General features: G+C 64.6%; 49 protein-coding genes (1 of these 49 running past the window's edge). 15 read left to right on the forward strand and 34 right to left on the reverse strand.

Features of this window, described 5'->3' with window-relative positions:
- On the reverse strand, window positions 1-3,645 hold a 3,645-nt coding region (locus MC380_RS11600), incomplete at its 3' end, for an ESPR-type extended signal peptide-containing protein (RefSeq protein ID WP_277929944.1).
- 326 nt (window positions 3,646-3,971) lie between these two features.
- Here MC380_RS11600 and MC380_RS11605 point away from each other — a divergent pair.
- Entirely contained in the window at window positions 3,972-4,403 is a 432-nt protein-coding gene (locus MC380_RS11605) for a hypothetical protein (protein ID WP_242164904.1), read from the forward strand.
- Here the strand turns inward: MC380_RS11605 and MC380_RS11610 are convergent.
- Entirely contained in the window at window positions 4,383-5,102 is a 720-nt protein-coding gene (locus MC380_RS11610; protein ID WP_242165345.1) for a response regulator, read from the reverse strand. The two genes, MC380_RS11605 and MC380_RS11610, sit on opposite strands and share 21 nt — an antisense overlap.
- A gap of 8 nt (window positions 5,103-5,110) precedes the next feature.
- Window positions 5,111-6,610: an ATP-binding protein gene (locus MC380_RS11615; RefSeq protein ID WP_242164906.1), complete on the reverse strand. Its 1,500-nt coding sequence runs from the start codon at window positions 6,608-6,610 to the stop codon at window positions 5,111-5,113.
- Window positions 6,611-6,851: 241 nt separating this feature from the next.
- On the opposite strand from MC380_RS11615, the gene MC380_RS11620 reads away from it, so the two are divergent.
- The 3 genes from MC380_RS11620 to MC380_RS11630 all read left to right on the forward strand — a co-directional run bounded on the left by MC380_RS11620 (window position 6,852) and on the right by MC380_RS11630 (window position 9,455).
- Window positions 6,852-8,762 (forward strand): potassium transporter Kup, encoded by a 1,911-nt coding sequence (locus MC380_RS11620; RefSeq protein ID WP_343223574.1) that lies wholly within the window; start codon window positions 6,852-6,854, stop codon window positions 8,760-8,762.
- Between the two features lie 217 nt (window positions 8,763-8,979).
- Entirely contained in the window at window positions 8,980-9,150 is a 171-nt protein-coding gene (locus MC380_RS11625) for a hypothetical protein (protein ID WP_242164908.1), read from the forward strand.
- Window positions 9,147-9,455, forward strand: coding sequence for a hypothetical protein (locus tag MC380_RS11630; RefSeq protein WP_242164909.1), 309 nt, complete (start codon window positions 9,147-9,149; stop codon window positions 9,453-9,455). Before MC380_RS11625 ends, MC380_RS11630 begins: the two co-directional genes overlap by 4 nt.
- A 133-nt stretch (window positions 9,456-9,588) precedes the next feature.
- On the opposite strand, the gene MC380_RS11635 is transcribed toward MC380_RS11630, so the two are convergent.
- The gene (locus MC380_RS11635) at window positions 9,589-10,449 is read right to left on the reverse strand and encodes an MBL fold metallo-hydrolase (RefSeq protein ID WP_242164911.1); all 861 of its coding nucleotides are present in this window, start codon (window positions 10,447-10,449) and stop codon (window positions 9,589-9,591) included.
- On the reverse strand, window positions 10,446-11,270 hold the full coding sequence (locus MC380_RS11640) for an MBL fold metallo-hydrolase (protein WP_242164913.1): 825 nt from the start codon (window positions 11,268-11,270) through the stop codon (window positions 10,446-10,448). Before MC380_RS11640 ends, MC380_RS11635 begins: the two co-directional genes overlap by 4 nt.
- Window positions 11,271-11,404: 134 nt before the next feature.
- On the opposite strand from MC380_RS11640, the gene gcvA reads away from it, so the two are divergent.
- Window positions 11,405-12,349, forward strand: coding sequence for a transcriptional regulator GcvA (gcvA, locus tag MC380_RS11645; protein WP_242164915.1), 945 nt, complete (start codon window positions 11,405-11,407; stop codon window positions 12,347-12,349).
- 27 nt (window positions 12,350-12,376) lie between these two features.
- On the opposite strand, the gene MC380_RS11650 is transcribed toward gcvA, so the two are convergent.
- A complete protein-coding gene (locus MC380_RS11650; RefSeq protein ID WP_242164917.1) occupies window positions 12,377-13,672 on the reverse strand; it encodes an MFS transporter in 1,296 nt (431 codons plus the stop codon).
- A 6-nt stretch (window positions 13,673-13,678) separates the two neighbouring features.
- On the opposite strand from MC380_RS11650, the gene MC380_RS11655 reads away from it, so the two are divergent.
- The gene (locus MC380_RS11655; RefSeq protein WP_242164919.1) at window positions 13,679-14,749 is read left to right on the forward strand and encodes a DMT family transporter; all 1,071 of its coding nucleotides are present in this window, start codon (window positions 13,679-13,681) and stop codon (window positions 14,747-14,749) included.
- Between the two features lie 34 nt (window positions 14,750-14,783).
- Here the strand turns inward: MC380_RS11655 and MC380_RS11660 are convergent, their stop codons facing one another.
- The 5 genes from MC380_RS11660 to MC380_RS11680 form a co-directional block, all read right to left on the reverse strand.
- Window positions 14,784-15,785, reverse strand: a complete 1,002-nt coding sequence (locus tag MC380_RS11660) for an alpha/beta hydrolase-fold protein (RefSeq protein ID WP_242164921.1) — start codon at window positions 15,783-15,785, stop codon at window positions 14,784-14,786.
- A 4-nt stretch (window positions 15,786-15,789) separates the two neighbouring features.
- Window positions 15,790-17,859 (reverse strand): beta-galactosidase, encoded by a 2,070-nt coding sequence (locus MC380_RS11665; protein WP_242164923.1) that lies wholly within the window; start codon window positions 17,857-17,859, stop codon window positions 15,790-15,792.
- Window positions 17,856-19,793 carry a glycoside hydrolase family 97 protein gene (locus tag MC380_RS11670; RefSeq protein WP_242164924.1) on the reverse strand — a complete coding sequence of 646 codons (1,938 nt, stop codon included), beginning with the start codon at window positions 19,791-19,793 and terminating at the stop codon, window positions 17,856-17,858. The genes MC380_RS11665 and MC380_RS11670 overlap by 4 nt, the downstream gene beginning before the upstream one ends.
- Before the next feature lie 19 nt (window positions 19,794-19,812).
- Window positions 19,813-22,782: a TIM-barrel domain-containing protein gene (locus tag MC380_RS11675; RefSeq protein ID WP_242164926.1), complete on the reverse strand. Its 2,970-nt coding sequence runs from the start codon at window positions 22,780-22,782 to the stop codon at window positions 19,813-19,815.
- 124 nt (window positions 22,783-22,906) lie between these two features.
- Window positions 22,907-24,949 carry a glycoside hydrolase family 9 protein gene (locus MC380_RS11680; protein ID WP_242164928.1) on the reverse strand — a complete coding sequence of 681 codons (2,043 nt, stop codon included), beginning with the start codon at window positions 24,947-24,949 and terminating at the stop codon, window positions 22,907-22,909.
- A gap of 557 nt (window positions 24,950-25,506) precedes the next feature.
- Between MC380_RS11680 and MC380_RS11685 the strand changes: the two genes are divergently transcribed.
- Window positions 25,507-27,951, forward strand: a complete 2,445-nt coding sequence (locus MC380_RS11685) for a glycoside hydrolase family 2 TIM barrel-domain containing protein (protein ID WP_242164930.1) — start codon at window positions 25,507-25,509, stop codon at window positions 27,949-27,951.
- Between the two features lie 227 nt (window positions 27,952-28,178).
- On the opposite strand, the gene MC380_RS11690 is transcribed toward MC380_RS11685, so the two are convergent.
- The 4 genes from MC380_RS11690 to MC380_RS11705 form a co-directional block, all read right to left on the reverse strand.
- Complete coding sequence (locus MC380_RS11690; protein WP_242164932.1) at window positions 28,179-29,336, reverse strand: Gfo/Idh/MocA family oxidoreductase; 1,158 nt, start codon at window positions 29,334-29,336, stop codon at window positions 28,179-28,181.
- The gene (locus tag MC380_RS11695; RefSeq protein ID WP_242164934.1) at window positions 29,333-30,385 is read right to left on the reverse strand and encodes a sugar phosphate isomerase/epimerase; all 1,053 of its coding nucleotides are present in this window, start codon (window positions 30,383-30,385) and stop codon (window positions 29,333-29,335) included. Before MC380_RS11695 ends, MC380_RS11690 begins: the two co-directional genes overlap by 4 nt.
- A 133-nt stretch (window positions 30,386-30,518) precedes the next feature.
- Complete coding sequence (locus MC380_RS11700; RefSeq protein WP_242101543.1) at window positions 30,519-31,703, reverse strand: MFS transporter; 1,185 nt, start codon at window positions 31,701-31,703, stop codon at window positions 30,519-30,521.
- Between the two features lie 79 nt (window positions 31,704-31,782).
- Window positions 31,783-32,520 (reverse strand): DUF1080 domain-containing protein, encoded by a 738-nt coding sequence (locus tag MC380_RS11705; protein WP_242164936.1) that lies wholly within the window; start codon window positions 32,518-32,520, stop codon window positions 31,783-31,785.
- 323 nt (window positions 32,521-32,843) lie between these two features.
- On the opposite strand from MC380_RS11705, the gene MC380_RS11710 reads away from it, so the two are divergent.
- Window positions 32,844-34,532, forward strand: a complete 1,689-nt coding sequence (locus MC380_RS11710) for a GMC family oxidoreductase (RefSeq protein WP_242102927.1) — start codon at window positions 32,844-32,846, stop codon at window positions 34,530-34,532.
- Complete coding sequence (locus MC380_RS11715) at window positions 34,529-35,164, forward strand: gluconate 2-dehydrogenase subunit 3 family protein (protein WP_242101545.1); 636 nt, start codon at window positions 34,529-34,531, stop codon at window positions 35,162-35,164. The genes MC380_RS11710 and MC380_RS11715 overlap by 4 nt, the downstream gene beginning before the upstream one ends.
- A 352-nt stretch (window positions 35,165-35,516) precedes the next feature.
- Here the strand turns inward: MC380_RS11715 and MC380_RS11720 are convergent, their stop codons facing one another.
- From MC380_RS11720 to MC380_RS11735, 4 genes are all read right to left on the reverse strand, one after another.
- On the reverse strand, window positions 35,517-35,993 hold the full coding sequence (locus MC380_RS11720) for a heme-binding protein (protein ID WP_242164938.1): 477 nt from the start codon (window positions 35,991-35,993) through the stop codon (window positions 35,517-35,519).
- A 320-nt stretch (window positions 35,994-36,313) separates the two neighbouring features.
- A complete protein-coding gene (locus MC380_RS11725; protein WP_242164940.1) occupies window positions 36,314-36,718 on the reverse strand; it encodes a hypothetical protein in 405 nt (134 codons plus the stop codon).
- Between the two features lie 331 nt (window positions 36,719-37,049).
- Window positions 37,050-37,589: a dihydrofolate reductase family protein gene (locus MC380_RS11730; RefSeq protein WP_242101548.1), complete on the reverse strand. Its 540-nt coding sequence runs from the start codon at window positions 37,587-37,589 to the stop codon at window positions 37,050-37,052.
- A 514-nt stretch (window positions 37,590-38,103) separates the two neighbouring features.
- Window positions 38,104-38,382, reverse strand: a complete 279-nt coding sequence (locus MC380_RS11735; protein WP_242101549.1) for a hypothetical protein — start codon at window positions 38,380-38,382, stop codon at window positions 38,104-38,106.
- Window positions 38,383-38,589: 207 nt separating this feature from the next.
- Between MC380_RS11735 and MC380_RS11740 the strand changes: the two genes are divergently transcribed.
- The gene (locus MC380_RS11740) at window positions 38,590-38,853 is read left to right on the forward strand and encodes a DUF6522 family protein (protein WP_242101550.1); all 264 of its coding nucleotides are present in this window, start codon (window positions 38,590-38,592) and stop codon (window positions 38,851-38,853) included.
- 222 nt (window positions 38,854-39,075) lie between these two features.
- On the opposite strand, the gene MC380_RS11745 is transcribed toward MC380_RS11740, so the two are convergent.
- Window positions 39,076-39,519, reverse strand: coding sequence for a hypothetical protein (locus MC380_RS11745; RefSeq protein WP_242101551.1), 444 nt, complete (start codon window positions 39,517-39,519; stop codon window positions 39,076-39,078).
- A gap of 165 nt (window positions 39,520-39,684) precedes the next feature.
- Window positions 39,685-40,185: a hypothetical protein gene (locus MC380_RS11750; RefSeq protein ID WP_242164942.1), complete on the reverse strand. Its 501-nt coding sequence runs from the start codon at window positions 40,183-40,185 to the stop codon at window positions 39,685-39,687.
- Window positions 40,186-40,286: 101 nt separating this feature from the next.
- Between MC380_RS11750 and MC380_RS11755 the strand changes: the two genes are divergently transcribed.
- Window positions 40,287-41,876 carry a PLP-dependent aminotransferase family protein gene (locus tag MC380_RS11755; protein WP_242164944.1) on the forward strand — a complete coding sequence of 530 codons (1,590 nt, stop codon included), beginning with the start codon at window positions 40,287-40,289 and terminating at the stop codon, window positions 41,874-41,876.
- A 181-nt stretch (window positions 41,877-42,057) separates the two neighbouring features.
- Here the strand turns inward: MC380_RS11755 and MC380_RS11760 are convergent, their stop codons facing one another.
- The 6 genes from MC380_RS11760 to MC380_RS11785 all read right to left on the reverse strand — a co-directional run bounded on the left by MC380_RS11760 (window position 42,058) and on the right by MC380_RS11785 (window position 44,994).
- Window positions 42,058-42,501, reverse strand: coding sequence for a hypothetical protein (locus MC380_RS11760; RefSeq protein ID WP_242164945.1), 444 nt, complete (start codon window positions 42,499-42,501; stop codon window positions 42,058-42,060).
- A gap of 35 nt (window positions 42,502-42,536) precedes the next feature.
- Window positions 42,537-43,046: an HIT family protein gene (locus MC380_RS11765; RefSeq protein WP_242164947.1), complete on the reverse strand. Its 510-nt coding sequence runs from the start codon at window positions 43,044-43,046 to the stop codon at window positions 42,537-42,539.
- A gap of 122 nt (window positions 43,047-43,168) precedes the next feature.
- Window positions 43,169-43,663 carry a YciI family protein gene (locus tag MC380_RS11770; RefSeq protein WP_242164950.1) on the reverse strand — a complete coding sequence of 165 codons (495 nt, stop codon included), beginning with the start codon at window positions 43,661-43,663 and terminating at the stop codon, window positions 43,169-43,171.
- Window positions 43,641-44,192 carry a hypothetical protein gene (locus tag MC380_RS11775; RefSeq protein WP_242164952.1) on the reverse strand — a complete coding sequence of 184 codons (552 nt, stop codon included), beginning with the start codon at window positions 44,190-44,192 and terminating at the stop codon, window positions 43,641-43,643. The genes MC380_RS11770 and MC380_RS11775 overlap by 23 nt, the downstream gene beginning before the upstream one ends.
- A 67-nt stretch (window positions 44,193-44,259) precedes the next feature.
- Window positions 44,260-44,655, reverse strand: coding sequence for an SseB family protein (locus MC380_RS11780; RefSeq protein ID WP_242164953.1), 396 nt, complete (start codon window positions 44,653-44,655; stop codon window positions 44,260-44,262).
- 66 nt (window positions 44,656-44,721) lie between these two features.
- The gene (locus MC380_RS11785; protein WP_242164955.1) at window positions 44,722-44,994 is read right to left on the reverse strand and encodes a hypothetical protein; all 273 of its coding nucleotides are present in this window, start codon (window positions 44,992-44,994) and stop codon (window positions 44,722-44,724) included.
- A gap of 572 nt (window positions 44,995-45,566) precedes the next feature.
- Here MC380_RS11785 and MC380_RS11790 point away from each other — a divergent pair.
- On the forward strand, window positions 45,567-46,361 hold the full coding sequence (locus tag MC380_RS11790; RefSeq protein ID WP_242164957.1) for an alpha/beta hydrolase: 795 nt from the start codon (window positions 45,567-45,569) through the stop codon (window positions 46,359-46,361).
- A 170-nt stretch (window positions 46,362-46,531) separates the two neighbouring features.
- Here MC380_RS11790 and MC380_RS11795 read toward each other — a convergent pair whose 3' ends face one another.
- Entirely contained in the window at window positions 46,532-47,014 is a 483-nt protein-coding gene (locus tag MC380_RS11795; protein ID WP_242164960.1) for a hypothetical protein, read from the reverse strand.
- Between the two features lie 755 nt (window positions 47,015-47,769).
- Here MC380_RS11795 and MC380_RS11800 point away from each other — a divergent pair.
- Window positions 47,770-47,991, forward strand: coding sequence for a hypothetical protein (locus MC380_RS11800; protein ID WP_242164962.1), 222 nt, complete (start codon window positions 47,770-47,772; stop codon window positions 47,989-47,991).
- 610 nt (window positions 47,992-48,601) lie between these two features.
- Window positions 48,602-49,531, forward strand: coding sequence for an ATP-binding protein (locus MC380_RS11805; protein ID WP_242164963.1), 930 nt, complete (start codon window positions 48,602-48,604; stop codon window positions 49,529-49,531).
- Between the two features lie 15 nt (window positions 49,532-49,546).
- Here MC380_RS11805 and MC380_RS11810 read toward each other — a convergent pair whose 3' ends face one another.
- The 6 genes from MC380_RS11810 to MC380_RS11835 all read right to left on the reverse strand — a co-directional run bounded on the left by MC380_RS11810 (window position 49,547) and on the right by MC380_RS11835 (window position 57,106).
- Window positions 49,547-49,918 carry an ASCH domain-containing protein gene (locus MC380_RS11810; protein ID WP_242164966.1) on the reverse strand — a complete coding sequence of 124 codons (372 nt, stop codon included), beginning with the start codon at window positions 49,916-49,918 and terminating at the stop codon, window positions 49,547-49,549.
- Entirely contained in the window at window positions 49,896-50,945 is a 1,050-nt protein-coding gene (locus MC380_RS11815; protein WP_242164968.1) for an N-acetyltransferase, read from the reverse strand. Before MC380_RS11815 ends, MC380_RS11810 begins: the two co-directional genes overlap by 23 nt.
- A gap of 243 nt (window positions 50,946-51,188) precedes the next feature.
- The gene (locus MC380_RS11820; RefSeq protein ID WP_242164970.1) at window positions 51,189-51,875 is read right to left on the reverse strand and encodes a hypothetical protein; all 687 of its coding nucleotides are present in this window, start codon (window positions 51,873-51,875) and stop codon (window positions 51,189-51,191) included.
- Between the two features lie 73 nt (window positions 51,876-51,948).
- On the reverse strand, window positions 51,949-54,456 hold the full coding sequence (locus tag MC380_RS11825; protein ID WP_242164972.1) for a DEAD/DEAH box helicase family protein: 2,508 nt from the start codon (window positions 54,454-54,456) through the stop codon (window positions 51,949-51,951).
- 1 nt (window position 54,457) lies between these two features.
- Window positions 54,458-56,101 carry a site-specific DNA-methyltransferase gene (locus MC380_RS11830; protein WP_242164974.1) on the reverse strand — a complete coding sequence of 548 codons (1,644 nt, stop codon included), beginning with the start codon at window positions 56,099-56,101 and terminating at the stop codon, window positions 54,458-54,460.
- A gap of 327 nt (window positions 56,102-56,428) precedes the next feature.
- Window positions 56,429-57,106 (reverse strand): hypothetical protein, encoded by a 678-nt coding sequence (locus MC380_RS11835; RefSeq protein ID WP_242164976.1) that lies wholly within the window; start codon window positions 57,104-57,106, stop codon window positions 56,429-56,431.
- 201 nt (window positions 57,107-57,307) lie between these two features.
- Here MC380_RS11835 and MC380_RS11840 point away from each other — a divergent pair, with 201 nt between their 5' ends.
- A protein-coding gene (locus tag MC380_RS11840; protein WP_242164977.1) for a hypothetical protein crosses the window boundary here: on the forward strand, window positions 57,308-57,671 show its 5' portion. 131 nt of this gene lie beyond the right edge of the window; only the first 364 of its 495 coding nucleotides appear in the window; it begins with the start codon at window positions 57,308-57,310; the stop codon falls past the right edge of the window.

Raw genomic sequence — 57,671 nt, forward strand, 5'->3', positions numbered from 1 at the left:
CTGCGAACCGTTGATCGCATCGGTCGAGCTGCCGGAAATCCGACCGGCCGCCACGTTGGTGATGGTCCGTTCGGCGCCTACGCTGCCGACGCTGATGGTGCTGGTCGGGTTGATGCCGGCGAAGTTGTAGGTGGTGCCGCCAATGATCGTGCTGGGCGTCGCTACCGCGGTATCGGTCACCGAACCCGAACCCAACGCCACGTCGCCGGCGTTGTTGGCCACCGCGGTATCGCCGAAGGCGACCGCGCCCGCGGCCAACGCACTGCTGGTGCTGCCGATCGCCACGCTGCCCTGTCCAATCACCGTGTTCTGGTAGCCGATGCCGACCGCGCCCTGCGCCGCAATGCCCGGCGTGCTCACCGCCTGCCCGCCGCCGCCGACCATATTGGTGTTGCCCATCGCCACCGAACCATTGCCGGTGGCGGTGTTGTCCAGGCCCGACGCAATCGCGCCGTTGCCAGTGGCGGTGTTGGGATCGCCGATGGCCACGGCGCCGTCGCCGTTGGCAACGTTGCCCGAGCCGATGGAGACTGCACGACCACCGGTGGCGACGGAGCCACGGCCGATGGCGACTGCCTCGTCGGCGTCGGCGACGGCATCCGTGCCTATCGCGATGCTGCTCTCACCCGTGGCATTGGCGTGCAGGCCCACAGCTGTGGACGCTATCCCGCCTGCGGTGGCCTGGTAACCCGCTCCGAATGCGAACGTGGCGCTAGCGTTGGTGCCCCCGCCAATGGCGGTGGCCGTGGTGGTGCTTGCATTGGCGCCGTTGCCGTACGCCGTCGCCCAATCACCGATGGCTGTCGCACCCTCGCCGACCGCGGTCCCATAAGAACCTGTCGCGCTGGAATTGCGCCCGATCGCAATGCCGTAGATCCCCGCGGCTCCGGAGTCCGTGCCTATCGCGATGCTGCTCTCACCCGTGGCATTGGCGTGCAGGCCCACGGCCGTGGACGAAACCCCGCCGGCAGTGGCCTGAAAACCCGCTCCCAATGCGAACGTGGCTGTGGCGTTTGTGCCTGCGCCAATGGCGGTGGCCGTGGTGGTACCCGCATTGGCGTTGTTGCCATAAGCCGTCGCCCAATCGCCGATAGCTGTGGCGCCCTCACCAACCGCAGTCCCATAAGACCCTGTGGCGGTGGCATTGCTCCCAATCGCAATGGCGAAAGGCGCCGTCGCGCCGTCGTTGAGATAGTTGGCCTGCTGCGCGCCACCATCGTTCACGCTGAAGTAGTGAACGGGCGTGCTGGCCGCGATGGCCGCGATGGCCTGGTTGGTGGCGAACAACTGCGAACCGTTGATCGCATCGGTCGAGCTGCCGGAAATCCGACCGGCCGCCACGTTGGTGATGGTCCGTTCGGCGCCTACGCTGCCGACGCTGATGGTGCTGGTCGGGTTGATGCCGGCGAAGTTGTAGGTGGTGCCGCCAATGATCGTGCTGGGCGTCGCTACCGCGGTATCGGTCACCGAACCCGAACCCAACGCCACGTCGCCGGCGTTGTTGGCCACCGCGGTATCGCCGAAGGCGACCGCGCCCGCGGCCAACGCACTGCTGGTGCTGCCGATCGCCACGCTGCCCTGTCCAATCACCGTGTTCTGGTAGCCGATGCCGACCGCGCCCTGCGCCGCAATGCCCGGCGTGCTCACCGCCTGCCCGCCGCCGCCGACCATATTGGTGTTGCCCATCGCCACCGAACCATTGCCGGTGGCGGTGTTGTCCAGGCCCGACGCGATAGCGCCGTTGCCGGTGGCGGTATTGGGATCGCCGATGGCGACCGCGCCGTCGCCGTTGGCGACGTTGCCTGAACCGATGGAGACCGCCCGGCCACCGGTGGCGGTGGCATTGGTGCCGATCGCCACCGCTTCGGCCGAGTCTGCGACAGCATTGGCGCCCACTGCGATTGCGTTATCAGCCGCCGCATTGGACTGGATTCCCAATGCAAGTGCATTGATGCCGGTCGCCCGGCTCGCCGTTCCTGCCGCAATGGCGTTGGCTTGCGATGAGGTCACATCCGTGCCGATGGCGATGGCACCCGCCGCAGTGGCGCCCGCCCCTGCAAGCGTGCGCGCGCCAAGATTGATGGAGTTGATCTCCGACGCGATCGATTGGAAGCCGATGGCGATGGCGTTGCGGCCGCCTGCGTTGGCGCTACTGCCCTGCGCAACAGCATCCAGTGCGGAAGCTCTCGCCAGGGTACCGATGGCGATCGCGTTGCCCACGCTGGCATTCGCGTTCACGCCGATCGACGTGGTTGCGTCGGCCGCGACGCCGATGCCTGCGTTGGTGCCGATGGCGATATTGTCGTCGCCGCTGACCAGGCTGCCGGCCGCAGCGTCCAGGGTGCCATCGTAGGTTACCGTGCCATCGCCTGTGCCGAAGGCGACGTTGCGCGTGCCGGTGACGCCCGAACCCGCGCCGCGCATCACACTGGCAATGCCGCCGCCGATGGCGGTGTTCTGCGCGCCGGTGACCAGCGCCCCGGAGGCAATACCCAATGCGATCGAACCCGCATTGCCGGCCGTCGAGCCCGCACCGGCACCCTGGCCGACCGCAACGGTGCTTGTACCCATGGCGAGCGCTTGCGCGCCGAGCGCAAGTGAACTGTTTCCTACCGCCCGGGCGGCGTTTCCGACGGCGGTGGCTGCGTCGCTGGTTGCCTCTGCCTCATTGCCTATCGCAACGCTACGCACCGCGGTTGCCTGGGATAAAAAGCCTCCGGCGAATGCGAAGTTTCCCCCTGCTACGGAGTTGACGCCGACTGCGGTGGAGTTCCCTCCCGCAGCCCTGGAGGCGGTGCCCAACGCACTGGCGCCAGCTCCGGTGGCCTGGGCGTTAACTCCCAGCGCGACCGTATTGATATTGTTTGAGACCGCGCTGCCGCCTATCGCGATTGCACCGCCCGTGCCTGAGGCTGCCGCATTCAAGCCGATCGCCACCGAGTATTGCGTCGACGAGACGGATTGACCGCCAATGGCGATGGCATCGGCGCCCGATGCAAGAGCGCCACTGGTGGCATTGCCACCGAGTGCCACCGAACCGACGCCAGTGGCCCGCGTGGCTGTTGCTGGGCCGACGCCGCCTCCACCGATTGCTGTCGCATAGTTGACAGCGGCATTAGCTTGCGAGCCCACGGCAACGCCTCTAAGTCCACCTGCTGTCGACTGCACACCGACAGCGACAGCTCCCGCGCCGCCGGAGTTGACATCCGTACCGATCGCAATCGCCGACTCTCCGGACGCTCCGGTCCCACTGGTGCGCGCACCCACATAAATGGAGTTGACGCCTGAGCCAAGGGCCTGGTAACCGAGAGTCGTGGCATTCAGCCCCGAACTGACGGCCCTAAAACCTATAGCAGTGGCTCCGCCGGCAGTCGCCTGGGACTGAAAACCCACGCACGTCGCGCTGCCGCTGTAGTAGTTGTACGGCGCGGCAGTACAGTCCACCGACTGCGCCTGCGCCGACCCGGCCCATCCCATCCCGCCCATCGCCAGCAGCGAGGCCATGATGGCGACGGACAACGTTCCCGGCGCGCACGATGCCTTCTGCCCGCCTCTGGATACCTTGCCGCGAGGCGCTGCCAACTCGGAGGCGACCACCAACTGGTTGAGCGACCGGCTCCATACCACACTGTAGATCCTGTTCATTACTGCTCCCTGGTTGCAAGCGAGTGCGGTGGTCCGCAGGCCAAGACGACGCTGCGTTGCTTAAGAATTCTTTAGAGAGAAACTTCGTTGACGACCATGACGATGTGCGTGCACATCTGCGGTCGACCGGTGTCATGGTTGTGCATGGCAACGCGTAGCTTCGCGCTCGCATTCGGCACCGCGCATCGGCCATCCGCCCGCGAACCCACGCTCTGGAGCAGTCGTCGATGGCTTGCGCTGGTGCCGCGCGCTTCGGACGCCCTCGTAGGCCATGTCAATCCACTTCCAAGCCGCTGCACCGGCCGTGCCCGGCGCGCTTCAAGCTCGTGATCCATGGCAACGGGTTTCGGCCGCGCGATGCGCTCGACGGCACAATCGCGACCATTGACAGTGACCGCATCCGCTCCGGGCGCCGGCAGATCTCCGGCACCGAAGAAATTCTTTATCTCCATCATTCCCCTTGCCGGCTTCCGTATCCGTTATCGGGCTTGAAGCCTTCCGTGCATTTCTATCCGTTAGGAAATGGAATTACTGTGATTCGAATTGCAATTCGTGCTTTGGAAATTTTTAGAACTTTCTACTTGCAACTGTTGCAACAGTTGGATGCAAACCAGAAAACCACCAGGGCGCACTTCACTGTCTGGATGACGAGAGAATGCGTGAGTTTTGGTGAGTATTGTTGGCAGGAAGCTTCAATGGGCACTGCGACGGCGAGGCTCATTGATGGGTGGCTTTCGTCACAAGCCCTGGCCCGATGAGAGGAACCTCAAGCCGACGCCAGGCTCGGTGGCGATCCAGCGCGGTGCGGCCGCATCGTCGCCCAGCTTCTGACGCAACTTGCCGACCAGGATGCGCAGATAGTGGGTGTCCTCCTGGTGGGTCGGTCCCCAGAGTTCGCGCAGCAGCTGCGGCTGGGTTACCACGCGGCCGGCGTGCTGGACCAGGAACGCGAGCAGTGCGTACTCCTTGCGCGACAGCGCCAGCGGCTCGCCGGCAAGACGAACCTCGCGCCGCGCCAGGTCGACATGGAGCCGGCCGTCGTCGAAGACCGGCGATGCTTCGCCCGCCGCCGCGTGCCAGCGCAGCAGGACGCGAATGCGTGCCATGAGCTCCTGTACGCCGAACGGCTTGGTGACGTAGTCGTTGGCGCCGGCATCGAGCGCTCCGACCTTGTCGGACTCGTTCGAGCGCACGGTCAGCACCAGCACCGGCACCTGCGACCACGCCCGGATGTCGCGCAGCACGATCAGTCCGTCGCGATCCGGCAGCCCCATGTCCAGGACAACCAGATCCGCGCCGCGCACGGCGAGTGCATCCAGGCCCGCCTGCGCGGTGTCCGCGAGCTCGACTGCGAAGCCCTGCGCGCGCAGGCTGATCTCGAGGAACTTGCGGATCTGCGGCTCGTCGTCGATCACCAGCACACGGGCAGGTGGCGCGGAGGCGAAGCTGGGCTGCATGACTTCGCTCATGACGATGCCGGCGGCACGTTGAGCGGCAAAGTGATGCGCAGGGTGGTACCGCGGCCGTCCATGCCTGGTAATGCTTCGACTTCGCCGCCGTGCGCGCCAACCATGCCGCGACAGATCGCAAGGCCCAGGCCGGTGCCCTGCTGGCCACGATCGCCCCGCTCCACGCTATAGAACATGTCGAAGATGCGCTTGCGTTCCTCCTCGGGAATGCCGGGTCCGCGGTCGCTCACCTCGATCTGCAAATGATCACCGACACGCCGTGCGTCGATGGCAACCGGCTCGTCTGCCGGCGAGAACTTCGCCGCGTTCTCGATCACGTTGAACAGCGCCTGTTCCATCAGCGCGGGGTGGACCCAGACCGGACCAAGCGCCGGGTCGACCCGGACCATGAACTGCGTGGTGGGCTGGTAACGATGCATGCGCCCGACAGCCGAACCGATCAGCTCATCGACACCGATCCAGTCGCGGTGCAGCGTCAACGTGCCATGCCCCAGCCGGGTCATGTCGAGCAGGTTCTGGATGTAGCGATCCAGACGTTCGCCCTCGCTGCGGACGGTTTCGAGCAAAGCATGGCGGTCCTCCGCGCCCATCGAATCGCCGTAGCTGTCCAGGCTGCCGGCCGCGCCGATGATCGCCGCCAGGGGCGTGCGCAGGTCGTGGGACACCGACGACAGCAGCGCGCTGCGCAGGCGTTCGGTCTCCGTGGTGAGCCGTGCCGACTGCAGATCGGCCACCAGCCGCGTACGCAGCAGCGCCTGGGCAATGTCATCGGCCATTTCCCGCGTGAGTTGCCGCTGGTTCTCGCTGGGTTGCTGGATGTACGCAGGCAGTTTCAGGCCGATCACACCCAGCGGCCCATCAGGCGCCGGCAAGGGCAGAAACCACCAGCCGTGCTCCACCACCGATTCGATGCTGCGTGACCGTGCGAGTGCGTCGATACGATGCACCACCGGCTGTGCAGGCGGCTCGACGTCATCGGCGTGCAGACCGCGTTCGCCCAGGCGGATCCAGACATATGCGTCCAGATGCTTGCGGAAGACCGCATTGGCGACAGCGACGACCTCTTCCTCGTCCGCGGCCACGGTCAGGCGTTGGCCAAGCTCTTGCCGCGCCAGGGCATCCCGATGCGCCTCGCGCAACGCCTGCACCTGCATCGCCAGGCGCGACGCCAGGCGGCCGGCCAGTAACGCGGCCGCAAGAAAGGCCGCCACCGTCGCAACACCCTGCCGTGCGCCGATGTACAGCGTGTAACGCGGCTCGATGAAAAAGAAGTTGTAGGCGAAGAAGCACAGCAGCGCCGTCAACACCGCAGGTCCGGTGCGGGTCCGCGCGGCGACCAGCAGCACGGCCAGCATGAAGACCAGGGACAGGTCCTCCAGCCCCAGCCAACGCTCGGCAGCAGCGGCCACCAACACCGCAAGCAGTCCCGCCACGGCCGCCAGCAGGTAGCCGGCGGCGGGATTGTCGATGCTTCTGGATGCGTCGTTGACCGGCATGTCGCCTTCCGGGAACCGATTGGCGCCATTGTGCCGGGCTATGCGGATGGCTGTCCCCGTACACGCCGGGCAGGACAAGAATTTACGGGGAATTTACGCCAACCGGGCCTGTCGCGGCTTTTGCGTTTACGCCTGCGTCGCAAACACTGGCGTCCCGAAAACTGCTGTTGGGCGGTCTTTGCGGCCCGACGCCATCGAAGCCTGCCTGCAAGCGTTCGTTCCGCGAGCGCAAGGAACCTTCATGAACACTGCAACCGCACCCTCCGTCGCCCCTGCGAACAGCCACGCCAAGGCCAGCTTCGGCGCCCTGATGCTCGGCGCGATCGGCGTGGTCTTCGGCGACATCGGCACCAGCCCGCTGTACACCATCAAGGAGGCGTTCTCGCCGCACTACGGCCTGACGCCGGATCACGCCACCGTGCTCGGGATCCTGTCGCTGGTGTTCTGGTCGCTGGTGCTGGTGATCACGGTGAAGTACGTGCTGGTGATCATGCGCGCCGACAACGACGGCGAGGGCGGCATCATGGCGCTGACCGCGCTGGCACAGCGCACGCTGCCGGGTGGGTCGAAGGGCGCCTACATCATCGGCCTGCTCGGTGTGTTCGGCGTGGCGTTGTTCTTCGGCGACGGCGTGCTGACACCGGCCATCTCGGTGCTGTCCGCGGTCGAAGGGCTGGAGGTCGCGACCCCGGCGCTGCATCGCTGGGTCCTGCCCGTCACGATCACGGTGCTGATTGTGCTGTTCGCCACGCAGCGCTTCGGCACCGGCATTGTCGGCCGTGCGTTCGGTCCGATCATCGTGGCGTGGTTCCTGGCGCTCGCGGCGATCGGCCTGCACAACATCAGCGGCAATCCGGAAGTGCTGCAGGCGCTCAATCCCTGGTGGGGCGTGCGCTTCTTCCTGGACCATCATTGGGGCGGCATCTTCATCCTCGGCGCGGTGGTGCTGGCGGTGACCGGCGGCGAGACCCTGTATGCCGACATGGGTCACTTCGGCCGTCGCCCGATCACCGCGGCGTGGAATTTTCTGGTGCTGCCGGCGTTGACGATCAACTACCTCGGCCAGGGCGCGTTGCTGCTGGCCAATCCGCAGGCGGTGTCGAACCCGTTCTACATCGGCGTGCCGCAATGGGCGTTGTATCCCATGGTGGGCCTGGCCACCGCCGCGACCGTGATCGCCTCGCAGGCGGTCATCAGCGGCGCCTATTCGGCCACGCGCCAGGCCATCCAGCTCGGCTACCTGCCGCGCATGGCCATCCGCCATACCTCCCGGGAAACCATGGGCCAGATCTACATCCCGTCGATCAACTGGGTGTTGATGCTGGCGGTGATCGCCACGGTGGTCGGCTTTGGCAATTCCACCGCGCTGGCGACGGCTTACGGCGTCTCGGTGACCGGCACCATGCTGATCACCAGCGTCATGCTGATCGTGGCCATGCGCGCGCGCTCCTCCATGCCCGGCTACGTCTTCTGGCCGTTGGCGACCGCGTTCGTGCTGATCGACGTGGCCTTCCTGTTCGCCAACCTGGTGAAGTTCAAGGACGGCGCCTGGTTCCCGATCGCCCTGGGCATCGTCATCTTCACGCTGCTGCGCACCTGGGGCCGTGGGCGCAAACTGCTCCAGGCGGAGATCCTCAAGGACGGCATCCCGCTCGACACCTTCCTGCCTGGCCTGCTGCTGTCGCCGCCCGCTCGGGTACCGGGCACGGCGGTGTTCCTGACTGCGCAGAAGGGCATCGTGCCCAAAGCGCTGCTGCACAACCTCAAGCACAACAAGGTGCTGCACGAACGCAATGTGCTGCTGACCGTGGAAACCCAATCGATCCCGTTCGTGGCGGCGGGGTCGCACCTGGTCATCGAGACCATCGGCGACGAGTTCTACAAGGCGACCGTGCGCTACGGCTTCATGGAGACGCCCGACGTACCGCTGGCGCTGATGCGATCGGTCGACTGCAGCACGCTGTGCTTCGACCCGATGGAGACCACGTACTTCGCCAGCCGCGAAACCATCGTCGCAAGCCGCCACAGGGGCATGCCGATCTGGCGCGACAAGCTGTTCGGATTCATGCACCGCAACGCAGCACCGGCGACGGACTTCTTCCGGATTCCGACGACGCGGCTGGTGGAGCTGGGTTCGCCCGTGGAGATCTAGGGCTGCAATCGCCTGCCGGCATTCCGGCACGACTGTCCGCCCGTGACTTCGGCGCATTCGACGCCCCTACCGTTGGTCGGAACTAGCGCTGGCCGGTCGGTGTGGGCAGGTGCGTTGCCTGGGATTGAAGTCGCCCTTCCCCCGTTCGCGTGGCGGCCCCGTCCGGTTCGACGGTGATGCAGTGCGGCGGTCCGTGTTCCGCAGCGGAGGGCATGCCATGGGTTCTGGGATCCGCGAGCTGGTGTTCACCGGCCTGCAGCGCGCGTGGCAGGAATGGTTCGTTGAACGCTACCGCCTGTGGGACGGCATCGAAGTCGCCCAAGGTCTGCAGCTGCGCCTGATCGCGCACGACCGGTTTCACTCCACGGCCCCTGATCGTTGCCGATGACGCTGCCGGAAGAGCCGCCGCTGCTGACCCTGATCAGCCCGACCGAAGGCATGACGGTGCGCGCCGGCACGCCGTTCCTGCTGCAGGGCAGCCTCACCGACAGCGCGGGTGAGCCGCTGGCGGACGCACAGCTGACCTGGTCGCTCGGCGACGTACCGGTCGGCAGCGGCTGGACCTGCTGGACCGCCAGCGAACCCGGCATCACCCTGGTGCAGCTGTTCGCCTACCTGGGCGATGAACTGGTCGCACGCAAGTACGTGCGCATCACGGTCGAAGGGCACGACAGGGTGGGCGATTGCGACTAGCGCTGGGTTCGCGGCGGCAAGGTCCATCAACATAGACACCGAACGAGCGATTCGAGTTGGAGGCCAGTCGATCACCTGTACCGACGGAGCCATTGCGTGCCAGCGGGAGGCGAGCCGTCCCGACATCGCCCCTTCATCGCCAGTCCACCCATGCTCCAGGCGCGATCGCCTGGATCTCGATGGATGTTTCGCGCGCAGCCGTGCGCAACCGGCCGATCGCATCCTCGACCTCCACGTACTCCGTCATACCGGATACGCCGTAGTGGATGGGGACCAGTCGGCGTGCGCCCAGGATGGTCGCGGCGGCCACCGCCTGCTCGGGGGTCAGCACACCCGGCTGGCCGCTGACCGGCTTGCGCCAGCCGAAACGCGCGCCGTTGACCGGCAGGAACGCAGCATCGAATGGGCCGAACTGGCGGCCGATGCGCCACCAGTGCCCGTGCCAGAGCGTGTCCCCGCCATGGAAGATGCGCCGGCCGCCGGCCGACACCACCCAGGACGCCTGCGGGTCGCCGTAGCCATCCGAGGCGGGCACGGGAGTCGCGGTGAAGTCGCCGAGCAGCTGCGGCTCCCATGGCGCACTCGACCGGACCCGGGCACCTGGTGGAACCGGCAGCGGATTCGTCCCCGCCGGGTGCGCCAGGGTGCCGCCCTTGTCCAGCGCGTCCGCCGCGGCCTGCGCGTCGAAGTGGTCCGGGTGCGCATGGGTGATGAGCACATAGGCATCGCCAACGGCGTCGCCGACGGGAATCAGCGGGTCCTTGAGTGCGGCTCCCCACGCGTCCGGGTCGATCAATGGGTCGATGAACAATGTCGCTTGCGGAAGCTGCAGACGAATGCCCGCCCACGCCAGTCGCTGGATGCGCAAGCCTTCGCCGGCAGCTGCGAAGACGCGGCGCCCCGGAAGCAACGCCGCGGCCGAGATGCCGGCGCACGCAGTCAGAAATCCCCTGCGCGCCATGCCCCGGCTGGCCATGCTGTCGTTGCCGCTCACGCGTGTCGCTCCCGCGACGCGACCGCGGCGTCGAGCGAGAAGACCGATTGCGCGACGATGACCTCCAGGTTGTGCTGGTGCCATTCGCGTTCGAAGGCGACCGGTTCCACCTGCGGCGCCAGGCAGGATTCGATGGCAATCGAGGCGATGCGATCGTCGGCCTCACGCGGCGTCGCGTCCGCACGGATCTGGACAACGGCATCCTGCAGCCGGTCCAGGTAATGGCGCGCGTTGTCGAGCGCGGCGGCGGGAAACCGGCCCATGTGTCCGCCGATGATCGTGCGCCTGCCGAATTGCCGCAGCCGGCCGATTGCGCTGCGGATCAGTGCGGGGTCCGCCTTGGAGAGGTAGACGATGTTGCCGACGATGTTGTCGCCGGCGCAGACCAGGTCGGCAGTGGGCACGTCCACGCTGACGTGGTCCATGGTCTTGCCGGGGTTGTGCACGAAGCGCAGCTCGTGTTGCCCCCAACGGACCGTCATCGAACTGTCGAACACCACCTGCGGTTCGCGATAGAGCGCATCGACCCGCTGGTTCTGCGAAAGGAAGGTGTGGCGATAATGCCGGTGCGCGAGCGTCAGCGCGTCCGGGAATAGCGACATCCCGGCGATGTGATCGCTCATGAAATGGGTCGCTGCGACGACACGCACCGTCTTGCCCATCTCCCCGCACAGGACACCGCGCAGCCAATGCGCGTCGTCCACGCTGCCGAGCGCGTCGACCAGCAGCGCGTCGTCGCCATCGAGGAATGCGGTGGCGACCGACTCGTGGTCGTCGCCGACGAACATCAGCACGTTGGAACCCAGCTCTTCGAATCTCACGATGGTCGCCTGTCGTTTGCGGGGTGCCATCGTTTCCAACAGCGCAGAGCGCGACAAACGAGATGTTTTGTAGTCCGCATTAGAAAAACTAACTTGATAGGATGCGGCCCCGGCACCCGCGAGCCCGAGCCATCGTGAAGCCCCGCCATCCCGCCCCGCTCAATGCCCTGCGAGCCTTCGAAGCGGCCGCGCGGTGCTCCAGTTTCCAGGCCGCCGCGGCGCAGTTGTTCGTCACCCCGGCGGCGGTCAGCCACCAGGTGAAACGCCTGGAGGCGTACCTGGGAGTGGAGCTGTTCCAGCGCGGCCATCGCTCGATCGAGCTGACCAGCGAGGGGGAAGCGCTGGCCACGTCCTTGAGCCAACTGTTCGGACAGCTCGATCTGGCTCTGGACCGCGTCACCGCGCCCACGGCCGCGCACCTGCGTGTCAGCACCATGGAGTCCTTTGCCGCGAAATGGCTCGCGCCCAGACTGCACCGCTTCCATCGCGACTGCCCCGATCTCAAGGTCCGCATCGAGACGGGCAACGAACCTGTCGATTTCGCCCGCGGTGGCATCGATGTCGCCATCCGCTATGGGCCCGGCGACTACCCGGGCCTGTGCGTCGAGCGGCTCATGGACGCACCGGTGTTTCCGGTCTGCGCGCCTTCGCTGATGGGCGACGGACTCCCGCCGCTAACGTCACCCAGCGACCTGCAGCACCACACGCTGCTCCATGACGAAAGCGCCGCCGGCCGTCCCGGTGTCCCGGACTGGGGTGCATGGCTGGAAGCCGCTGGCGCAAGCGGGGTGGACGCGACCCGGGGCCCGGTTTTCGCGAGTATCTATCTGGCGCAGGAGGCGGCTGTCGCTGGCCATGGCATCGCGCTGGGCGTCGCCCCGCTGGTCGAAGAGGATCTGCAGCGCGGTCGCCTGGTCAAGCCGTTCGACCATTCGCTCGCCAACGCTTACGCCTTCTGGATCGTTCGCCGGGATGGCACCGACAACCACCAGGCGATCGATGCCTTCCGACGGTGGTTGCGGGAGGAGGCATCCGGGATACGTTCAGGCCAGAGTGTTGCCGCGGCAGCGACGCGATGATCGCCGATGTCCGCAATCGACCACTGGTCACTCATCCAGCTTGACGCGCTGAAACACCGCCAATAGCGTCAAGTCATAGGCAATTTTGAGGACCCCGCATAACAGCAAGGGTGCAGCCAGGTGCCCTGCAGCAAGCATTGCGCCACTCAAAGTGGGGCTCACGGCCGCGGCGAGGCTCCGCGGCACCAGGGTATAGCCGGCAGCGGCCGTTCGTTCTGGTGCAGATACCACGGACATGACATACGCCGACCGTGTCGGGACGTCCATCTGCGACAGGAGTGCACGCAATAGCAGGAAGCCCAGCGCGAGTTCGAGATCTGGCGCAAGCGCCGCCGCGATGAGCGCCAGACTGGATGGGATGTGAGTGAACACCATCGTATTGAGCAACCCGATCCGCCTGGCGATCCATGGCGCGGCCAGCTGTGAGAGAGCCGCCATCAGGCCGGCCCAGAAGAAAAAGCTTCCCGCCGCAGTCAGTGAAAGATCGAAACGCTTGAAGAGCCACAACGCGAGCAGGGACTGGACAAGCAGCCCGCCTGCAAATGCATCGACCGAGAACAGCATCGCGAGCCTTACAACGACAGGACGCGACTTGCCAAGCCCAACGGAAGGAGGATTCGGTGCCTGATCGGGGCCGGGCAATTTGCGATAGAGCAACCAGATGACGAAGCCTGCGAAGGCATAGATCCCGAACATGATGCGCATCGCAGGCAGCGCTGCCACCCCCACATTCGCCAGCTGCTCCGGCGCCGCCGCGGCGAGTGCCCCGAAGGCCGCGCAAACAGCACCGGTCAGGCTATAGCGGGCAAACAGTCGGGTTCGCTCATGTCCTTCCGCGGCATGGGCCAGACGCGCATGCTCCAGTGGCAAGAACACGCTCACATCGCCAGAACTCGGGTTCAACGTGCCGACGAAGGCCACCACGACCAATGGCCAGAAGTCCGAGAACACGGTAAACGACAACCCTGTCAGCGCCATCAGGATGGCCGCCATGCGCAGCAAGTGGGCGCCATGCAGTCGATGGCCCCATCTGCTTACCAGCAACGTCATCAGCGCGGAGCCGAGCAACGTCGCCGTGCTCAGCAAGCCCACCTCTACGGTGCCCAGTCCGAGAGCTAGCAGATAGGCCGGGAGCAACACCGCAACAAAGCCATCGACGAACGCGCGAATGCCGCGCCCCAGCAGCAGGAGCTTCGCCTCACGATGGGCGACGGATGCGTCCAGAAGAAGACGGCCAGCGAACAGGTTCCGCCATCTTAACGGTCGACCCGAGCGCGGGTGGGCAGGCTCGGCCGTAGCACCGGCTGCCTGATCCGGCATCATGACGCCATGCGCTTCCACACCAAATGGACGCCAGGAATCGGTCCGGCCTTGTTGGCGGCATTGCTGTTCGGCGCCAGCACACCTTTGGCCAAGCTCCTGATCGCGGATGTCTCGCCGATCGTGCTCGCGGGCCTGCTCTATGCCGGCTCCGGGTTGGGCTTGGGCCTGTGGCTGCTGCTAAGGCGATTGCGATCCAACAATCCATCCGCGGAGGCCGGGTTGCAACGCCGCGATATTCCATGGCTCGCCGGGGCGGTGTTCACCGGCGGCGTGGTCGGCCCGGTCCTGTTGATGCTCGGTCTTGCGAGTACCCCCGCATCCACCGCCTCCTTGCTGCTCAACCTGGAAAGCGTGCTCACCGCACTGCTGGCTTGGGTCGTGTTTCGCGAGAACGTGGACTTCCGGATCTTCCTCGGCATGGTCGTCATCGTGGCCGGCGGCGTATTGCTTTCGTGGACGCAGGCACCGCGTGCCGGTCTGCCGTGGGGCGCCTTTGCAATCGCTGGCGCCTGCGCCTGCTGGGCGATCGACAACAACCTCACCCGCGCCGTGTCCGGCGGCGACCCGGTCCAGATCGCCGCGATCAAAGGCGGTCTCGCAGGCGCCATCAATATCGCTGTCGCTCTGTGCATGGGGCATCGCCTGCCGGATGCAGCGCCTGTACTGGCCGCAGGAGCCATCGGCCTGGCGGGCTATGGGATCAGTTTGGTCGCATTCGTTCTGGCGTTACGTCACCTGGGCTCAGCCCGCACCGGCGCGTATTTTTCGACCGCACCCTTCGTAGGCGCTGCACTTTCGCTTGTACTCCTGCGCGAGGCGCCTAGCTTCAGCTTCTGGATCGCTGGCGGACTCATGGCGCTGGGCGTATGGCTGCACATCAGCGAGCACCATGAGCACGAGCACACGCACGAGGCGATGGAACACGAGCATCTGCATGCGCACGATGAACATCACCAGCACACGCACGACGTCCCATGGGACGGCCGCGAGCCCCACTCGCACCCGCACCGGCACGAGCCCATGATCCACTCACATCCGCATTATCCCGATCTGCATCATCGCCACGGACATGACTAGCCATCGGCTGCATTGGCCAGTCCACTAGCGGCCGCTACGGCCGATGGTCCCGCAGCTCGTGGCGCTCCGCGAAGATCCTCTGCGCGAAGTGGTAGAGATTGTTGGCCCAGCTGTCGCCGTCGTGGCCGTGGTCGTCGACGTTCCAGACATGCGGGATGCCGTGCCGCTTCAGGTACACATGCAGGTCCTGGGAGACGTTGATCAACCCGTCGCGGTTGCCGCATGACAGGTACAGCAGCGCGAACCGTTCGCGCACCGCCCCGGGATCGGGCAGCAATTCCGACGGCGGCCGGGTGTTGGGGGCTGCGGAGAAGGCGCCGACCCAGCCGAACGCATCGGGATGGCCGAGGCCGAAGTTCAGCGCCTGTCCGCCGCCCATCGAGAGGCCGGCGATCGCCCGATGTTCGCGGTCGGCGTAGGCCGAATACTTCGCTTCGACGGCAGGGATCAGGAATTCCAGCAGGTCGCGTTCGAACCTGGCGAAGCCGGCCGCGTTCTCCGGGGTGAAAACGCGCTCCTGCGGCGGGCTGCGATCGTCCGGCAGTGCGCGGCCGTTGGGCATGACCACGATCATCGGCGCCGCCTTGCCGTCGGCGATGAGGTTGTCCAGGATCGCGTGGGCACGCACATAGCCGCGCCATTCGTCCTGGTTGCCGCCGATGCCGTGCAGCAGGTAGAGCACCGGGTATTTCCGGTCGGCCGAATAGCCCGCCGGCAGATAGACCTGCGCCCGCCGACGCGTACCGGTGACGCCCGACTCGTAGGCCAACTCCACCACTTGCCCCTGCGCAACGCCTGCACGGACGTCCCTGAAACCGGACGGCGCATTGGCGAATGCGCGCACGTCGTCCGGGCCGAGCACGATGGGCCGGGCGAAGTTGGCGCGCGCCCGTTCTGGAGTGACCTGTTCCGCGTCCCGCGCGAACGAAGCGCCGGCGGTGGACAACAGGAGAAAGCAGGTCAGGGCGCCGCCGAGCAGCTTCATGGCGGGGGACGCTTCGTGCCGTGGCCGGTTGCGCATGGCGTTCGTAGTCATTGGATTACTGTTTCTCCAACAGGTCGACACCGAGCGGCTCCAGGCGCAACTTGCCCGACCAGCGCTTTCCGGAAAGCGCGCCGTGCATCGGGCTGTCGAGCGTCACCTCCCTGCTCTCGCTGGTGGTGTTGACGTAGAGAACGCGACCATCGACTTCGCGCGCGTACACGCCTTCAGGCGTCTTCGGCCCCGGCTCGATGCCCAGGCTCGCATACAGCTGCCGATACAGCGGCCTCATGATCTGCGGCTGCGCCGGGGTGGCGACATAGATCGCGCGCCCCTTGCCGAACCGGTTCGCCGAGATCGCCGGCGGCGTGCCGTCCACATTGGAGAACAGCGCGATCGTTTCCGCCGTGGACGGTTCCAGCACCTCGTAGTACGCGATCTTGCTCTCGATAGCCTGGTCGCCCAGCCCGGTCACCGTCGTACCGGTCCTGTAGAACTCGCTGGTATGCAACCCGAAGACATCGGAGAGACGTCCCGGCAACGGCGTGTCGTACCACTGGTTGTGCGCGTTCACCTTGGCGGAGAACGCCGTCATGATCACCGTGCCGCCGTCGGCGACGAACTTCCGCAACGCGTTGGCACCGGCGTCGTCCAGCAGATACAGCCCCGGCACGACGACCAGTCGGTAGCGCGAGAGATCCTCGTGGGCGATGTTGACGACAGCGGCGTCGATGTTGTCCTTCAACAGGGGCTCGAGGGCGTTGTGCGCCTGCTCGAGATAGGGCGTGGTGAGGTACCGGCGCACGCCATCTCCGGGTGCACTGGACGCGATGCGGTTGTCGAAGGAGTACGCGATCGCGATCTTCGGCCGCGTCTCGCGCGGAAAGCCCAATCCCTGCAGCCTGGCGAACTCGCCGGCGATGGTCGCCCATTCCTTCAGCTTCCAGGAAGGCTGGTCGTCATGGTCGATGAGGCCGAACAGCGTCTGCTCCTCGCCGCCGAGGTGGGTATTGAAAGTCCATGCCAGCGCCGTCTGCGCGCCCAGCAGCAGTCCGAAATGCGCCCACATCCGCGACCGCCCCTTGGTCCCGTAGACCCCGGGGCTGCCGGTGGTGAATTCGTTGAACCAGATCGGCGTGTGCAAGCCGCCCTTGATCATCAGCGCATCGAAGGCGGTGCCCACCGGCGGGTCGCCGTAGTACTCGGGGTAGAAACCCATCGCGCCGTAGCTTGCGTACTCGCGCTGGGTCGCCAGGTAATCGAAGCCCTTGCGGCCGGAGCCGTCCCACAGGTTCGAGATGACCGGCTTGTCCGGCACGTTCTTCTTCCGGATCGACTCCAGCTCCCGCAGCACGTCGATGGTGGTGTCGGACCAGTAGCGGCGCAGATCGAGGTAGCGCTCGAACGGGCCGGGGCCTTCGGCGTACGGCAATTGCACTTCGTCCCAGGCGTTGATGCGCCGCGACCAGCGCTGCGTGGCCCAGGCCTTGTTCAATGCCTCGACGCTGCCGTAGCGCTTCTTCAGCCATTCGACGAAGCGCTCGCGGTCGGCCGGCGAATAGGAAAGATAGCCGTTGCCGATCTCGTTGTTGAAACCGATCGCAAACAGGGCCGGGTGCCGGGCGTAGCGGCTGGTCAGCGTGTCGGCCATGCGCGCGAGCAGGCGCCGGTAATCCGGATCGCCGATGTTGTCCATGTAGCGTTCGGCCGCATGCAGGCGCGTGCCCTGCTGCGTGACGATGTCCACGCCCGGATACCGGTGATGCAGCCAGATCGGTGCAGGCTGCCCGGGAATGTCGAGGATCACCTTGATGCCGGCGTCGTGCATCCGGTCCATGATCCAGTCGAAGGTCGCGAAGTCGAACCGGCCCTCGGCGGGCTCGAAGTAGTCCCACGACAGGTCGCCCATCCGAACGACCTTCAAACCCGCCTGGCGCATCAACGCGATGTCGCGCTGGATCTGTTCGCGGCTGCGGTCCACCGGCTGGTAGCAGGTGCCGACGAACAGCTGACCGGAACCCGGCCAGTCGGGATGGCCCTCGGCGCTCTGCGCGAGCGCCGCAGAGCCACAGAACGGCGCGATGGCCAGTATCCAGGCGGCGACTGCCTTGCGGAGCTTCGCGTTCACGGCCCGGCGGGCTCAAGGATCGCGGCAGCGCCGCCGGCAGGCGACTGGCGCAACTCGAGCACGTCGCCCGCGGCGACGATGCGCTCGCTGCGCCGCACGTCGTCGGGCGCCCCGCCGTCTTCCCACACCGTCGCGCGGTAGCGGCCCTCGGGCAGGAAGTCCAGCGGCACGCGCGCGGTGCGGGCGTCGTCGGCGGTCATCGCGCCGAGGTACCAGGCCGCGCCCGAGCGCCGCGCCAGCACGATGTCGCGCCCGGGCTCGCCCGCGAGGAACCGGGTTTCGTCCCAGGCGGTGGGTACGCGGCGGATGAATTCGAAGCCGGCCGCGTCGCGATACGCGTCCGGGTCGTCGGCCACCATCTGCAGCGGGCTGTCGTAGACCACGAACATCGCCAGCGCCTGGCCGCGGGTGGTCTGGGTGAACGGCAGCACGTCGCGCACTTCGAAGGTCGCGGGTGTGCGGTTGCGGAAGCCGCCCGGCGTGTAGTCCATCGGACCGTTGAGCATGCGCGTGTAGGGCAGCATCAGGTTGTGGCGCGCAGTGATGAGCGGAGTCCACTTGTTCCACTCGGCGCCCATCACCCCTTCCTGGGTGATGAAGTTCGGGTAGGTGCGTTGCAGGCCGGCAGGCATGTAGACGCCGTGCAGGTTCAGCAACAACTTTCGTTCAGCGGTGGCCGCCGCGATGCGCTCGTGGAAGTCGACCATCTCCTGGTCGTCGCGCTCCATGAAGTCGACCTTGATGCCGCGGATGCCCCAGCGCACCCAGGTGTCCAGCACCTCGTCCATGCGCGCGTCCATGTGCTTCCAGTGCGCCCACAGCAGCAGGCTCACGCCCTTGGACTCGGCGTATCGCACCAGGGCGGGCATGTCCACGCCATCGACCGCGCGGGTCAGGTCGGTCTCCGGCCGCGCTTCGCAGCACGGGCCGCTGCCCCAGGCCCAGCCGGCGTCCAGCAGCGCATAGGGCAGGCCGGCTTCGGCGGCGAAGTCGATGTAGCGGCGGAAGGCGTCCATCTCCGCCGTGGCGCCCTCGCTGGCCCCGGACCACCAGTTCCAGGCCGCCTTGCCGGGCTTGACCCAGCTGAAGTCGCCCTCGGGCGGCGGGTTGAGGTTGCCCACCAGCGACGAGGCGATGAGGTCGCCCGCGCGGTCGGCCATCATCACCACGCGCCAGGCCGTCCTCAGCCCGCCGCGGGAGACATAGGCCGGCCCGTCGCGCCCCGGTACGGCCGACAGGCGCACCTGCATGGCCGCGCCCTGGCGCCACAGGGACGCACCCGTGTAGCCCTGCAGATAGGACTGGGTGATGGCGTAGTGCGTGCGGCCCGAGGCGGTGGCGCAGACCAGCGGCACGTCGTAACCCTTGTCGGTGGTGAGTTCCGAGATACGTTGGCGCTCGAAGGGTTTTTCGTGCGAGCCGACGTACTCGGTGGCCAGGCAGGACGGATCGCCCGCCGGCACGAAGGCGGTGCGCTCGCCGCGCAGGCGCACCGGCGCCGGGTCGTCGATGCGGTAGCGGAACGCGACGCCGTCGTCGTAGGCGCGCACGTCGATGATGAGCCTGCGCGCGGGCGCATCCTTGTCGCGGCCCGTTTCGCGGAACGTCAGCGTGGCGCCGCGGTAGTGGTCGCGCGCCACCGACGCCTTGGTCGCCACCAGCGGGATTTCGCGGTCGACATCGGTGTCTTCGCGGCTTTCCAACACCAGTGCGCCGAACGCGGGCGCACCGTCGAATTCCAGACCCAGCGGAGAGTCCGCGATCACGGTCTCCCCGCGTCGCAGCACCGAAAACCGGCTAGCGTCGTCCTCGATGCGGATCTCCGCATGGCCGTCCGGCGACGAAACCGTCGCCTGCCCTGCGAAGGCGGAGCCGGCCGCGGCGGCCCAGCACAATGCGGCGACCGCCGCGAACAGCATCGTCTGCGTCTTCATGTGGGAGCTTTCGTTTCCATCAGGGTGTGAACTGAAGTTCGACCGCCTCGCCGCCGAAGCGCACGGTCTTCGCCTGCATGTGGCCGCCGGGGCGCGATGGCATCAGCCGCACGTTCAGCGTGCGCTGCGCGGTCATGTCGGGGAATCCGCCTTCGCGCGCGCCAATGCGCAGCATCCGCCGCGCATCGTCCCAGGCGAGCGCGACGGTGGCGTACTCGCCCTTCTCGTAGCGGTAGCTCTCGCCGTCGTCCTCGTAGAGGGTGAAGCGGCCGTCGGCGCCGGGGTAGATGCGGATCTCGTAGGGCGCGTCCGGCTGCTCGTCGACGTACTGGACCACCGGGCCCAATGGCACGATCGAGCCGGCGCGCACGAACAGCGGGAACTCGTCGATCGGGTATTCGCGCGACACGCTGCGGCCGCCGGCATGGCGATCGCCGGTCCAGAAGTCGAACCAGTCGGTTCCCGCCGGCAGCAGCGTGGCCTGTCGCAGGTCGAGCTGCCGCTGGCGCTCGGCAAGCGAGCTGCGTTCGCTCGGCGTGCGCCAGGCCAGCCGCATCACCCGGCCGCCGCCTTTCTGGAAGTAGTCGACGCGCACGCGCACCGCCTGCCCCTTGCGCAGCGCGACACGCGCTCCTGCGAATCGCGCGCCGGCTTCCTTCCAGTCCTCGACGACGAGCTTGTCGTCGAGCCAGACGCGGAAACCGTCGTCGCCTTCCACGCCGATCTCGTGCTCGCCATCTTCGGCCGCGACGATCTGGCCTTGCCAGCGCGCCGAGAAGTCCTGCAGCCCGTCCAGGCCGGGCGGCACGCTGCCCAGCGGTGGGTCGGGCCAATGATGTTCGGCCTGCGTGTCGACCGTGCGGCTGGCGAGCTGCTCGAAGTTCATGCCACGGTAGTACTCGAGTTCGAGGCCCGGCCGACCGTCGGGCGTGCGCAGCTGCGTCGCCGGCACCGTGGGCGGCGGCGGCAGTTCGGCATGGAACATCGCCTTCGTGATCGGCTGCACCAGGAACGCCGGGCCGAACATGTAAGTGTCGTCCACGTCACGCAGTGCCGTTTGGTCCGGGAAGTCCATCGCCAGACCGCGCATCATCGTGTAGCCGTCGTGCGTGCTGGCCCAGGCCAGACCGTAGATGTAGGGCAGCAGGCGGTAGCGCAGCTCGGCGGCGCGGCGGATCGAGCGGTAGACCGCCGGATCGAGTGCCTTGAACGTCCACGGCTCGCGCTCGATCGTGGTGCCGTGGATGCGATAGATCGGATTGAAGATGCCGAACTGGTTCCAGCGTGCGAACAGTTCGCGGTACGCCGGGTCGCGTTCGCCGCCGGGCGCGTTGACGAAGAAGCCGCCGATATCCTGGGTCCAGTACGGCAGGCCGGCCATCGAGACGTTCAGCCCGCCGGCGATCTGCGCGCGCAGCGCGGCCCAGCTGGCCGTGGTGTCGCCCGACCATGGCATCGCGCCATAGCGTTGCTGCCCGGCCCAGGCCGAACGGGTCAGGGTGAAGACGCGCTTGTCGCCGAGGTCGGCGCTCGCGCGCTGGCCTTCGTAGACGCCGCGCGTCGTCAGCAGACTGTAGACGTTGAGATAGCGCCCGAAGTCGCCCATTGCGTTGCGGCCCAGGCGCTCGATGTCGGCCTCCACCTCGGCCGGATCGTGCGCGGCACCGCCCACCTCCACCTCGGTGCCGTCCATCCACAGCGCGTCGACGCCGAGATCGAGCAGGCCCTTCTTCAGGTGCTTGAAGTAGATGGCCCGGCCTTCGTCGCTGAAGGCGTCGTAGATGCGCGCCCGCTTGGAAATCCAGTGCAGCGGCTCGAAGCGCAATCCGCTGGCATCGAGCTCGCTCGCCAGCGCGGTGTCGTTGCCGACCGACGGCCAGATCGACACCATCAACCGTGTGTGCAGATCATCGTGCAGCGTGCGCACCATGCCGGCGGGGTCCGGGTAACGCTCGCGGTCCCAGATCATTCCGCTCCAGTTGCCGTCCCACTGGCCGTCCTTCTGCCCGCCCCAGTACTGCCAGTCCTGCACGATGACGTCCAGCGGGAAGCGCTCCTCGCGGAAGCGCCGCACCACTTCCAGCAGGCGCTGCTGCGTGGCATAGCGCTCCTTGCTCATGAAGAGCCCAAACGCGTACTTCGGGAACATCGGCGCGGCGCCGGTGAGATGGCGGTAGCCGGCGATCACCTCGTCCATCGTGTCGCCGGCCACGAGGTAATAGTCGACCCCTGCAGGCGCATTTTCGGCACGAAAGGCCGTGCCCTGCGGGCCGTCGGAGAACGTCATCTTCGAATACGTGTCCCACAGCAGGCCATAGCGGCGCGTCGACAGCATGAACGGCACGACGATGCCGATGTTGGTCTGCACCATCAGCACGTCGCGGCCGCGGTAGTCCATGTACGGCTCGTTGTACTGGCCCAGGCCGTAGAGCGACTCGTCGGCCGCCAGCGCGAAGCGCTGCTCGATGGCGTACGTCGGGCTTCCGGACGGTTCGGTGCCCGGCGTGAGCACCGGCGCCTCCTGCTCGCGCATCAGCGGCGTTCCGTCGGGCCGCTGGAAGGCGAGCGTGCCGGTGCGCTTGTCGACGACGACGCGCAGCCCGGGGCCGGCGACGGTGAGCGCGTCTGCGGATTCGGCAATGTCCAGTTGCGATGCCTGCGGCGACGCCACCACGACCAGGCTGGGCTGCCGGGTGTAGGTTTCGCCCTTGTGCGCCGAGACGCGCACGACGCCGTCGCCGTAGAAGAGCACGCTCTTCGTGATGCCGTGCACCTGGAACACGACGCCGCCCGCCGTGCGCACCCAGCCGAAGCCCGCATGGGCCTCGACAGGCAGCCGATGCAGTTGTCCCGCGGCGTCGAGCGCGCTGGGCAGGTCTGCAGCGCTTGCCGTCCCGGCGCCGGCCAGCACGGCACCGACGAGGCTTGCGACGAGCGCGCGGCAAGCGGCCGCGCGGAGGGTTCCCGATACTCCTGAGGCCATGCTCATGCGCGCTCCAGCCCCGTCAGCTTCACGCGACCGCCGCTGCTGCGAACGCCTTCATCCGCACTCCCTCTTGTGCTGCATTTTTTCATCATGTTCTACACGCAGGCTCGAGGACGAGCGCAGCGCCCTACTTCACGTACCGCGACAGCAGCCGGATGTAGGCGGTCTGGTAGCCGTTGGAGTTCTCGGTGATCGGCCACGAATTCAGCGGCCAGCCGTCGTTGAAGTCCTTGTACGCCTTCTGCCCCGGTTGCCCGTACGGCGGCGAGGGACGGGTCGTGCCGCACTTGGGCGATATGCCGGGACAGCGCTCGTCCCAGTCGTACTGCGTGCTGTTCGGGCCACCGACGAGAAAACCCGGTGCGGGACCGTACTGCGAGTCGCGCACGCTGTCCCACGCGGTGCCGTCGGCAAACCACGAGTGGAAGAACTGATCCACCGAATTCTCCGCGCCATGGGCGCCCATGTTCGACAGGTACGCCTTGCCCAGCGGATTGACGCCATGCAGGTAGTGCAGGTACGCCGCGCCCGCGTCGGCGATCTCCGCGGGGCTGTGCTGGCTCAGGCCATACAGCCCCTGGTCGGCGAACATGCCGCCCATCTGCGCCTTTATCCCGTTGCTGCCCCAATGGTAGGAGTCGATGTGGGCGCGGTAGGGATCGCGCTGATCCGCGATCGCGCCCCAGCCGGCATAGTCCGGGCGTTCCCACAGCTCCGTGTAGCGGGCGCGGATATTCTGCGCCACGCTGGCCGTCGCACCCGGCAGCGACGCGTAATACAACAGCGGGCGGTTCACGCCGGCGTTGTAGGGCGACAGCCACCACGATTTCATCATCGGTACTTCGGTGTAGTTGCTGTCGACGTAGTTGCGGTAGGTCGCCTCGCCGGTCAACGCGTACAGATAGATCGCCGCCACCAGGCGCAACTGGGCGCGGCCCTCGTCGTTGGTCTCCTGCTGACCCGCGCCCAGGCCGGCGGTGCCGTGGGCGGCATCGTTGTTGTAGAAGAGCACGCTGGGGTTGGCGATGGCCCAATCCCAGGCGCGCTTTGCGCGCAGGGTCAGGTCGGCGGCATAGGCATCGTAGGCCGGCTGGTCCAGTGAGGCGTAGACCTGGGCGCCATAGGCGTAGGCCGCCGCCGACGCCAGCGTCGCCGAGGTGCTCGCATTGCCGTACAGGCTCTGTCCGCTGGCGGCGGAAGGCCGGCCGCCCCCATCGGCCGACGCGAGCCCCACGATGGACAGCACCGAGCCATCGCCGTTCTGCATCCGCACCAGCCAGTCCAGGCCCCACTTCACCTCGTCCAGGAGATCGGGGATGCCGTTGCCGGATTCGGGAAGGTTGAAGTCGTCGGTCCACACCGGTTCGTTCTCGGTGTAGGCATGCAGCAACTCGACGACATAGCCTGCCGCCCAGCTGGTGTACTTGTTGAGGTCGCCGGCGTCGTACCAGCCGCCATGCAGATCGCGCTGGGTCGCCGCGTCGCCGGCCGCGTTGTAGCGGCGCGCCTGGGTGTCCTGCAGCGGGCCCAGGTGGCTCGCGGCATCGGCCCAGCCGGCGCCCGCGTACTGCGCAGGCTTGGCATGGCCGGCGCGCTGGTAGAAGAAGGTGCGCACCGCCTGCACCAGCACCGGCCGGTACACGTTGGCGCCGATCTGGAACCGGGCCGACCGGACCTTGCGGGTCCCGTCCACCACCTCGTAGGTGCCTGGTGCGGTGACCGCGCTGAAGTCGAATTGCCAGGTGCTGTCGCCGGACGAGGCGTCGACGGCACCGCTCTTCCAGCGCGTGGGCGTGCCGCTGAACACCACGGTGTTCGTCGCCGTATCCACCACCTGCAGCTTCGCGCCCGGCGCGTACTGGTCGGCGCTGTCGAAGCCGTTCACCGGGTTGCGCAGCACTGCCACCTTCTTCAGGCCGGGCAGATAGCCGAACTGATCGACCACGATGAACGGACCGTTGCCCACGACGCCGCGCAGCGTCGCTGGAAGCGGGCCTGCCATTCGCGGCGCGGAGGCGGGTGCCGCAGCGAGTCCGGCTTCGGCCTTTTGTGCGGATGCGGATGCGGGCGTCGACGAGGTTCCGCCGCCGGCTCCGCAGGCCGACAGGCCGGCCACCATGCCGCACAGAACGGACCGGGTCACCACGGCCTGCAGGGATCGTTGTCTCATCGCTTGCTCCACTTCGGTTCAGAAGGCACGCACTGCGACCAGAGAGTTCCATGGTTCCGCGGGCGGCGGCAGAGTGTGGCCGCCCGTCCCGGCGACAGTGCATCCGCCGGAAGGCAGCAACCTGCCCGATTCTGCAGGCCACATGCGTACGCCACCAATACCTGAAACTTCATTGCTGGGACACGAATCGATATAGGAACGCGGCGACCACCCTCGTCGCTGTCGCCGCCGGCGGGTTACGAGCAAATCCATCGGCTGGATGAGACATACATCCATATCCGAATGGATATCGACCGCGACGATATTGTTATTTTTGAAGCATCGACATGCCTTGTAGCATCACCCCCTCAAGCATCGCGGCGCGATCGGCGGCTCCGCTGCCTGCTTCCTTTTCCGAGGGATCACAGCGTCATCCATGACTGCACCCGAGCGCCGCTTCGACGCAGCCGGACGCAATTCAAAGCCATGCAGGGTTTTGGATGGAGCCTTGGTGTTCCGCATGGCGTGTTCGAGGCGCCAGGTCATCGGCCTTTGCAACATCTGACGGGAGAGCCGCCATGAAAACGATTCCGGCCACGAAACGACGCTTCGCGGCCGCGCTGCTCATGGCGCTCGCCGCATCGCCTGCCTGGGCGGAAGTCCGCAGCCTGTCGCAGGACTGGCGCTTCCACGCCGGGCACGCCGCAGGTGCGGAGCGGGCCGCGTTCGATGACAGTTCCTGGCATCGGGTGGTGGTGCCGCACGATTTCTCGATCATGGACAAGCCCGACGGCAGCCCACCATTCGACCGGGATGCCATCGCCGGCCAGGATTCGGGCTATCTGCCGGGCGGCGCCGGCTGGTACCGCCGGCACCTGGTGCTCATGCCGGGCGAGGCCGCCCGCGTCGTCCGGCTGAATTTCGAAGCCGTGTACATGGATGCCGACATCTGGGTGAACGGCGAACACCTGAAGAAGCACCGCTATGGTTACACCGCGTTCTCGGTCGATCTGACCGGCAGGATTCGTGCAGGCGACAACACCATCGTCGTGCGCATCGACCATGCCGATCCGTCTTCGCGCTGGTATGCCGGCTCGGGACTCATCCGGCCGGTCGCCCTGGAGCTGCTCGATCCGGTCCATATCGAGCCGGAAAGCGTCTTCGTCTCCACCCCGGTGGCGAGCGAAGACCGGGGCGTGGTCTCGGTGCGCGCCGCCATCGCCAACCGATCGGACAAGGCGCAGTCCGCCGAATGGGTGACCCGGGTGATTGCGGCCGGCGGCGAGACGGTCGCGGAAGGCCGGCAGACGCATACGGTGCCCGCCGGTGCGCGCGCGGAACAGTCGCAGGAACTCGCCGTGGCCCGGCCGCGCCTGTGGTCTCCGGATTCCCCCGATCTCTACACGCTGGTGCAGCAGATCCGCATCGACGGCGCGACCGTCGACGAGCGGCGCACCCGCTTCGGCATCCGCACGGTCTCCCTGGACGCCGCCAACGGCCTGCGCATCAACGGCCGGCAGGTGCTGCTGCGCGGCGGCAACATCCACCACGACAATTACATGATCGGCGCCGCGGGCGCGCCCGACGCGGACGCGCGCAAGGTCGCGCTGATGAAGACCGCCGGCTACAACGCCATCCGCAGCGCGCACAACCCGGCCAGCCAGGCCACGCTGGATGCGGCTGACGAGCTGGGCATGCTGGTCATCGACGAGGCCTTCGATGCGTGGAACAAGAGCAAGCGCGACAAGGATTACGCGCGCTACTTCAAGACCGACTGGGCACAGGCCATCGACAGCCTGGTCGTCAGCGGCCGCAACCATCCCAGCGTGCTGTTCTGGAGCATCGGCAACGAGATCCCCGAAGACGGCACGCCCGAGGGCGTCGAAACCGGCCGCAGGCTCGCCGAGCGCGTGCGCAGCCTCGACCCAACGCGGCCCGTCACCCAGGGCATCAACGCCGATCCGCCCAGGAGCACGCAACAGGCCGCGGTGCTGGACGTGGTCGGCTACAACTATCACGCCCACATCTTCGCCGAGGAGCACGAGCGGCTTCCCGAGCTGACCATGTACACCTCCGAATCCCTGCCGCAAGACCTGTTTGCCTACTGGCGCGCCGTCGAAACCAAGCCGTGGGTGATCGGCGACTTTGTCTGGACTGCGATGGACTACTTGGGCGAATCGGGTATCGGCTGGATGGGTTACAGCCAGGATTGGCAGAAGCTCGGCCCCTACCCCTGGCACCTGGCGTACTGCGGCGAGATCGATGCGACCGGGCGCATGCGCCCGGCGGCCTACTACCGCCAGGTCGTCTGGAAGACCGGCACCACTCCGATCTCCGCGTTCGTCCGCCAGCCCAAGGGCACAGAGGATCTGCCCGACCGCCACCTGTATCCGATCACGCCGCCGCATCTCGACTGGTCGCTGGACGACGTGCATCCCAGCTGGACCTGGCCGGGACAGGAAGGCCGGCGCCAGGAAGTGGTGGTGTATTCCGAATTGCCGGAAGTGGAACTGTTCCTCAACGCAAAGAGCCTGGGCCGCAAGCCGGTCGGCGTGGACAGCGAATACAAGGCCAGCTACCAGGTGCCCTACGCACCCGGACGCCTGCTCGCCGTGGGCTATCGCGACGGGCGCGAGGCCGCGCGCTGGGAACTGCGCACCGCGGGCGCGCCGGCCGTTGCCGATGTGTCGGTGGACCGCTCGCAGCTCAGCGCCAATGGCGAGGACCTGGCCTACATCGCCGTGGAACTGCACGACGCCGACGGCACCCCCATCTATGCCCGCAACGACGATCGACAGGTACGCGTACGCGTGAGCGGCGCGGGCGCCCTGGCCGGCATCGGCAACGGCAATCCGATCGACGTGTCCAGCTTCCAGTCCGGCGAACGCAAGACCTTCCACGGGCGTGTGGTCGCCGTGATCCGCGCCGGCACCCAGGCCGGCCCGATCGTGGTCGACATCGAAACCGAAGGCCTGCCTTCCCGCCAGCTGCGACTGAACGCGGTCGCGCCGCGGCCCTACTGAACGGATCGATTCCGGGCCGCGTTATCGCGCGTGCCCGCGCTGTTTCAAACCTCTACCTGGTGATATTCAGCGGGGGGAATACGGGCGATGACCTTGATCTCGAAGTCGAACCCCGCGAGCCAGTTGACGCCGATCGCCGTCCAATTCGGATAAGGCGCTTCGGGAAAGACTTCGCTTTTAGAGGATGACTGCCATCGATGCGCAGCAGCGCCGTTGCGGCTCCGCTGCTACGAGGCAACCGGCACCCAGGCGGCGCCTTGTCGCGCACTGGCCACCGCAGCTTCGATGAAAGCCATGCCGGCGACGCCGTCGTCGATGCCGGGGAAATCGGGATAGTCCGGCGGCGGTTCGCCGGCAACTTCCGCGGCGATCGCGCGGAACGCTTCGCGATACAAATTGGCGAAGGCTTCCAGGTAGCCTTCCGGATGCCCGGCCGGTATGCGCGTGGCGCCTTGTGCGGCCTCGCCGACATAGGCATTGCCGCGGCGCAGGATTTCGCGCGGGCGGTCCGGGTATTTGACGATCAGTTCGTTGGGATGCTCCTGGTGCCATTCGAGCGAAGCTTCGCTGCCGTACACGCGCAGGATAAGGTTGTTTTCTTCGCCCACCGCGATCTGCGAGCTGTGCAGCACGCCGCGCGCGCCGCCTTCGAAGCGCAGCAGCAGGTTGCCGTCATCCTCCAGGCGGCGGCCGGGCACGAAGGTGGTGAGTTCGGCGCACAGTTCGGTGATGCGCAGGCCGGTGACGTAGCGCGCGAGGTTCTCCGCGTGCACGCCGATGTCGCCCAGGCATCCGGCCGCGCCGCTGCGCGCAGGATCGGTGCGCCATGAGGCCTGCTTGTGGCCGCTGCTTTCGATGTCGCGCGCCAGCCAGCCTTGCGAATACTCCACCACCACCTTGCGCAGCGTGCCGAGCGCGCCACCCCGCACCAGCGCGCGCGCCTGCTTCACCATCGCATTGCCGGTGTAGTTGTGGGTCAGCACGAACACCTTGCCGGTGCGCGCGACCGTCTCCCGCAAGGCGCGCGCCTCGGCCAGCGTCAGCGTGACCGGCTTGTCGCAGACAACATTGAAGCCGTGCTCCAGGAACAGCGTCGCGGCCGGGAAATGCTGGTCGTTCGGGGTGACGATGACGACGAAGTCCAGCCGCTCGCTTGATGGAAGCGCCGCTTCGGCCACCGCCATGTCCTGATAGCTGTCATACGCACGTTCGGCGGCGACGAACAAATCGGCCGCCGAATCGCGCGAGCGCTGTGGATCGGACGAGAATGCGCCGGCGACGAGTTCGGCCTGCCCGTCCAGTTGCGCGGCGATGCGGTGCACGGCGCCGATGAACGCGCCACGGCCACCACCGATCATGCCGTAGCGCAGCTTGCGTCCGATCACGAAGCCATCCCTCCGCGCCCACGCTCGAAAGCCGCATCGAACGCCACTGCGCTCGGCGGGAAATCGAGCTGGCGCACGTACGCCGCCGCCTCCGCCGCGCCATGCACGCGATCCATGCGCGCGTCCTCCCATTCCACCGACAGCGGGCCGCGATAGCCGATGTCGTTCAACGCCACGATGATGTCCTGGAAGCGCACATCGCCACGCCCGACCGAGCGGAAGTCCCAGTTGCGGCGTGCGTCGCCGAAGTCGGTATGGCCGCCGAACACGCCCACGCTGCCGTCGCCGCGCCCCCACCAGACGTCCTTCATGTGGACGTGGTAGATGCGGTCGCCGAAGGTGCGCAGGAAGCGGATGTAGTCCACGCCCTGGTAGGCGAAATGCGAGGGATCGAAGTTGAAGCCGAAGCGCGGGTGGTGGTCGAGCGCTTCCAGAGCGCGCTGCGCGCTGGCGATGTCGAACGCGATCTCGGTGGGATGCACCTCCAGCGCGAAGTTCACGTCGACCGCATCGAAGGCATCGAGGATCGGCCGCCAGCGCCGCGCAAAGTCATCGAAGCCTTTCTGCAAATAGTCCTGCGAGGTCGGCGGGAAGGCATAGACCGCGTGCCAGATCGACGAGCCGGTGAAGCCGGTGACCACGGCCGGAAAATCGATCGCCGCAGCACCCGGCCGCGCATCGAAGAATGCGCGCGCGGCTTTGGCCGTGTCGATCATTCGTTTTGCGGCGCGCTGGCGCACGCCTTCCGGATCGCCGTCGCCCCAGACCCCCGGCGGCAGGATCGCGCGGTGGCGCTCGTCGATCAGGTCGCACACCGCCTGCCCGACCAGATGATTGGCGATCGCATGACAGACCAGCCCCTGCGACTGCAGCACGCTCCAACGCTCGTGCACGTAATCCGGTGATGACAGCGCGCGTTCGACGTCGAAGTGATCGCCCCAGCACGCCAGCTCCAGGCCGTCGTAGCCCATGGCCTTGGCTTGCGCTGCAAGTTCGTCGAGCGACAGGTCGGCCCATTGTCCGGTGAACAGCGTGACGGGACGTGGCATTGCGGACTCCTGTTATTGGTGCGGCAATTTGATGGTTTCACACAGGGGTATGGGAATGGGGAATGGGAACGAAAGATGCACCGTTCCCTATTCTCGCTCTCTCACTCCGCTCTTCCATTCCCGCTCCTTCTGCTCATGCACCGACGCGTTCGATGCGATAGCCGCCGCGCGCGCGGTCGACCAGATGGACGATGCCGAAGATCAATGCGATCGCGACCGGTAGCACCGCCCATACCGGCAACACATTCGCGGCGCCGTAGGTGTTGTTGATCCAGCCCATCACCGGGCCTGCGATCGCGGTCGAGAACGCGCCGGCGGCGCCGATCACCGCCAGCGCGAGCGCGCCCCCGCGCGGGAAGCGCTCGGAAGTCAGCCCGAGCATCGTCGGCCACCAGAATGCGGTGCCGATCGCGAGCAATGCCGCGGCGGCGAACGCCACCGGCGGCGTATCGGCGCGACCGAACAGCCACAGCCCTAGCGCCGCGATCGGTGCGGTCACCGCGATCAGCGTTACCGGCGAAAGTCTGTGCGCCAGGCCACCGCCGAACTGCCGCAGCGCGTACATGATGCCGTTGATCCACACCAGCAGCAGCACGCCGGCCTGCAGCGTGCTGTGCATGACCTCGTTGAAGATGTTGCTGACCCATTGCCCCGGGCCGAGTTCGGTGGCCGCGGTCAGCCACATGCAGACGAACACCACCAGGAACAGCGGGCGCTTGAGTTCGCCATACATCGCACCGGTCGACACGCCGGCCGCCTTGCGTTCGGTGTCCGGGAAACTTTGGGCGAAGAACATCACAGCGTAGATCGCCGCGGGCACCAGCATCAGCAGCATTTTGGCCTGCCAGCCGAGGCCGAGCTGGGTGAAGGCGAAGGCGAGCACGCCGCCGACCACGATGCCGCCCGGGAACCAGGCGTGCAGTTTGACCAACCGCGCGGTCTTGTCGTTCCGGTACAGCGTGGCGATGAGTGGATTGATGCCGGCCTCGACGAAGCCGTTGGCGATACCGATGACCACGGTGGCCGCGAACAGCATGGTGAAATCGGTGGCGAACACGGTGAGCAGGACGCCTGCGATATGTCCCACTGCCGCCAGTTTCAGCAGCCGTCCCATTCCCAGCAGATCGCACAGGGTGCCGCCGAACAGGATCGACAGTCCGAAACCCCAGAACGCGGCGCCGCTGATCCAGCCCAACTGGATCTTGTCGAGCCCGAATTCAAGTTCCAACTCGCCCATGATGTCGCCGCGGATGGCGAAGGACATCGCGGTGGCCAACAGGGCGATGCAACTGGCGACGAACAGGCGCTGCGGATTCATGTCGTTTCTCGCGGATGGGGACGAATACCGTCATCCCCGCCTTCGCGGGGACGACGGGCAAAGGCAGGGCATTCCAATTTCATGGCGACACCGGCCGCGCGATGTCGCGGATCCAGATGTTGCGAAACGCCACCGGATCGCCGTGATCCTGCAGCTGCAACGGCAGCTTTGCGGTGTGCTTCTCGTATTTTGGCTGGCCCTGGTAGACCGTCGATCCGCGCAAGGCCACGTCGTGCTGCACCAGCACGCCGTTGTGGAACACCGTCATGCGCGCCGGCGCCAGCACGCGGCCATCGGCGGCGAAGCGCGGCGCGAGGAACAGCACGTCGTAGCTTTGCCACTCGCCCGGCGGCCGGCTGGCGTTGACCAGCGGCGGGTACTGCTTGTACACGGAGGCCGCCTGGCCGTTGACGTAAGTCTTGTTGCGATACGAATCCAGCACCTGCAGCTCGTAGCGCTCCATCAGGAACACGCCGCTGTTGCTGGCACCCTGCCCTTCGCCCTTTGGCTTTGTCTGCGTGCGGAATTCCAGATGCAGTTGCACGTCGCCGAACGCCTCGCGCGTGCGGATGTCGCCGCTGCCCGGTGTCACCACCAGCGCGCCGTCGACCACTTTCCAGCCGATCGGGCCGCCGCCCTTGGCGTTTTCCCATGCGCCGGTATCGGTCCCCGCGAACAGCACCTTCGCATCGCTCGGCACGCCGCCGGCTGGTGCATCGACCTTCGGCGGCACCGGCTGCCACACCTCGGTCAGCGATGGTGACGGCAGCGCAGGGTCCTGGCCGGACGCGGTCGACAGCACGCATGCGAACACCACTGCGAAGCAAGCCTTGCTCGCCAGTCGCCACCGCTTGTTTGTCGAAGATTTCAGAACCATCCCGGTACCCCTTGCGCAGATGCGACGAGCGCAAGCGAGCCACGTTGGAGAAATGCACATCGGGTCAACATGGTATTCCCTAGCTGCTTCGAGACATATCCGATTGGAATATCTGTTTTGGAATCAGGTGCAACGATGTTGCATTGCGACAACGCATTCGCGTCGCCAACGTTTTCAGGTTTACATGATCGGATCGTTGCGATGTTACCGGCTTTTCGCGGTAGAGTTCCGTCGAACGAGCTCAGGGAAGCACACGCATGTCGATCGGCAACAATTCCTTTGACGCAATCGTGGTCGGCACCGGCGTCAGCGGTGGCTGGGCCGCGAAAGAACTGACCGAGAAGGGATTGAAAACCCTCGTGCTCGATCGCGGGCGCATGGTCAAGCATGGCGACTACCCCACCGCGCACGATCAGCTCTGGGAGCTGCCCTATGCCGGCCGGGCCACGCAGACGGATCTCGAGCAGCAGGCGGTCGCGGCGCGCACCGGTTACGCAATCACGCAAGGCACCAAGCACTGGTTCGTCAACGACGTCGATCACCCGTACATCGAGAAGCAACCTTTCGCCTGGGTGCGCGGCTATCACGTCGGCGGCCGCTCGATCATGTGGGGCAGGCAGTCTTACCGCTGGAGCCCGATGGACTTCGAGGCGAATGCGAAGGAAGGCATCGCCGTCGACTGGCCCATCCGCTACGAGGACATCGCGCCGTGGTACGACCACGTCGAGAGTTTCATCGGCGTCAGCGGTCAGGCGGAAGGTTACGAACAACTGCCGGACGGAAAATTCCTGCCGCCGATGGCGATGAATTGCGTCGAGCAGGACCTCAAGCAGGCGCTCGCCGACAAGATGGGGCGGGCGATGACAATCGGCAGGACCGCGAACCTCACCGCGCCGCTCACGCACAGTCACAGTCCCCAGCGCGGCACCTGCCAATATCGCAACCTGTGCAGCCGGGGTTGTCCGTTCGGTGCCTACTTCAGCAGCAACTCCAGCACGCTGCCCGCGGCGGAGAAGACCGGGAACATGACGCTGCGGCCCAATTCGATCGTCTACGAGCTCATCTATGACGAGAAGAAAGGCAGGGCCAGCGGCGTGCGCGTGCTCGATGCGGAAACCGGCGAGCAGATGGAGTTCCACGCCAAGGTGATCTTCCTGTGCGCGTCCACGTTCGGTTCCACGCACATCCTGATGAATTCCGTCTCCAGCAGGTTTCCCGACGGTTTCGGCAACGACAGCGGCGAGCTCGGCTGCAACATCATGGATCACCACCTCGGGGTCGGCGCCCATGCGATGGTCGATGGCTACGAGGACCGGTACTACAGCGGCAACCGGCCCAACGGCATCTACATTCCGCGCTTCGTCAATATCGGCAAGGACAAGCGCGACTACCTGCGCGGCTTCGGTTACCAGGGCAGCGCGTACCGGTCGGGATGGACCAGGCTGCTCAAGGACGACACGTTCGGCGCGGACCTGAAGGCCAAGGCCGCCGAGCCCGGGCCGTGGGGCATGGGGCTGGGCGGTTTCGGCGAAACCCTGCCGTATCACGACAATCGCGTCACGCTCGATCGCACGCGCAAGGACAAGCATGGCCTACCCGTGCTCGCCATCGATGCCGTGATGCGCGAGAACGAACTGAAGATGCGCAAGGACATGGCGGCCGAGGCGGCGACGATGCTGGAGGCCGCGGGATTCAAGGATGTCCGCAGCGGCGACGGCGGCGACGAGCTGGGGCTCGGTATCCACGAGATGGGCACCGCGCGCATGGGCCGCGACCCGGAAACGTCCGTGCTCAACGCCTGGAACCAGGTGCATGCCTGCAAGAACGTGTATGTCACCGATGGCTCGTGCATGACATCGGCGGCCTGCCAGAACCCGTCGCTCACGTACATGGCGTTGACCGCTCGCGCCGCGGATCACGCTGTCCAGGAACTGAAACGGATGAACCTATGAAGACCGACATCGACATGAACCGCCGCGAGGCGATACGGCGCGTTGCCTTGCTGATGGGAGGCGCCGTTTCGGCGCCGGCCATCCTGGGCGTGCTCGCTGGCTGCAAGGCCGAGCCGGATACGGGTGTGGCATGGAAGCCGGTGTTCCTCACCGCGGCGCAGGCTGCGGTGGTGGCGGAAGTCGCGGAGATCATGATTCCGCGCACCGACACGCCGGGCGCAACGGATGTCGGCATCGCGCCGTTCATCGACAAGATGATGAAGGACACCTATTCGAAGGATGAGCAGCAGCGCTTCGTCGCCGGGCTCGCGGATTTCGAGGCACGGGCGAAGCGCGAACGCGGGCGCGCCTTCCTCGAGCTGGAGCCTGCGCAACGCGCGGCGCAGGTGAAACAGGTGCATGACCCGGCCGTCGAAGCAGATCGGGAATCGACCGTTCCGCTCGAAAAGCGGCGTCGTCCTTTCATCCTTACGATGAAGGAACTCACCTTGCTCGGCTACTTCACCTCCGAACCCGGCGCCACGCAGGTGTTGCAGTACCGCCCTGTTCCCGGTGCGTATCAAGCGTGCATTCCGCTGGCGCAGGCGGGGAACGGCAAGACGTGGGCCACGGAGACGAGCTACCGGTTCTGATCCACCCATTGAAGCCCCTCTCCCATCGGGAGAGGGGTGGGGAGCAAGGTGGAACTGCTCAACCTTGCCGGCTGCATGGACAGCAGCGCGAGCAGTTACAAGCACTACGACGTCGCGTCCGAGCCAGAAAGCTGCGTGCACGCGAAAGGCTCGAAGCCCGCGATGTAACACCCGCAATGTTCACAGAGTGCTGACTCGCGGTGGCAATGCCGTGGGGGCAAGTTGCCGCACCGCTCGCGATGCCAGTCTTGGAATGCAGGCAACGGTATATCGCATCGGCATCGAACTGCGCGTTCAGTGGCGCGACGCAATGATCCGGTTGTTTCCGCCTCGCACAGACCTGCGTCGACAGCTAATCCGACTCCGGTTTCGGCGGCGAAACCAGCAGACCCGCCGCCTCCGCCGCCCGGGTTCCACATTCGGTATCGAACTCCGACGACGCACCGGAAACGCCAACCCCACCGATCGCCGTGCCGTCACGGGTAAAGAGCGGCACGCCGCCTTCCATGGTGGCGATCATCGGTGCGGCCGGCGTGTTCCATGTGGCGGTGTCGCGCGTCGAACTGCGGTAGACCGCCGCGGAACGTCCCTTCCACTGCGCCAAAGCAGCGGCAGCCGGCGAGGCGCCATGGTTGGAGAAGCTCACCAGATCGCCACCGTCGTCGAAAACCGCGACAGCGACCGCATGCCCGGCCTGTCCGGCGTTGGCCATGCAATGGTCGCGGATGGCGTCGGCTGTCTTGAAGTCGAGGAACGGCCGCATGGTCTGCGCCTGCGCTCCCGCGCTTGCCAACAAGATGACCATGGCAACCTGGCCGGCGAAAACCATGGACGTCATCCTGCTCTCCTGTTGTTGGTCCGGGTGATACCCGCTTTCGGCCAGGACCGGTCTCTCCAATGCCTGCAATCCGCAACACTCGAGACCCTGATCGATCAGGGTAAACAGAAATGGACCGCGCTGCACAAGATGATCGAGCAACACTTGAAGTGAAGGTGACTCTTGCGCATCGCACCTTCATGGATCGCCTGCGAATCCCAACGCGACGGCGCTGGCTATCCCCCGACGCTCAGCCGCCCTGTCGGGTGCAGGCGAGGAATGGCCGCGGCGTGATGCGGATCGACCTCCGAGCCACCCTTTGCTTCCAGGGCTCACTGCCGAGGGGTCGACTTCGACCGGTAGTCCGTGCCCTCCGGAGCCCAGAAAAGGGCGCCGGACTTTGAAATCTCCAGGTGGTCCGACAGGCCCCGCTCCCGAAGCTCGCGGCGCAGCCCTTCAATGCCGTCATGGGTCTCGATGATGTAACCCTCGGAGAGAACATCCCCGTAATGCTTCTGGGTGTTTTGACGGGCCAGTTCGACGATGTCCTCGGCCGTCCCGCCGATCGACCAGACGTGTACGTCCTCGTCAGTGGCGTAGGTCCTGATGCGCCATGCGCCGCTGTCCGTTGCCACAAATTGCACCGTGTCGAAGACCTCGTCGGTCGCAGCTTCTTCTGAGTTTTCGAGGTAGCTGCTTCGTACGGCGAGAAAGAAGATGACGAGGACGGTTTTCATGAATGCTATCGCCTGGCTTGGGCCGAGCCGCGATGCGGCTTCCGCGTATGGAAATAGTTGGGTGCTGGCTTACAGGCTCCGGATATCCTCGACGAGCTCAACGAAATCCGTGCCGGTGAACGAGTGACCGCGGCCATCGAACGTGCGGGCCACCGCGCCAGGGTCTTTCGCGACCCATTGCGCCAGGTGCGAGAACGGCACCCGATCGTCGTTCCGGCTTCACCAGGCGAACGATGCCGATCAGGGTCTTGCGGACGCTCCGGTACGGGGTTGCCTCCGCAGCCTTCCAAAGAGAAAGCTCCGCAACGCGGGGGGCCAATCTTCGACTGCGTCACCTGCGTCGGTAGATCAGCAAGACGACACCGGAGCTCATCGACGACGTGCTGACGAGCTCCAGGTTTGCCTTGACTCCGTCGGCAAACATACGCCGTCCTTCTCCGAGCACCAGCGGGTAGACCAGGATGTGGTATTCGTCAACGAGGTCGCGCTGGACCAACGCCTGCACGAGCGTGCGGCTTCCGTGCACGAGCAGGCTCCCGCCATGACGCTCCTTGAGCCGACGCAGCTCCGCATCCAGCTGGTTGCCGCCCGCAATGACGTGCGAGTTGTTCCAGTGAGCGCGTGGCAACGTGTTCGATACCACGTACTTGGGCGTCTCGTTCAACCGGTCCGCATAATGCCCGGAGCGCGAAGGCCAGGCCTCGGAGAAGATCTCATAGGTGCTGCGTCCCAGCAGCTGCGCGTCGGCGGTGCGCAACTCCTCGTCCTTGAAGCGCTCGATGTCATTGTTCCAGTACGGGATCGACCACTTTTCCGGCGCTTCGACGACGCCGTCCATGGTCGTGAAAGAGGTGACAACGATCTTGCTCATGGTCCAATCCGGTGGGGTTTATGACGGCGACGCTCAGGCAACGATGGACCGGCGCGCCAGATCACGGCGACGCACGGAGCCGGGGAACTCGCTACCCGATCTGCAACGCAAGCGCCGCCCCAACGCGGCTACGCCCGACAGGGCAAGCGCGTGGGGCTCATGGTGGTGCTGAAAGTCGCTGCATGAGGACAATCCTAGGTACCGGACCGCGTCGCAGACAACGCGAAATTTCCCGCTATCGATAAGGTGTGTTTATGTCAAAGCCACTGCCACCCTGCTCGCGAGCAGGTCTCGCGCGACGCGGTGTACCGCGCAACCGGGCGCGTGCGTTGAAGATCGCTCCTGGACCCGACCTGACATGGGCGTTCTGTGGGCAATCCCGATATTGCCGCCGCTCGTCCACAAGCTTCCGGACCAAACGAAGGCCCCGCGTTGCGGGGCCTTCTCTGCGTGGGATTGCATCAGGGGGAGTGTCCGCAATCACACGACAGGCGATGCGCCCGCGCGGTGGCGTCTAGACGACTTCCCTGGTCCCAAAAGGTGGAAGCTCGAGCGTGCCGTAACGGCTGAGGGTCTGGTCCATCAATGTCAGCGCCAGGTCTTCGGACACCTTGGCGAAGGCGTGCGCTTCGCACTGGGACAGCAGATGCGTCCGGATCTCCGCTGGAATGAGCTGGGAGGGCACCGTGCCTTCGAACTGCAGCGGGCCGTGCTGGTTCCCGGCTTCGGTGGGTTCCATGTCCGCGGGCACGATCAGCCAGCAGGCCGGGCTGGAATACAGGGAAATACGCATTGGGGCCAACCGGAAAAGGCAGCGAGCTGCACGGAGGCCCGAAGAAGCACGGTAAAGGGTGAAGATTCGCCGAGTGCGCTCCCACTGTGCGCCATCTGTCGTGATCTGCGCGTTAGATGCGCCTACCGTTGGTCGGAACGCGTCGTGCCGGGCCGTCTCCTGACCCAGGTCATGGCATCTCGCGCGCAGCCGTCGCACGCTTGCACCATGACCCCATCACCCACCATCCCGATCCGCCTGAGCGACGAGCCGCACGCAGCCTCCGTCGAGATCGACGGCACCCGCGTCGCCCGCGGCCTCGGCCTGGAGGAGGCCGCGTTCCGCCAGCTCATGGCCGAGCGCAAGATCGCCCTGCTCTGCGAGCGCGGCACCGGCGAGGACAGCGGCCTGTGGCGCGCCACCTTCTACTACGGCGAGCGCCGCCTGCGGCTGGTGGTCGATGCGCAGGGGAACGTGCTGACGCAGGGGTGAGCACACGGCATGCGCGCGCATGCAAGCCCCTTCCCCCGCGTTCGGGGAAGGTTGGCGTGATGGATTGCCACGCGCCCCTGTAGGAGCGCCGCTTCGGCGCGACCGGATTTTCCGGAGATGCGGTCGCGCCGAAGCGGCGCCCCTACACAAGCTTCCAGCCAAAAAAGAAGGCCCCGCACTGCGGGGCCTTCGCTGCGTGGACTGCGAACGGGATAGGCCGCATCAAGGCAGGCACACCTCGCCGGTGACCTTGGTGGTGATGACCCCGCCCTCGCGTGTTCCGCTGACGAAGAAATATCCGGTGGCGCCGGCGAACTCGCCGGTTCCCTCGACGATCTTCTGATGCGCGGTCACGGCCCCTGGCGGCACGATCCCGGCCTCGCGCATCAACAGGTTGCCGGTGGGCGTGCGATATTCGAACGGGCCCGCGTAGGGCGTGGCGTCCGGTGCGCCCGAGGGCGCCGTGCCGCCGCTGTTGGCGCGGAAATGGGTCGTCCCGCGCAGGCCATGATTGCCATCGACAATACCCAGGTAGCAATAGCTCAGCCCGGGATTGCAGCCCTCGGTGGAATACATCTCGACGAGGTCGGCGTGGATCGCCTTGCATTCATTGGCGTGCGCTGTGGATGCGGCAAGTGCAAGGCAGGCGAACAGCACGGTCTTCATGGCGAATCTCCTGTGATTGGCGGAACTGCGGGTGCCGGTGCACGCTAATCGCGCGACCCGTGCAACTGCAGCGCCAATCACAGCTCCGGGTGCGGAGCCACTCGCCTTGCCGCGAGAACATCCTTGCCGCCATGTGGGGCCACTGAGCCCGCGGCCGGCACGGGATCAGTTGCGGCGCGCCGCCCGCGCGAACACGGCGCAAGGAATGCCGACCAGTACGACATAGGCGGCGAAGCACGCGACCTGCCAGTCGAGCGGCTGAAGCGTGGCGAGCGGACGCGACCCAGTGAGCAAAGGCACCAGGACCACGAACATCAGCCCATACATGCAGGCGCCATACAGCGCCCCATAGCGCAGCGGTTGCTGCAGCAGCACCGGCAGGCGCCGCGCCGCAAGCGCATACCCGGCCGCCATCGCCGTCATCAGCGCATAGTGCAGCGCGGCGCCGACCAGCACGCTGGCCCAACCGCCGGCGAGCGCCGTCTCGCGTCCGAGGATCCAGCCCGCGATCACCTGCAGGATCCGGCTGGGCGACACGCCGTGGAAGATCCAGTAGAAGCTCGAGAACGCCAGCTCCAGCGTGCCGGCGCTCAACCCTGCCAGCAGCACCCAGGGCACGACGGATCGCGTGGTGTCCGCTGCAAGCGGCAGGTGCAAGGTTTTCATGCGCATCTCCCTCGTGGATTGGCTCCATCAGGCGCCGCGTGATTGGCTCTGGCAAGGTCCACTGCGCTGCCATGCAATGGGGCCAATCGAGGAGTGGACCCATGCATCTTCTACTGGACGGACGCGGCCCGCTGCATGCGCAGCTGACCCGGGCACTGAAGTCGACCCTGTTCACGGGGAGCGCGCGCACCGGCGAGCGGCTCCCGGCCACACGGTCGCTCGCGCGTGAGCTGGGCGTGTCGCGCAATACGGTACTCGCGGCGTACGAGCAGCTGCGCGCCGAGGGCCTGGTCGATGGTCGCGTCGGCTCCGGCAGCTACGTCGCCTCACCGCTGCAGGCGTCACGACCGGCCATCGCGAGCGGGGGCCCGGGATCTCCGGCGCAGTCGGCTTACGCGCGGCGCATGCGCGCCTTTCACGACAACGCCCGGCTGGCCAGCGCGATGGATCAGCAGGTCCGCCATCGCTTCCAGTACGGCATGCCGCTGACCAATCCGGCGCTGACCAACCTGTGGGCACGCGAGCTCTCGCGCGCAGCCCTGTACACCCGGCCCGCGTATCCGCCGGTGCAGGGCCTGCCTGCGCTGCGCGAGGCGGTGTGCGACTACCTCGCGCGCCGCCGCGGGGTGCAGGCGATGCCCGAGGATGTGCTGATCGTCGCCGGCACCCAGCAGGCGATCGCGTTGACCAGCCGCGTCCTGCTGGACGCCGGGGACTCGGTCGCGATCGAAGACCCGCAATATTTCGCCACGCGCCGGGTGCTGCAGATCCACGGCGCAACCCTGTGCGCGGTACCGGTGGACGGCGATGGCCTGGTCGTGGACGCCTTGCCCGTGCGCGCGCCGCGGCTGGTATGCGTCACGCCTTCCCACCAGTTTCCCAGCGGTGCGGTGATGTCGCTCCCGCGGCGACTGGACCTGCTCGACTATGCCCGGCGTCAATCGTGCTGGATCTTCGAGGACGACTACGACGGCGAATTCCGGTACAACGGCCAGCCGCTGGCGGCGCTGCGCTCCCTGGACGACACCGGCCGCGTGATCTACGTCGGCAGCTTCTCCAAGACGCTGTTCCCGGCGCTGCGGCTGGGCTATCTGGTCATGCCGCCCGGTTTGCGCCAGGACTTCATCGCGGCGAAATGGGCCGAAGACTTCGGCTCACCGGCGATCGAGCAGGCAGCCCTGGCTAACTTCATCGCCGGCGGCGGTTTCGAGCGTCATCTGCGCCGTTCGGCCAAGACCCTCGCCGAGCGGCGTGCCGTATTGATGCGGGGGCTGGAAGGCTGCAGCCGCGGCCGTCTGGAGATCGCCGATTCGAATGCCGGCATGCATGTCGCGGTGTGGCTGCGCGACAAATCGCGCGCCCAGGGCGAGGCGTTGATCGCCTACGCCCGCACCCAGGGACTGGGCCTGAATCCGATCGCCCCGTCCTACCTGATGCCGCCCGATCGGGCCGGACTGCTCATGGGCTTCGGCGCGATGTCGCCCAGCGAAATCGAGCAGGGCATCGAGGTCTTCGCGCGCTGCCTGGATCACGCCTACGGCGAACCCGAGCGTGCGCACCCTTCCGCGCAAGAAAACGGCCCCGCAGCGCAGGGACGTCCCGTGCATGGATCACGGGAATGGCATGAACGCACGATCGCGCAGCGGGCGGTGGCACAGCCGCGGCCCAGGCGGCGCGCGGCGGCCGGTTGAGCGTTTCGGGAGCAGCCAGGCCCGTAGGTCGGGGCTACGCCCCCGACGTCCAGGCCTCCGCCACACCAACGCCGGGGACGTAGCCCCGGCCTACCAATACATAGCGCTGGAACGTCGCCCGCGACCACTTCCTGCGTTGCCGCGCGCTGCGCCGTGCCCGACAGGTTGGGATGGGGACAGATCACGTGGAAGGATCTGCATGCTCTTGCGCATCGATTTCCGGAGCCACGCTCTTGAAACCCTTCGGGTGCAGGACAACCGAACCCAGTGTCTCGATGTCGGAGAGGCGCTGCGGAACATTGCGCTCAAATGTCATGAACCGTCCGTCGTGAAGGACTAGCGACGTTGTCCTGGCCCGCCCTCCCGACAGGTAGGTGATATTTGCCAGGCAATACTCATACCCTGGATATGGCAGCCGCGGTATCTCGTCTCCACGCTTGTAGTAGGCAGCGACCAGCCGGCCAGGCTTCTGCCTTTGTACTTTGCGGACCAACCTGAGCTGGCGTGCCAGGATGTCCCGTTCCTGGGCGGGCAAAGCATCCATCAGGAATGAGAGCAAACGCGTTTCCGCCTCGTTGAAGCCGCGAGTGCCGCCGAAAAGGAACTCCGAGATCTTCGCCAACATGTCATGCCTCTTGCAGGTCTGGCGCCTGAACCTGGCTACTCCGGCAGATTCGACCGAATCAGGTCCGCGGTTTCAGCAAGTTGCCTGGCAGAAACCTGAACCCGCTCCCGGCGCAGTGCATCGCCGCTGGGATCGTGTGGAGTCCCCCTTTTGCGTCCGGCGGCATCGAATGTTGCCAGTTGCGGCGGACCGATACCCCAATCGCTGCCCTTCTGCCGGGGCACGACATGGAAATGGAAGTGCGGAGTTTCCTGTCCACTAAAGACCCCGTTGTTCTGGAACGTAAGTATCCCGAGGGGTTTGTAAGTCCTGGCGAGCGCCTCTGCGATTCTCTTGGCCGAGACCATTATCTCCGCGCATTCCTGCTGGGAAAGGTCGAGCAGCGTCGCGACATGCCGGCGCGTGATGACGCAGCATTGGCCAACCTCGAACTGCCACGGATTGATCACGGTGAGCGTATGTTCGCTCTCGTCGATGACCTTCCACGTTTCTTCACGAGCTGCCACACACAGGTCGCACGGATCTCTTACGGGAAGTTCGAACATTTGCCCCTACCCTCTCCGACTAACTGGTTTGCCACAAGCAGACGAAGCTTGAATCAGGCCGAGCCGCGGAGCGGATCCGGCTTGAATGAATTGTCAGGCCTCACTTTTTGCCCGCGAACACTCTACTTCTTGAGATGCTTTTCCCACTGCACTGGCTCCCATGGGTGAAGCTCGTGCATAAAAATGCGCGCCTTGACTGCCGGATCATTGGCTACAATCTCTCTAGCCTCGGCCTCATCAGATACTTCCAGCACAACAGCACCGCCGGCATTGTCTGTGAGCGGGCTTGCCATTTTCATGAGGCCCTTGGCGTACAGAGACAGCATGTACTTGCCGTGATCACGGAGGGGCAGCTCAGAAACGGGCTTCCCTTGTGGCCAAGCAGGTCCTGGCCGATAGATGAGTAGGTATGTGGTCTTCGCGACATCAGCGGGTTCCGATGCGACGGCGACGGCTTGGGCGAGGATGCCTATTGCTGCTACAAAGGTGAGCAACGCTGATTTGATTTGCATAATCTCCACCAGGGAGGTGTGTGCGTGAGGCCTAACGCCTGAGTTGAACCATGCCACGAATGGCGTCGGCTTGGACGAATTGTCAGCCGCCAGCCGCGCGAGCATCGAACATGAACTTCGCGCCATCGATTAGCGGCATGTACTGCTCTTTGCTTGACAGGCGCAGATCGGCCCAGAATGTGATCTCGCGTGCGCCAGCTGGCATTTTGGCGAGCGGAGCGTACACGCCGAACTCGAAATTGTCGGGGTTTTCGGCGAGCACGAACTGCTGGGCCGAGCGGAGCCTGCTGGCGCCACTGGGACTGAGTGCGAGCGTATATGTGGATACGGCCATATCCCGCGAGAACAGCCCGGCAGAGCGGGTTTCACGTGCTGTCTGTAGCAGTGAAAGCGTCATCTCATGTCGCTGCGACCTGCCATTGGGCGCCTTGAGCGACAGGGTAAGCCGACTGGCGTCCATGTTGAGATGAAACCCGGCTGGGACCGAAACCCTCACTCGCACTTCGCCCGGGTCAATCTGCGTCAACGCTCGAGGCTTCAGGGACGAAAGCCTGATTGCCGTGGACAAGGGAATCGAAGCGCATCCGGGCAGCGCCAGTGCAGCAGCGACCAGGATGGTTGCAAGTAGGCGCATAACTTTTCCTGGCAGCCAACACCTGTATTAAGCAAAGCCGTGAAGCGGCTTCGGCTTGAACGATTTGTCAAGTTGCGGGTCTTGTGCTGCCAGCAACCGCTTGAACATCCGACGGCGACATTACGAATGAGTACTTGTAACCAGGATTGACCGCCAGACCAAATGGCGGGCGGGTAATGCTCAATGCCCAAAGAAAGTCCGTGAGTAGCACGTTGGAGTATGCGGGTTCATTCTTGACCCATGGACTCGCCTTCTCGACAGTGGTGAAGGTGGCCAGCACCGCGAACCCCGCGGGAGAGTTCAACGTGAGAGGCCGGAAATCTTTGGGAAGCGAGCCGTTCTCCAATCCTTTGTTCAAAGGGATCGCAATCCTGGATTGGCGTAGCGCCTCAATCAGACCAGCACGACCTTCAGGATTGTCCGTGACCGACTGGATCAGTTGTTCCAACTGGCTTGCGTCCATGCCTTCCTCCGCAACCTGGCGCCTAAATTAAGCCGACCCGCGAAACGGTTCGGCTTGAATGAATTGTCAGGCATCAAGCCGACACCAGAACGCCAGCGTGTACCTGCCAAGCTCGATTGACTCCCAATCTGCGGACTCGTGGATCGGCATGTCAAGGCTGATTGTCTTGAGGTCGACGTGAGCCGGAAAGTTGGCCAGCACAATGTTGGCCGCATCCGAGCCCAGCCTATGGGTGGCCTGGAACAAGGCGAAATTACTCACCAACTCCGCGGCGCCGATGCGGAGCTCACCGCGGTCGAGCAATTCGTCTCCGTCAAAGAACGCTAGATCGACGCGCATTGATCATTCTATTCACGGAGAACAGGGGCTCAGGGTAGCAAGACCAACAAAGGGACTCTGCCCTGCCTCTCTTCCTCCAGCTGCCACAAAGAGGCCCCGCAATGCGGGGCCTTTCGTGCATGGATCGCGGGAACGGGGTGAAGCGCGATCACGCAGCGGGCGGTGGGACGGGCGCGGGCTGGCGGCGCGCGGCGCCTGGTTGAAGCATTGCGAGAGCAGCCAGGCCCGCCCCTGTAGGAGCGCCACTTTGGCGCGACCGAAACCTCGGCCAGAAAAACGGTCGCGCCGAAGCGGCGCTCCTGCAAATGCCCGACAAGAAGGGCCCCGCAAAGCGCCGCCTTCACGGCATGACCAGCCCCTTCCCCGCTTGCGGCCTGTTGCGCCGGGCCGCACAGGTTGGGGCGGAGGCGGTCGGCAAGCGGGGAGCCCTGCGAGCGATCAACGCGCCCCATACGCACGATCAACTTTTCAGGACGATCCATAACCAATCGTCCAGCCATCCCCGGCACAGTGACCTCACCGGCCAGTTCGCCTCAACGCACGGCCACCACCCCCGACCCGAGGACACCACGATGAACCAGCTGATCCCTTCCCTCCTGGCCGCCGCCATGGCCACCACCCTCGGCGCCGAGGCGCAGGCCGCACAGCCCGCTGCCGATGCCGGTACTGATCCCGTGAAAAATATCGTGCTGGTGCACGGCGCCTTCGCCGACGGCAGCGGCTGGCGCGGGGTGTACGACGTGCTCACCGCGCGCGGCTACCGCGTGAGCATCGTCCAGAACCCGCTGACCTCGCTGGCCGACGACGTGGCCGCCACCCGCCGCGTGCTCGACCGCCAGGACGGCCCGGCGATCCTGGTCGGCCATTCCTGGGGCGGCACGGTGATCACCGAAGCGGGCGTGCACGACAAGGTCGCCGGCCTGGTCTATGTGTCCGCGCTCGCGCCCGACGCCGGCGAAACCACCGCGCAGCAGTACGCCGGCTTCGCCGCCACGCCGGAGTTCGTGATCGACGTGCACCCCGACGGCATCGGCTACCTCAACGGAGCCAAGTTCAAGGCCGGCTTCGCGCACGACGCCAGCGACGCAGACGCCGCCTTCCTGCGCGACTCGCAGGTGCCCATCACCATGGCCGAGTTCGAAACCCCGGTGAAGCACGCGGCCTGGCGCAGCAAGCCCAGCTGGGCGGTGATCGCCACCGAAGACAGGGCCTTCGACCAGGCGATGCTGGTGCACATGGCGCAGCGCATCGGCGCGCAGACCACCTACGTGAAGGCCAGCCATGCGCTGTACTTCACCCAACCCAAGGCAGTGGCGGATGTGATCGAGCAGGCGGCGAAAGGGGCGCAGGCCGCGCGGTCGAAGTAGCCCCCATGTAGGAGCGCCACTTTGGCGCGACCGGACCCTCGGCCAGAAAAACGGTCGCGCCGAAGCGGCGCTCCTACAAAAGCGTCTGCGATGCGCACACGCGGAACAAAAAAAGGCCCCGCATTGCGGGGCCTTTCCGTACATGACCGCGGGAACGGAGTGAAGCGCGATCACGCAGCGGGCGGTGGGACGGGTGCGGGCTGGGCACCGCGCGGCGTCCGGTTGAAGCGTTGTGCCAGCAGCTTGCGCAGGGCTTCCATGCCCTCGCCCTTGCCGGACACCTTGAGCACGGCATAGCCCTCCAGCGCGCCGTTCATCAGGTCGCTGCCCAGCGCGGTTTCGGCGCCGGACATGCGCTCGTGGATGCGGCTCACGCGCTGCAGGCGTGGGCGCAGCGCGTCGAGCGCGGCCAGGTCGCGCTGGAAACCTTCCAGGTCGAAGTTGCGCGGCAGCACGCCGGGGTTTTCGCCAAAGGCCACCGCGCTCTGGCGGACGAAGGCCTCGGACTTGGCGCCCATCTTGGTGAGCTGGCGCAGCTCGTCCGGGGCCAGGGCCACCAGCCCGGCGAGTTCGGCTTCCACCGCGGCCAGTGCGGTATCCAGACGGGCGACGCGCTCGGCGTTCAATTCCAGGTCGATCAGATTCTGTGACATCACGCTTGCTCCCTGTTCCTTGTGAGTGAGACCGGCCCATCCGGCCGGCAGGCGTATTGCAGCCCAGCCCGCGGCCCGGCGCCCTCGGGCAACCCCGCGGCGGCGCCTGGGAAAAGTCCGAAAGGCGGCTCGGAAAACTCCGAACCCGGGCCCGCCCGCCCCGGCCCCGGCCGGGAGCACCCGCGTCGAGCCCCGCTACGGGCAGCCCACCGCCCCCGGCGGCCCCTTCGCAAGCGAATTTGGTCCGGCCGCCACCGGAATTGGCTTGCGCGCAAGCCGATTTGGTCCAAGCGCAAGCCGATTTCGCTTGCGCGCAACCGGATTTGGCTTGCGCGCAAGGCACCGGCATATCAAGCGCAAGCCGATTTGGCTTGCGCGCAACCGGATTTCGCTTGCGCGCAAGGCACCGGCATATCAATCGCAAGCCGATTTCGTTTGCGCGCAACCGGATTTGGCTTGCGCGCAAGCCAAATTGGTCGAAAGGCCGGGCTCCGGGACTTGCGCGCAAGCGGGCAGGGCTTGCGGCGGCTTCCGTCGGGCCGGCGGACCGGCCCGCGGGATCCGTTGGCGAGTGTCGATGAAACACCGCCGCGGCCGGCGTCCCCGATCGTCGCCCGCTACGCGGCCCTGTTCAACGCGCGCGACTGGGATGGCGTGCGGGCCATGCTGGCCGACGATGTACGACTGGACCTGGTCGCGCGCTCGCAGGGGCGGGACGGCGCGAAGTCGAGGCGTATTTCACCAACTACGGGCGGTTGTTCGACTACTGGCACTTCGTGCCAGCATGGCTCGATGGCGGCGAAGTGCTGGCCGTCTACCGCAGCCCCACGGACCCGCGCCCCACCTACTTCGTCGAGTTGACGCACGCTGGCGGGCAGATCACGGGCATCCGTGATTTCCACTTCGTGCCCTACGTGGCCGCTGAGGCTTCGATCACGCCGAGCCACACCAACAAAGAAGGAGGTGGAGGGAATTAGTGCACACTAATTCCCTCCGCCCCCTTACTAGTCCTGGCTTCGTTCCAATGGAGCGGTGGCGGCATCATCCGGGTTAACTCCCCCGCTATAGGCCCGGACCGCAGTACACCGAAGCGGCGGTAATTGATGTTGTCGTCGGTTCTTTCGTATCGTGAAATGTGCCCACCTCACCGCGACGACGCTTGAGGACTAAGCGAGCTCGCTACCTGCGAACCGCCATTTTCACAGCAGGGACGCTTACCAATGCCAGATGAAGAGCTCGTCCTCTAATGACGCCAATTCTTGAGTTCACAAACCCCTCTCTAAACGATGGATGGAACATCACCGTCAGACTCGGACGGAAGTGGCTCCATGAGCCCTTGGCCCAACTCCGACTGCCCGACGGCTCGCTAAGTGCGCCGGTACGTCTACAAACTGAGATTAAAAAGATATCCGACTTGGTGGATCTCGACCTAGCACTGGAACACGATCCAGAATGCAGAAGCGTTGCCGGACTCTTACGCGTTCTCACAAAGGCGTACGGAGCCTTCCCGCGCACGCGCGAGGTGACCATTTGCCGCTTTTACTGGCGTCAAGATTAATCCGGGTAGACATCTGACGGGAGGATTCAATGTCTGAGATCGTTGACCGAGCGCTACTCGCCAAAAGAGAATCCAAGCATATCGAGTTCAAGCGGTCTTTCGACCCGAGCGTCGCGGGAGCTTGGTGCGAGCTCGTAAAGGACATAGTCGCTCTCTCCAACTCAGGCGGCGGCGCAATCCTGATTGGCGTAGAGAATAACGGCATTCCATCCGGTGAGGACGTTTCACAAGTACTGGAGCTAGATCAAGCAGTGGTTGCTGATAAGGTCTTCAAGTACACGTCACACCATTTACATGGAATCGAAATACACGAAGCCGAGAAAGATGGAGAAACGGTAGCAGCAATCGAGATATCAGCTGTGGATCTGCCCGTTGTGTTTGAGAGCGTTGGGACATACGAGGTTGATAAAAAACAGAAGACCGCTTTTGCAAGAGGTACGGTCTACTTTCGGCACGGAGCAAAAAGTGAGCCTGGCACTACCGCGGACCTTAGGGCGGCATTGGAACGCAGGCTAAAAGCAATACGAGCCGAGTGGCTGCGTGGAGTAAAAAAGGTTGTTACATCCCCTGCGGGATCCGTGGTGTCCGCCTTAACTGGAGATGTCCTGGAGAGTAAATCGGCCAACGCTAGCCCCATCAGATTTGTAGATGATCCAAATGCGCCGGGCTATAGGCTCATCGACCACGATGTAACCTATCCATATCGACAAACCGAGCTCTTGAGGGTCGTTAACGCGATGCTTCCAGACTTAGTAACTATAAATTCTCGAGACCTGCTCGCGGTAAGACGAACACTCTCGATAGACGGCAATGCGCTCTACTGCCACACCCCCAAGTTCGGAACAACGCAGTACAGTGACTCGTTCGCGGAATGGCTGGTGGAGCAACACAAGGCAAACTCTAATTTCTTCGAGAACTCCAGGTCTGAATTCAATAAGAAACTTAGGGTAAAAAAATAAGACCTGTTCCAACGACTATAAGTAGCAGAAAGATTGTGGTGCGATTCCACTGCTCAGTATCATCGACAGCTCAAATGGCGTCTCATAGCGCGTAGCTTTTTTTACTTTGATCGCGTGGCCTTTAGCACGACCGCGAAAATATTCGTTAAAGAATCGTCTTGATATCCCTGAAAAATTTGATGTTTGCGACCAGAGCCGCGCCGGCTTTTCAGTCAATACCGAGTCAATTTCAAACTCGCCCACCACCTTTCCGACCGGCTTTGTGGCATAGATTACAACTGTCTTGACACCTTCCGCCCTCGGAATAACCTTTCTAAACTCATAGTGTTTTTGACCCATGAGAATTTTCTCGGCGTACTCTGGTTTAATTGACAATAAGACGCGCATCAACTCCTCCTCGATTTGCTATTTCAGTAACCTGGGCGTTTGTTAACGGCATAAAGCCCCAGTAGACATCACTGTTCAGACCCACTTCATCAATCAACTCAGCTCGCGTAATTCTTCGCTTCAATGCAATGTTGTACGCAAACCGAACAACATGCACATAGCGTTTGTGTCGCCAGAATTCACGTAATTCTGCTTCGTCAAAAACACTATAAGGGCTGCAATAGATCAGAAATTCATCCTCCGATCTAAACGAATGAATGGATCGATACTCCTCAACGACGCAGAGCGAGGTCGCGACTGACCTGTACCGCGCCGGACCTTGATTGTCCGTAGTTCGATAGATTAAGAGCACATCTCTAGGCTGCAAAACGTCCATTCCCCGCATTGATGCCAAATAGACTTTATGAATACTGTTCGTGTGTGAAACATCTTGGACTATGTCTTGTCCTTCGTTATTCAAAATCGAATCTGGCAAAAGTCTTGTGTGCCACTGAGGTTGAATTGATAACAAGTAGGACTTTGACCCATTTATCGCCACTAGCGGATAGCTAGTAAGCACATCTTTGTATGGAGCGAAGATGTATTTTATGAGTACTTGCTCAACACCGTTGATAGTTGGCTTTAGCGCGGCCTGTTGAAATCCATATCGATTCAATAACCGAATAAGCCCCTCATGTTGCTCGAATACGGTCACGTAGATTTCTTCGACATCTTCATAGATCGCATGATCGAAGATCTTTTTGATGAACCGCTCGCCGAGCTTTGTCCCATGCGCATTTATCTTCAAGGTACCGACCTTGAGCCGCTTCGCTGGCGGAAGCGGAGGAACCACATCTTCAACTTCTCCCTCTTCTATCTTTAGGTAGAGGAAGCCGTGTATGCGTTGCGTTTCGTCATCAGTTAAGACATACGCGTCGCTGTCCGCCTTCTTGGCAAACCAGGCTGGAAATTCCGCGTAATCCTGCTTAAGGGAGTCGAAGAACTCATCGTTTAGATCGATGTCCCTGAACTTCTTCTTTGCGAACATCCCGTTCCCCTTCTTGAAGTTTCAACTACAGCATATAGCACTCGCTGCTTTCTCGGGAAAGCACACCGCCTGAGCACTTACCTGTCATCGGCCGCAGAATTCAGATGAACGGACATTCGTGTTATCTCTCGAATCCACATAGAGAAGATTCCTACCCAATGGTATGGCTTGCTGTCTGCGTCGGCTGAGCGATGTAGGGTGGAGACAATCGCCCCGGCCTCAGCGAATCGACGTCCAGTTTTCTCAGCGTTCTTTCGTTCCGCGCTCTAGTTCCAGCGCATCGCGCAAAACGACTTCATAGAGCTGGAGACGCAGGCGCATACGCACTGCGAGTAAGCTGATGAAGTAGATGATTACGAAGATAATGGCCAACCAGCTCTGCCAATAAGGTACTTCTAACAGCGTATCGACTGAAAGGTTGTCGGCGCTTCTAAGCAGAACCAGCACCGCCAATAGCGCAGGCAACACCCCGAGTTTATTGAAACCGCCTTGCAGCAGACCGAGTTTGGCGGAAAGCCGCTCCTGCGATAGTTTGGCGAAGCGATGGTGATCCTTCAGATCCTCACTAGGGAACTTGCGCAGCCAGCGGCGCAAAGCTCGGAACTGATTGAGGTCGTGATCGCTTTGCTCGGCGAGTTTGGGCTTCCAGAGCCAGAACTCGCGTCCGAGCACCCAGATGCTACGCACGAATGTGGGCAAGTAGCCAAGAATCGCCGTCCACACGCCAACTCGCGCCATGCCCACCATCCACTGCTCCGCCGGCATGAATTGAATGAGCAGAAACGGAAGGATGCCTATGATTGTGCCCGCTGTACCAAGCACATTGAACGCCGTCAGCGCGCGTGGTGTGTCGAGTACCGACGCAGGCCCGTCGGACATCGCGTTGATGCGTGCCTCGAGCGCTTTGAACGAAAGCGACGCGTTTTCCATTCCCTCTCCTGCTCGACGCGAGAAGACGCCACCTATACTTCCCAGAAGATAGGTGGCGACCCATTCATTGGAATCACGGAAACTGCAGCTGCTCCACGCTGAAAGCGCCAGCGCTTTGCAGTTTTCCTCCAAGATCACGCAGGAACATGAAATCACGCTCGCCGCGCTTGCGGCCAGCCATGTAGACCCGGCCGTATTCACGATGCACAGCCGCGGCCTTCTCGACTTCACTGTCCTTACCGGAAAGGAAGTCCCCCTTCACTTCCAGTAACGCTATGCCGGCGCCGGGGCGTTGTTGCAGGCACACCACGAAATCAGGGTAGTAGCCGGCGCCCTGATCCCATCGATATAGGCCGACGCCAGTTCTGGACGGGTTGCGGTGCCACCAGATCACTAACCGATTCGCGTCGAGTTGTTGGGCAATCGCCAGCTCATCCGGGTTCATATCCTGTGGAAACACGCCGTACAAGTTACGGCTGGCGGTTGGCAGGCGCTGGTTGGACTCGATGGCGCCGGGCAATGGCACGTCAATGTCCACAACGCTCCGCATCCGCAACGACTTATATGCCACACCCAAGAGGAGCGGTCGCCTCGCGAGGACTAGCTCCAGTTGCTGCGCAAGGACTTCTTCATCGGTTGGAGGTTCGGCACCCGAATCCACAATCGCACGCTCGAATCGCGCCAACAGGCGCCTCTGAAGCTCGCGGTCGTTGGCTTCCCCCAATCGCAGACGGATCTGCTCGGCGCGAGCTGCAATGGCTTCCACCGACATGGTAGCCCAGACGTCTTCGGTCGATTCAGCTACAGACTCGCCTCCGACGAACAGATTTGATTCTTCGCGCTGCACCTGCACGCGATTCCGCTGCCGATCCGCAAGCACGACAGGCGAGAAATCAACATGCGCCGCCAAACCTGCTTCGAAATCCTCGGTGACTGGCGGCAGCTTCTCACCGCGCAAGCTGGCTGGGGCATCTGCCCGTCTGACATATTCGTACGGCTTCACTACAGCTTGTGCGTACGTTGCCATGATCTGATCGAGTGGCCGTGGCGCTCCGCCTTCACCAGCAGACATGGACAGCGTGGCCTGAGCCGCAGCTCCGAAGCCTGCGAAGCCTGCATCCCTCATTGCCGCGTCCAACGCGGCCACATTGTCGTCGGGGAGCGGCTGTACATGTGATGGATCGCGGCTGTCCACGATGCTGGCGCCCGCAGAAGACACCAGCAGGCTCAACGGCTCGCCGCTGCGCACCACCTGCACCTGCGCAGCATCGCCAATCACGGTGACCACCGTCTGCGTCCCCAACTCAGGCGCTTGCGTGGTCAACGTGTTGATTTGCTCGCCGGCCTGCAGCAGGCCCTCCTGCGACTCGGAATTAGCCAGGAACACATAGCCCTGGTCCAGCAACGGCGGCAGGTTGTCTAGCGACTGCAGCAATGCGTGTCGGCGTACGATGCGACCGATGACCTGCACGCCGAAAGCCACATCGCGCGCGCCGCGCAATGCGGCTAAGGTGAACGCGCGTGGTGCGTCGAACCCAAGGGCGACGGCCATCTTGAAGATCAGCACTTCGACAGTTGGATCCTGCGCCAACGCCAGCAGGTCGGGGTCGGGTTCGTCCGCCGTATGTACGCGCACGGCGGAGGCATTGAACTTCAATTCTTCCACCAGGTATTTCCGCGCGGCTTCCTGCGCGGCCCTGCCATCCGGCACCTGCACCAGCATCAGCGGCGTCAATGGTACGCCCGCATCAACGAGTGTCTGGCGAATGTGCCGGTGCATCGATGCGCATTCGCGCAGGGCCAAATGCTCGAAATCCACCAGTTGCGCGGTATCGCCATCACGGGCGATGAAACGCACCATGCGCACGCCTTGCTTCAACAATTTTGCATCGACCGCATCGAAGCGGCTTACCGATGCCCAATCTGCCGGGTCGCGCACCGTGTAGTCAGTGGCAAGTTCAAACGCCGCCATGTCCGCATCGCGCGGTGTGGCGGTCATCAATAAAGCGTAGTCTGGCTGCAGCACTTCGCTGAAGAAAGCGCGAGCCTGTGTGGCGCGCTGGAAGCCGTGGTGCGCCTCGTCCACCACACAGCCGATATGCAGACCTTCGGCGCGCGCCAGCGCAATCAACTCGTCGATAGCCAGACCGGCATCGCCGGATTGGCGCGCACGCCGGCTCTCCGCACTGCGCGCCGCCAATGAGGCCCAAGTCACCACAAACACTCCGCCATCGCGCACCGCATCAAGCTGGCGATCCGCCTGCAAATCGAACAGGGCCAGTTCCGGCGCTTGCGCGGCAATCACCTTGCGCGACTGTTCTACCAGGCCAGTGAATGGCGCGAACCAGAACCAGAGGATCGGCTCCTTCGCCGACAAGCGCCGTATGGCCTCCACCGCGACCAAGGTCTTGCCAGCGCCAGTGGGGGCTTGTAGCACTAGTGCGGCGTCCCTCTGTCGCGCTTCGGTGAGCCGTGCAGGCGCACTGGCGGACAGCTGCGCATACAGGTCCCGCACGTTTTCGAAGCGAGCGACGATGCCGTCGCAGACTGCTTCCTGGAAGGGTTTCAAGGTTGCGGCCATGTCAGCGTCCGAAGCGTTCGCGCAGGTATTGCGGGATTGGGCGCCAGTCGTGCGGCGTATCGACACTGCGATAGCGCTCCGGCGCCCAGCTGTAGACCGTGGCCGGCCGCGTGCCGCGCTGCGTCAGCCAGTCCTGCAAACGCGCACGGCTGGCTGGGTACGCATCTGCCAGATATGCTATGGACTGTCCTTCTTGTTCATCAGCTGCGAAGCCTCCGCCTGGCCACAGCGTGAGTGGAATGCCATGCAGCAGCTGCAGGGCGTTCCAGATCTCTGGGTGGTCGAGCCTTAGTGAGAGCCGATGTTTCGGGATGCGGCGGGCACGTAAGTAGGCAAAGCCGCCCCCGAGGCCCGGCACTGCCTCACCTTTGGAGTTGGTGTACCCACCCAGCGCGCGACGCACGCGCTCTGCGCAGACATCACGGCACAGATTCTTCTCAGGGCGGTCTTCGGTCGCCTCTGTACTGCTGACCAGTACGAACTTACGGTTGCCGCCGTCTTCAGCATTGAGTTTGGCAACGGCCTGCGCAAGTGTTCCCGATCCGGCAAAGAAGTCCAACACTGTGTCATTTTGGTTTGTCGCAATACGCAGGATTCGCTCCATCAGCTGCACCGGCTTGGGAGTCGAGAATACGTCGTCAGATGACTCAAATTGAAGCAGATCTAGCAACTGCTTTTTTGCGTCTTGCGTGTGGCCCGCATCGGCATAGGTCCACAACGTCTGCGGCACCGTTCCCTGCTGGACATCGGAAAGAAATCGCTTGAGCCGAGGAGCATTCGACCTGTCTTTACCCCACCAAATTCGGCCATCGGCATCGAGCTCCTTGAATTTTGTCTCAGAGAAACGCCAATACATTCCAGAAGGCGGCCCCGGAATGACACGGCCCGTTGGGCCAGTGATGGAATAGGTTCCCTTCGAGTAGTAATTTCGTGCAGATAGGTCACCAGAAGTCCAAGGGCCGCGCGGATCGTTGTCCGGATTCTTGTACGCCTTGTCCTGTGCAGCAGTCCGAGGCAACAGGTTTGGACGCCATTTAGCCTTGTCCCGTCCATAAACGACTATGTACTCATGGTCGTCCGAGAAATGTTGTGCAGTCCCTTTTGGGGAGAAGACTTTCTGCCAAATCACATTGGCAATGAAGTTCTCCTCCCCAAACACCCGATCCATTAACATTCCCAACCGGAACAACTCGTTGTCGTCGATGCTGACGAAGATCACCCCATCATCGGCCAGCAACTCCTTGGCCAAGATGAGGCGCTGGTACATGAACTCCAACCACAGCGAGTGGCGGAAGCGGTGGGTCTTGTCTACGAAGCGGTCGTTGTAGACGAAGTCGCGGTTGCCGGTGTTGTACGGCGGATCGATGTAGATGCAGCGAATCGGGTTGTCCCTGCCCTTGTGACTCACTCGTAGCGCGCGCAGCGCATCGAAGTTGTCTCCCTCGATTATGAGATTTTGCCACGGCGCATCGCCATGGCTAAGGGCTGGGTCCAAGGTCAGCGCAACGTAATCGGCATTTAGCGCGGCATCGGCCTCGATGTCATCGCGCTCCCACACCAGCCCTAGCTGACGGTCAGCATCGCGCCGTTGGAGTAGGCGGATGAGGTCCTCGCGCTCCAGGTGACTGTAATCTTTCGCAGTCACACCGACTCCACCGAAGCAACCCTCTGAACCTCTACCATGTTGTCACCCTCCTGCTCAACGTTGGCACCCTTACTCTGTGTCTTCCTAGGTAACGCCGGACGGCGAACCGTCGCTGTCATCGCCATCATCTTAAACGCCTGGGGCTAGTCACCGCCTTTCGTCGCGATTTGCTCTAAGTACTCCGCCCGCACCTCCGCCAGCGGCCGCTGTCCGTTGAGCTTGAGCCGCCAGAAGGGGTCAAGAGGTCAGATTGGTTTATCCCTTCACGTGCGTCGAGACGCTTGCTGCGCCTGTATCCAATTGGCACAGAGCGCTTGAACCTACCGATCACATCTCCGGAATCGCCTCCAACGCTGCCCGATCCCCCGCATCCTGCCTGTGCCGCTGCTCCGCGCGCATGTGTTCGGCATTGGCGCGGTACTGGGCGCGGATGGCGGGGTCGAGGACGTCGAGCTGACGCTCGCGCTGCAGCAGGGCGCGGTCGCCGGGGGCGAGCTGGCAGTTGCGGCTGAGGGTGTCGAGCTCGTCCGGGGTGCGGGCGGCGGTGCTCTGCACGTTGACCACCACCGCCAGGGTGTCGCCCAGCGGCTGCAGCTGGTAGCAGACTTCGTCGATGAGCTGGTGGCTGCGGCGCGCGTTGCTGTCCACACGCACCAGCAGGTGGCTGCGGTCCACCCAGGCCACCGAGCGCACGCCGGGCACGGTGCGGGCTGCGGCGCGGGCGGCTTCGCGGTCGATGGGGCGGGCGGCGTCGGCCAGCTTCATGGCCCGGCGCATGTCGTCGGACATGGCTTCGATGTTGCGGCGCACGCCGTCCTGGTCGCCGGTGAGAGCGGCCACGCGCGCGCCGGTGATGTGGCCGGCGGTCTTGAGCGGGTCTACCGGCTGGCCGGCGCGTTCCAGCCTGGGCGTCTGGGCGGTCTCGGCCTGCGGCGGCGTGGCCTGGCTGCAGGCGGCGAGCAGCAGGCTGGCTGCGGCCGCGGTGGCACTGGTCCGTATGTGCATGCGCGCCCTCCCCCGAATGCGTGCGGGGTGGAGGATACGGCATGGGGCGCCGCGAGCGGCGAGCGGCGGTCTCGCTGGGGCGGGCTGCCAGCGCGTTTTAGAACAGCCCAGGAGTTGGAGCGGCGGGGGCGCTGCCATCCATGGCTGATGCATACTCCGCGCGACACCTCGTCCAACGGCGCGAACGGACGGGAGGGGGCTATGGACGCATCCGACCTCATTGCAGCATTTGCCTTAGTCGTCTCGCTACTATCCGCATGGATAAGCTACCGCGCTTATCGCTATACGGTACGTACGAGAGAAGAGGAACTTCAGCTCACTTTTTCGCGTGAGAAATCGGAGTTCCTGGTCAGAATCGATAAAGCAAGAAAAACATTCGACCGCCTTGAGCAGAGGTTGAAAGCCCTGCTCGGTGCGATTGATCGTGGATCAGACGACGAGGTCGCGGTGCTGGCAGATGAGGCTGAAAGGCTCAGGGCAGACCTAAAGTACCTAGAGGGATGCCAGCGGCAGGCGTGGTCACTCTGGGAAGAGACGTATGAGATGAGCCAATCAGGTTTCGCCC

This window comes from Lysobacter sp. M15, from assembly GCF_022662515.1.
Classification (GTDB): Bacteria; Pseudomonadota; Gammaproteobacteria; order Xanthomonadales; family Xanthomonadaceae; genus JAKPBU01.

Excerpts from the sequence above, each read along its gene's own strand:
- MC380_RS11750 (WP_242164942.1), bottom strand. The coding sequence starts at position 40,185 with ATGAAAACCTTGCACCTGCCGCTTGCAGCGGACACCACGCGATCCGTC.
- MC380_RS11720 (WP_242164938.1), bottom strand. The coding sequence starts at position 35,993 with ATGGTTTTCGCCGGCCAGGTTGCCATGGTCATCTTGTTGGCAAGCGCG.
- MC380_RS11695 (WP_242164934.1), bottom strand. The coding sequence starts at position 30,385 with ATGCCACGTCCCGTCACGCTGTTCACCGGACAATGGGCCGACCTGTCG.
- MC380_RS11715 (WP_242101545.1), top strand. The coding sequence starts at position 34,529 with ATGAAGACCGACATCGACATGAACCGCCGCGAGGCGATACGGCGCGTT.
- MC380_RS11700 (WP_242101543.1), bottom strand. The coding sequence starts at position 31,703 with ATGAATCCGCAGCGCCTGTTCGTCGCCAGTTGCATCGCCCTGTTGGCC.
- MC380_RS11810 (WP_242164966.1), bottom strand. The coding sequence starts at position 49,918 with ATGCGCGTCTTATTGTCAATTAAACCAGAGTACGCCGAGAAAATTCTC.
- MC380_RS11755 (WP_242164944.1), top strand. The coding sequence starts at position 40,287 with ATGCATCTTCTACTGGACGGACGCGGCCCGCTGCATGCGCAGCTGACC.
- MC380_RS11790 (WP_242164957.1), top strand. The coding sequence starts at position 45,567 with ATGAACCAGCTGATCCCTTCCCTCCTGGCCGCCGCCATGGCCACCACC.
- MC380_RS11780 (WP_242164953.1), bottom strand. The coding sequence starts at position 44,655 with ATGGACGCAAGCCAGTTGGAACAACTGATCCAGTCGGTCACGGACAAT.
- MC380_RS11795 (WP_242164960.1), bottom strand. The coding sequence starts at position 47,014 with ATGTCACAGAATCTGATCGACCTGGAATTGAACGCCGAGCGCGTCGCC.
- MC380_RS11675 (WP_242164926.1), bottom strand. The coding sequence starts at position 22,782 with ATGAGCATGGCCTCAGGAGTATCGGGAACCCTCCGCGCGGCCGCTTGC.
- MC380_RS11620 (WP_343223574.1), top strand. The coding sequence starts at position 6,852 with ATGAACACTGCAACCGCACCCTCCGTCGCCCCTGCGAACAGCCACGCC.
- MC380_RS11625 (WP_242164908.1), top strand. The coding sequence starts at position 8,980 with ATGGGTTCTGGGATCCGCGAGCTGGTGTTCACCGGCCTGCAGCGCGCG.
- MC380_RS11680 (WP_242164928.1), bottom strand. The coding sequence starts at position 24,949 with ATGAGACAACGATCCCTGCAGGCCGTGGTGACCCGGTCCGTTCTGTGC.
- MC380_RS11670 (WP_242164924.1), bottom strand. The coding sequence starts at position 19,793 with ATGAAGACGCAGACGATGCTGTTCGCGGCGGTCGCCGCATTGTGCTGG.
- MC380_RS11775 (WP_242164952.1), bottom strand. The coding sequence starts at position 44,192 with ATGCGCCTACTTGCAACCATCCTGGTCGCTGCTGCACTGGCGCTGCCC.
- MC380_RS11760 (WP_242164945.1), bottom strand. The coding sequence starts at position 42,501 with ATGTTGGCGAAGATCTCGGAGTTCCTTTTCGGCGGCACTCGCGGCTTC.
- MC380_RS11745 (WP_242101551.1), bottom strand. The coding sequence starts at position 39,519 with ATGAAGACCGTGCTGTTCGCCTGCCTTGCACTTGCCGCATCCACAGCG.
- MC380_RS11685 (WP_242164930.1), top strand. The coding sequence starts at position 25,507 with ATGAAAACGATTCCGGCCACGAAACGACGCTTCGCGGCCGCGCTGCTC.
- MC380_RS11730 (WP_242101548.1), bottom strand. The coding sequence starts at position 37,589 with ATGAGCAAGATCGTTGTCACCTCTTTCACGACCATGGACGGCGTCGTC.
- MC380_RS11725 (WP_242164940.1), bottom strand. The coding sequence starts at position 36,718 with ATGAAAACCGTCCTCGTCATCTTCTTTCTCGCCGTACGAAGCAGCTAC.
- MC380_RS11815 (WP_242164968.1), bottom strand. The coding sequence starts at position 50,945 with ATGTTCGCAAAGAAGAAGTTCAGGGACATCGATCTAAACGATGAGTTC.
- MC380_RS11785 (WP_242164955.1), bottom strand. The coding sequence starts at position 44,994 with ATGCGCGTCGATCTAGCGTTCTTTGACGGAGACGAATTGCTCGACCGC.
- MC380_RS11835 (WP_242164976.1), bottom strand. The coding sequence starts at position 57,106 with ATGCACATACGGACCAGTGCCACCGCGGCCGCAGCCAGCCTGCTGCTC.
- MC380_RS11655 (WP_242164919.1), top strand. The coding sequence starts at position 13,679 with ATGCGCTTCCACACCAAATGGACGCCAGGAATCGGTCCGGCCTTGTTG.
- MC380_RS11805 (WP_242164963.1), top strand. The coding sequence starts at position 48,602 with ATGTCTGAGATCGTTGACCGAGCGCTACTCGCCAAAAGAGAATCCAAG.
- MC380_RS11770 (WP_242164950.1), bottom strand. The coding sequence starts at position 43,663 with ATGCTCGCGCGGCTGGCGGCTGACAATTCGTCCAAGCCGACGCCATTC.
- MC380_RS11660 (WP_242164921.1), bottom strand. The coding sequence starts at position 15,785 with ATGACTACGAACGCCATGCGCAACCGGCCACGGCACGAAGCGTCCCCC.
- MC380_RS11630 (WP_242164909.1), top strand. The coding sequence starts at position 9,147 with ATGACGCTGCCGGAAGAGCCGCCGCTGCTGACCCTGATCAGCCCGACC.
- MC380_RS11825 (WP_242164972.1), bottom strand. The coding sequence starts at position 54,456 with ATGGCCGCAACCTTGAAACCCTTCCAGGAAGCAGTCTGCGACGGCATC.
- MC380_RS11610 (WP_242165345.1), bottom strand. The coding sequence starts at position 5,102 with ATGCAGCCCAGCTTCGCCTCCGCGCCACCTGCCCGTGTGCTGGTGATC.
- MC380_RS11615 (WP_242164906.1), bottom strand. The coding sequence starts at position 6,610 with ATGCCGGTCAACGACGCATCCAGAAGCATCGACAATCCCGCCGCCGGC.
- MC380_RS11740 (WP_242101550.1), top strand. The coding sequence starts at position 38,590 with ATGACCCCATCACCCACCATCCCGATCCGCCTGAGCGACGAGCCGCAC.
- MC380_RS11735 (WP_242101549.1), bottom strand. The coding sequence starts at position 38,382 with ATGCGTATTTCCCTGTATTCCAGCCCGGCCTGCTGGCTGATCGTGCCC.
- MC380_RS11765 (WP_242164947.1), bottom strand. The coding sequence starts at position 43,046 with ATGTTCGAACTTCCCGTAAGAGATCCGTGCGACCTGTGTGTGGCAGCT.
- MC380_RS11820 (WP_242164970.1), bottom strand. The coding sequence starts at position 51,875 with ATGGAAAACGCGTCGCTTTCGTTCAAAGCGCTCGAGGCACGCATCAAC.
- MC380_RS11650 (WP_242164917.1), bottom strand. The coding sequence starts at position 13,672 with ATGATGCCGGATCAGGCAGCCGGTGCTACGGCCGAGCCTGCCCACCCG.